This window comes from Sphingobium sp. 22B, assembly GCF_001580035.1.
In the GTDB taxonomy this organism is placed as follows: Bacteria; Pseudomonadota; Alphaproteobacteria; order Sphingomonadales; family Sphingomonadaceae; genus Sphingobium; species Sphingobium fuliginis.
Genome location: NZ_LTAB01000012.1, coordinates 57,230 through 113,080, shown reverse-complemented (window position 1 = coordinate 113,080; position 55,851 = coordinate 57,230). Strand labels below are relative to the sequence as shown.

The following is a 55,851-nucleotide window of genomic DNA, read 5'->3' as shown; positions in this document are numbered from 1 at the left end:
ACGCTGGCGCCATTCGCTGAAGACCGGCGAGCCCTATGAGATCGAATATCGGCTGCGCCATCATAGCGGCGATTATCGCTGGACATTGGGTCGCGCGCTGCCGATCCGGGACGAGGAGGGTGCGATCGCCCGCTGGATCGGCACCTGCACCGACATCAACGACCAGATCGCGATGGTGGAGGAGCGGGAGGTCATCGCCCATGAACTTTCCCACCGTATCAAGAACATCTTTTCGGTGATTTCCGGCCTGATCGGCCTGTCGGCGCGCCAGCATCCCGAAATTCGCGCGGCGGCCGACGACCTGCGCGACCGCATCATGGCGCTGGGACGCGCCCATGATTTCGTGCGGCCCCACGGCCCCAATTCGCAGCCGGACCAGGACGAGGGTCGGCTTTGGGGCATATTGGAACAGATTTTCGCGCCCTATCGCGACGCGCTGGGGCCGCGCATACGCTTCTCAGGCGATAATCCGGCGATAGACGACCGCTCCGCCACGCCATTGGCGCTGCTGTTCCATGAACTGGCGACCAATGCCGCCAAATATGGCGCGCTTTCCGTTCCTTCGGGCGGGGTTGCGATCCTCGTGGGAAGAGAGGGCGAGGACATCCGCATCGACTGGCGGGAAGAGGGTGGACCGCCGGCGCTTCCGGCGACGCATGAGGGCTTCGGCAGCCGGCTGATGCAGCTCAGCATCGAACGGCAACTGGGCGGGCGGATGACGCGCGACTGGCGACCCGAAGGCCTTGGCCTCAGCCTCTGGATTCCAGCGCGCTCCATGAGTCGGATGCCGGCAGGAAAGGGGTGAAGCCCGCGATCTCGGCGGCCTCCAGTTCCGGTCGGTCGGTGGCGGCGAGATGCAGCGTTTCGGCTATGCTGTGCGCCCGGAACGGCTTGGTGATGACGCCGAGCGCGGCGGTGGAAGCCGCCCCGATCTGCGCGGGATTGGCCGTCACATAGATGACCCGTATGCCATATTGGCTGGCCAGTTCGACGCCGATGCCGGGGCCGGTCGGTCCGTCGCGCAGATTGAGATCGACAAGGGCGATATCGCAATCGTCGGCCGCATCCAGCGCCGCCTGACGATCGGCCGCGATGGCGCCGACCGTAAAGCCTGCATCCTCCACGATATGCTCGATCTCCAGCGCGACGAAAATCTCGTCTTCTACGATCAGAACCTTTTTGCTCATCCCAACGTCCACGCAACCGGAGGCGTTAAATGCGCGGATCGCGGGGCGGTTCCCGCAGATGCGAAAAAATTTTTTCAGGCGCTGTCGGGCTGCACGCTGGTCCAGAGCGTTTCGAAGGCCGTGCCCTGCATCAGCAGGACCGAGGCGGGATAGCCCGCGCCGCTGGCCTTCTGCGCTGTCCCGGTGGCGTTTTCCACCGCTTCCTCCCGCGTCGCGAACGGCCCGTAATAGCGGTTGTCGAGATTGATCTTCCAGACGCCCTCATGTTCCAGGACGATGTAGCGGGCATGGGGCAGGGGCACTTACAAAACCTCCGTATTATAATGGTGCCAGGCCATGATCGCCGCGGCGCCGCGATGGGGACGCCAGCGTTCGGCGAGTTCCCGCGTCAGCTTTTCGCTGGGGCGTTCGGTCAGGCCCAATATCCGTCCGATCTCGATCTGCACGGCCAGATCGCCCGCCGGCCAGACATCCGGCCGTCCTTCCGCGAACAGCAGGTAGATTTCCGCCGACCAGCGCCCGATCCCCTTGATCCGCACCAGTTGCGCAATGGCGTCCTCATCATCGTCCGGCAGGTCGTGCAGGTCGATGCCGCCGCTGACCACCAGCTCGGCCAGGCTTCTGGCATAGCCCTGCTTCTGCCGCGACAGGCCGCAGGCGCGCAGCGTATCGAAATCGCGGACGAGCAGGGCGTCCGGCGCGCAGCCCGCGCCCAGTTCCGCCTCCAGCTTGCGCCAGACCGCCGCGGCCGCGGCGACGCTCACCTGCTGGCCGACGATGGTGCGCAGCAGGGTTTCATAGCCCGGCTCGCGGATGCGGGGCGGCGGATAGCCGACCCGGCCTATCGCTGCGGCGAAACCGGGCTCCATCGCGGCGATGGCGTCCAGGCTGGCCCGCAATTCTTCTGCTGTATTTACCATGAATTGTCGTCCGGCCCTTGATTTCCCGCTGCCCGTCCGACATGAGCGGCGGGAAAAATTTGAGGGACCTGGGTACATGGCGAAACTGATTGTGGTCAACCGTTCGGGCGAAGAGCAGGCGGTCGAGGCGGAGAACGGCCTTTCCGTGATGGAAATCATCCGCGACAACGGCTTTGACGAACTGCTGGCGCTCTGCGGCGGCTGCTGCTCCTGCGCGACGTGCCACGTCTTCGTCGATCCGGCCTTTGCCGACAACCTGCCGCCGATCAGCGATGATGAGAACGACCTGCTCGACAGCTCCGACCATCGCAACGAGACCAGCCGCCTGTCCTGCCAGCTGACGTTCAGCGATTCGCTGGACGGCCTGCGCGTCACCATCGCGCCGGAAGATTGAGGTCGGCCGACAGAAGGGAGCGAACCGGTCTGTAGAGCATCGCGCAGAAAAGCCTGTCCCGAGCCTGCCCAAGGATGGGGACCGGTTTTCTGCTTGAAAGGATGCGACGACAGAAATCTGGAGCGACCTGCGCCTGATTGACGCAGCGCGCTCTGAGGGCTGGTTCCTGACATCGTCCTCCGCGTCACCCCCGGACTTGATCCGGGGGCGCTGCCATTCAGACGTCTGCGTTTCGGAAGAAAAGCGGCGCCCCGGGTCGCGTTGGGCGCGACGCCTGCCCTCTGCCCACCATCAGCCGTTCGGGACGATCAGATATTTCTCCCCCGTGCGGCGGGCATTGTAGGTCAGCACGGCGTCGCGGGTCAGCGCTTCCTTGAGGGAGATGCGCGCCTTGTAATGGCTGGCAAAAGTCGTCGTCAGACCGTCGCGCACGCGCTGGCGCAGGCGTTCGGCCGTTTCCGCGTCCGTCCTTTGCAGGAAGGGAAAAAGCAGCCAGCCGCCGACGTTCCAGCCAAAGCCGAAGCTGCGCGTCAGGATGGTCGGCGACAGGTCCAGCGCACCGTAGACATAGGCCTGCTTCAGAACGTTCGAGCCATAGCGGCTATAGGGCGCGTCCTTGCTCGCGGCCTGCTCCATGGCATGGAGGATCTGGCTGACCAGATGGCCGCCGCCGATCGCGTCGAAGGCGATGGTCGCGCCCGTGGCGGCGACCGCGTCCTGAAGCTGGACGAGAAAGTCGTCCCTGGAACTATCCAGCACATATTCCGCGCCCAGATCCCTGAGGATCGCCACCTGCGCTTCATTGCGGACGATATTGACCAGCGGAATGCCGTCCTCCTGGCAGATGCGCACCAGCATCTGGCCCAGATTGGACGCGGCGGCGGTGTGGACGATCGCCTTATGCCCTTCGCGCTTCATGGTTTCGACGAAGCCAAGCGCCGTCAGCGGATTGACGAAGGCCGATGCGCCCTCCTCCGCGGTGACATCGTCGGGCAGAACCATGCAGCCGCCGGCGGCGAGCAGGCGATGTTCCGCGTACATGCCGCCGCCGATCATCGCGACCCGCTTGCCGAGCAGGGCCTGGGCTTCCGGTGCCTCGCCCGCGGCGATGACGGTGCCCGCGCCTTCATTGCCGATGGCCATGGATTGGCCGACCCGCCCCGCAAGCGCGCGGCGCGCGGGATCGGGCATGCGGGCGACGATCCGGCCTTCGGCATAATCCGCATTTGCCACATCGGCGGAAGCGAACAGCAGGCCAAGGTCGGACGGGTTGATCGGCGCGGCTTCCACCCGGACAAGCACCTGATCGCCCGTGGGAGCGGGGAGCGTTTCTTCGGCCAGTTCGACGATCAGGCGGCCGTCCTCATCCAGGGTCGAAAGCAGCTTGAGGCCGTGGGTGTCGCTCATGAAAACTCCCTTTTCAGGCTGAGGGGCGGTCGCTGTAGAATGCCGGAAACATCGCCTTGAGGGCGGCCAGCTTCGGCATGTCCCAACGCTGGATATAGGGATGGCGCGGGTTCTTCGTCAGGAAGTCCTGATGATGGCGGTCCGCATCCTGGAAGCCGGTGAAGCCTTCTATTCGGGTGACGATGGGATCGCGCCAGAGGCCCGATTGACCGAGTTGGGCGAGATAGGCCCGGGCCGCCCTGTCCTGCCCTGCATTCAGGGGAAACAGCGCGCTGCGATATTGGGTGCCGTGGTCCGGGCCCTGATAGTCGAGCGTTGTCGGGTCCGCGATCACCGAGAAGAAGATGCGCAGCAACGTGCCGTAGCTGACCTGCCGGGGATCGTAGGTGACGCGAACGGCCTCGGCAAAGCCGGTATCGCCCTGGCTGACCTGTTCGTAATCGACCCTGCGGCCCCGAGGACCGCCTGCGAATCCGGAGACGGCGAGGCGGACACCCCTTACATGGGAGAAGACGCCTTCCACGCCCCAGTAGCAACCGCCCGCGAAGATGGCGGTTTCAAGCTTGCGGGCGGGGGCTGCGTCGACCGCCGGGGCGGGCGCGAGGACCGGCCGTTCGGCACGCAAAGGGGAAGCGACGGCCAAGGCCGCCAGAAAAGCAAGCGCGATGCCGTCAGCGCGCCGCATTGCCGGCGGCCGGGGCGGATGCCGCCATGGCTGGACTGGTCAGCGGCGGCGCGTCGCTGTTCGGCTGAAGCACGAAGACCCCGATAGCGCCGATCGCGAACCCGCCCATGAAGCGCAGGAACAGGTCGGATTTCAAGAAGGCCAACATGGCGTTCTTCCTTTCGGTCGTCTTGGTCGCCGCAAGCGGGCGGAAATGAATGTCGCGCGGCTTAGTCCCGGATGAACGCTGCGCCAGGGCAGTTTCGACCAACGTCCGATGTGGGACGATGGATGTCGGGCAAGGCCAGTTTCGGTTCGAAACGGGATATAGACCCCCGCTCTCCATCTGCAAGACGGCGCCGGAGAAATTTTCCGTTTCCGAAATGGAGGTGATGAGGGGAGGGGAAGGACGGACTTGGCGTACGGTCCTTCCCTCCAGCTTCGCTGGTCCCGCTCCAGGCTAAGCCCGGGGGGATTGAAGAGGGCTCACTTCAAAGCGGCGCAGGCTTCCTGGATACGGGTGCAGGCCTTGCGCAGCACCTCTTCCGAAGTCGCGTAGCTGATGCGGAAGGCCGGGGAGAGGCCAAAGGCGGCGCCGTGGACGGCGGCGACCTTCGCTTCGTCCAGGAAATAGCCGATCAGCGCTTCGTCGCTGTCGATCACCTGTCCCTTGGGCGTCGTCTTGCCGATCACGCCGCTGGCATCGGGATAGACGTAGAAGGCGCCCTCCGGCGTCGGGCAGTCCAGGCCCGGTGCGTCGTTCAGCATGGCGACGACCATGTCGCGGCGCTTCTTGAAGGCGGCGTTGCGCTCTTCCAGGAAATCCTGGTCGCCGGTCAGCGCCGCGACGGCGGCGGCCTGGCTGATCGAGCAGGGATTGCTGGTCGATTGCGACTGGAGCTTGCCCATCGCCTTGATGATCCATTCCGGGCCGCCGGCAAAGCCGATGCGCCAGCCCGTCATCGAAAAAGCCTTGGAGCAGCCGTTGACCGTCAGCGTGCGGTCGTAGAGGTCCGGGCAAACCTGCGCGATGGTGGCGAAGGGCGTCGGCGCGTACCAGACATGCTCATACATATCGTCCGTCATCACCAGCACATGGGGATGGCGCAGCAGCACTTCGCCCAGCGCCTTCAGCTCTTCGGCCGAATAGGCTGCGCCTGACGGGTTGGAAGGCGAGTTCAGCATGACCCACTTGGTCTTGGGCGTGATCGCGGCTTCCAGCTGGGCGGCGGTGATCTTGTAGCCCTGGCTTGCCGGCGCCTCGATGAAGACCGGCGTGCCGCCCGCGAAGTTCACGATGTCGGGATAGCTGACCCAATAGGGCGCCGGAATGATGACCTCGTCGCCCACGTCGACGGTCGCGACCAGCGCGTTGAACAGCGTGTGCTTGCCGCCCGAATTGACGCTGATCTGGCTGCGCTTGTAGATGAGGCCATTGTCGCGCTTGAACTTGAAGGCGACGGCTTCCTTGACGTCGGCGGTGCCGTCCACGTCGGTATAGCGGGTAAGGTTCTTGCGGATCGCCGCGATCCCCGCCTCCTTCACGAAATCGGGCGTGTCGAAGTCCGGTTCGCCGGCGGAGAGGCCAATGACGTCCACGCCTTCGGCTTTCAGGGCATTCACGCGCGCGCTCATCGCCAGGGTGGCGGAGGGCTGGATGCGACCGAGGGCTGCGGAAGTCTGGCTCATCATGACAATCTTTCTCTAGAATCCCCTAGGTCCGCGTGAAGCGGACGCGAGGCTCCTTAGTGTGCAACGAAAGAAGGGGCAACCGCCAGTTGGCTTCGGCTGGCCGTAACGGCAGATTATAGGGCCGGGAGGGAGGAAGATCTGCAATTCATTGCGTGCGGAAAAGGGTTGCCCGTGCCCCTATAGCGCGCTGCGTTCAATCGGACGCAGGGCGCGCGCTCCAAGCTTTTGTTGTCGCATCCTTTCAAGCGCAAAGCCGGTTCCCACTTTTGCGCACGATGCTCTAGCGCACCAGCGACGCCGCCACCATGCCGCGCGCCGCATTGCCGATGAAGAAGCCGTTTTCCAGGTCGCGGGGGCGCAGGTCGGCCTCCACTGCCTCCCCCATGTCGAGCAGGCTGCGGCGCAGCACGCCGGGCAGCAGGCCGCGCGACAAAGGCGGGGTCAGCAGCTTGTCGCCGCGTTCGACGAAGATGGAGGAGAAGCTGCCCTCCGTCAGGAAGCCCTGTTCGTCCGTCATCACCACTTCATAGGTGCCGCCGCGCCGCAGGGCGTCACGGTAGAGCGAACGGTCGGTCGTCTTGTGCGCCAGCCGCGCATCGGCGGCGGGGGCGTTGCGGGTGACGAGCGCGACCTGCATGATCGCCTGCGGCCAGGTGCGGTGCTCGCGCACTTCGATGGCGATGGAGCCCCGGCGCGACACCAGCAGGCGAAGGCGGCTGCGCTCCCGCAGGCGGAAGGTCGCGGCCTGAAGCTCATTGCGCACATTATGGCGGTCGAAGGCGAAATCGAGCGCCTCCGCGCTGGTCTTCAACCGCTCCAGATGCAGTTCGAGCAATCTGATGCCCTCGACCGGATCGAAGGCCATGGTTTCGAGCAGATCGAACCGTCCGTCAGCCAATGCCATGGAAAACTGCAAACCCCTTATGCCGATCGATGATGGCGCGATGAATCAGGCCGGTGCGAGGAAGCGCCCCTTGGCCAGACATTCCGCCCATTCGGAAGCGACATCCGAATCCGCGACGATGCCCGATCCCAGACCCAGGCGTCCTTCCCTGCTGCCTTCTTCGACGCAAATGGTGCGGATGGCAACATTGAACGCGGCATCGCCCGACGGATCGATCCAGCCCATGGAGCCGGTATAGACGCCGCGCGGAAAGGGCTCGACCGCGTCGATGATCTCCATGGCGCGGACCTTGGGCGCGCCGGTGATCGACCCGCAGGGGAAAAGGACGCGCAGCACGTCGACGGGCGACAGGCCGGGCAACAGCCGGGCCCGGACGGTCGACACCATCTGGTGGACGGTCGGATAGGTTTCGACTTTGAACAGGTCGGGCACAGTGACGGTGCCGGCGCGGGAGACGCGCGACAGATCGTTGCGCAGCAGGTCGACGATCATCAGATTTTCCGCCCGCTGCTTGGCATCCCGCTCCAGCCATTGGGCCAGTTCCGCGTCGCTGGCGAGATCGGGATCGCGGGGGGCGGTGCCCTTCATCGGGCGCGCGGTCAACTGGCCCCGGACATGGGTGAAGAACAGCTCCGGCGAAAAGGAGAGGATCGAATGTTCCCCGGTGCGCAGCACGCCGCCATAGCCCGCCTGCTGGCGCGGACGGATGGCGGCATAGAGCGCCATGAGATCGCCCATGAAATGCGCGGCGCAGGGGAAGGTCAGATTGACCTGATAGATGTCGCCGGCGCGGATATAGTCCTGGACCTGGGCGAAGGCGGCGCGATAGGCGGCCTCGTCGATCAGCGGCTGGAGGCGATCGACCCTGGCACCCGCCGGGTCCGGCAACAGGCCGGTCATGGCGGCGGGATCGATCAGGCGCACCCCTTCGAACAGGCCGAACCAGAGCAGCGGCGTCTTCGGCCTGTCCTGCCGATGCCGTTCCGCCAGCGGGTGAAGGCGGTCCTCCAGCGCCAGCCCGGCTTCATAGGCGATGAAGCCTGCTGCGTGCAGCCCGGCTTCTGCCGCTTCGGACAGCCGGTCGAGCGCTGGCTGCACCTCCGCCAGCCGATGGGCGGCGATGACCGATACCGGATCGCGATAGAGGCGCGCCGGGGCGGGAGCCCGGGCACGGGCGTCGTCGAACAGGACGAAGGCTTCGGTCGGTCCCGGAAGGCGCATGGCCGCCCTCTTAACAGGCTTTGCGCGGCGCGGAAGCTCTAACAGGGCGCGGGCATGTTGCACGGGGCGCGCATTGGCCATAGGGGGGAGGGCATGAACAAGGGATTGCCCCAGGATGATGCGGCGCGGCCGCTGCGGCCGGCGCTGGCGCTGGCGCTCAGGGGCCGTTGTCCCGCCTGCGGCGAAGGCCGGATGTTCGCCCGCTTCCTGAAGCCCAGTCCCGCCTGCCGCCATTGCGGACAGGCCTGGGACGCATCGCGGGCGGACGATTTCCCGGCCTATATCGTCATATTGCTGCTGGGGCACCTGCTCGTGCCGCTGATGATAGAGGTGAACGCGGCGCTGGATATTCCGCTGGGGGTGCAGGCGGCGCTATGGCCGGGTCTTGCGATCCTGCTTGCGCTGGCGATGATCCAGCCCGCCAAGGCGGCGGTCATCGCCTTCCAGTGGAGCCGCCGCATGGACGGCTTCCGCTAGAGCGGGTCATGATCGGTTGAAAATCGATGCGATCCCATCAGTCCGGACGGATGATGAAGTTGCGTTCCATCGCCTCCCGCAGACTCTCGTCGATGGTGCGGCGCCCTTCCGAACCATGGGTTACGACGGTGGTGTCGGCGGTGGCGACGCATATGCCCTTCTGAAAGCCCGCCGAACTGATCGTCCAGCTCGTGCGCCCGATATGGCCGATCGCGCAATGCACCTCGAACGGATAGGGAAAGTGGGATTCCTCGACGAAATTGAGGTTCACGTTCGCGACCAGCCAGCGCACCCCCTGTTCCTGCGGATGGCGGCCCAGATGATGGTGGAAGCGGATGCGGGCCGTTTCGAATATGCCGGAGATCGCCACATTGTTGATGTGGCCCATCGTGTCGATGTCCTGGAAGCGGGTGTCGATGCTGGTGACGAAACGATAAGCTTCCGGGCGGAGGCGCCAGGATTCGGGTTTGGCCATGTCCTGCTTGTCCTATGTCCTGTTTTCCTATGCTCTTAGCCCTTGGCGGCGGGGATGCAATCATCGGGTCGAAATTGATCGGACTGCGACCTTTATGACACAGGCGCGAAGCTTATCGTTCTGCTGAGGTAACGGATCGTTTCCGGGCGCGGCGGTGGACTTCCGCGCAGGTGCAGCATAGCTTCCGGGCCGGATTGTCGCGCATGGGGGTTTCGATGCAACGCTATAGTCGGCTGGCCATTTTCCTGCACTGGGCGATCGCCGCCCTGCTTGCCTTCCAGATCGCGGTGGGATGGGCGCTCGAGGATCTTGGCGCGCGCGGCTTCGAGCTGTTCCAGTGGCATAAGTCGATCGGCATCTCGATCCTGCTGCTGACCTTCGCCCGCATCGCCATACGCTATTGGAAGCCGCGTCCCGCGCCGGTCGAGCGCGGCTGGCAGGGCGCGCTGGCCAAGGCGGTGCATGCGGGCCTCTATCTGTTCATGCTGGGCGCGCCGCTCACCGGATGGGCTTTGGTGTCGACCGCGAAGGTGAAGGTGCCGACCTTGATCTTCGGCATCGTCCCCCTGCCTCATCTGCCCCTGCCCATGAGCGCGCATGAGCTGGCCGAGGGCGGACACGCCCTGATCGCGTGGATCGGCATCGCGCTGTTCGTCCTGCACGTCGCGGGTGCGCTGCGGCATCATGTGCTGATGGGCGATGGGTTGCTGTGGCGGATGATGCCGGCGCGTTCACCGCTGTTGCTGGCAGCCTTGCCCGCGCTGATCGCGGTGGGGTTCGTCCTTGGGCGCGCCGTCCTGCCAGCGCCCGCAGCGAAGGCGGTGGCCGCGCCGGTTCTGCCGGCGGCGGCCGAGGAGGAAGAGGAAATGCCCGCCAATGCCGCTGAGCCGGCCGCCAATGCCGTCAATGCCGCGGCCCCGGCCGAAGCCGGCAATGCGGCGGTCGCGGAAGAACCGGTGGGACCGCCGCCCGCCTGGACGGTGCAGCCCGGCGGGACCATCGGCTTTTCCGTCGGGAACAGCGGCGAGACGATCAGCGGCCGCTTCTCCAAATGGAGGGCGAAGATCGTCATGGACCCGGATCATCCGGACAGCGCGGACATCCGCGTGGAGATCGACCTGGCGAGCGCCAGCGTCGGGGACAGCTATAAGGACGGCATGCTGGCCGGGGACGAATTCTTCGGCGTGGCGGCGCATCCCAAGGCCGTCTTCACCGCAAGGGGCGCGGAGAAGACGGGGACGAACGTCTATCGCGCTTCGGGCACACTGAACCTCAAGGGGGTAAGCAAGCCGCAGAGCATCCGCTTCACCCTTTCCGGCACCGGCAAGGCGCGGAAGGTCTCAGGATCGGCCACCATCGCGCGCGCGTCCTTCGGCGTCGGCAATGGCGAGAGCAGCGCGGGACTGGACCCCAAGGTGTCGGTCAGCTTCGGGTTCAGTGCGCAGGCGGAATAAGCAGGCATGGATTTGGCGCCGCACTTCTGCCAAAGCGGCGTCATGGACAGGAGCACGGAAAAGCCAAGCGCGCGCATAGAGGACGGGGTCTTCCTGGGCTTCGTCCTCATCGTCTCGGTCGCCTTCGCGCTGGTGGTCGAGCCCTTTTTCGCCGCCATATTGTGGGGCGTGATCGCCGCCATCCTGTTCGCGCCGGTCAACCAGGGGCTGATCGGCATGATGCCCCGGCACCGGAACAGCGCGGCGGCGCTGACGCTGTTGCTGATCGTCGCGCTGGTGATCGTGCCGGCGATCATCCTGGCCATGGCGCTGGTGCAGGAAGCGACCCTCTTCTACGCCAAGGTGCAAAGCGGCGAGATCAACTACGCGCGGATGTTCGCGCAGTTCCAGGCGAGCCTGCCTGGCTGGGCCGCGGCCTTTCTCGACCGGCTGGGCATAACCAACTTCGCCGCCGTGCGCGAAATGCTGAGCGCCGGCGTCGCGTCGAGCTTCCGCACGGTTGCGACGCAGGCGTTGCAGATCGGGCAGAGCGCGTTCAGCTTCCTGATGGCGCTGGGCGTGATGCTGTACCTTACCTTCTTCCTGCTGCGCGACGGGCCGAAGCTGGCGGCGATGGTGGACAGGGCCGCGCCGATGCGGACCGCCCATCGCCGGGCCCTGATCAATCAGTTCGTCGTCGTCACGCGTGCGACGATCAAGGGCAGCATCGTCGTCGCCATCGTCCAGGGGCTGATCGGCGGCGTGGTGTTCTGGGCGCTGGGCTTGCCGGGTGCGCTGCTCTGGGGCGTGCTGATGGGGGCGTTCTCGCTGATTCCGGCGGTCGGAACCGGGCTGATCTGGGTGCCGGTCGCCATTTATCTGTTCGTCACCGGGGCGGTGGTGAAGGGGCTGATCCTCGCCTTTTGCGGCATGTTCGTGATCGGGATGGTGGACAATATCCTGCGACCGATACTGGTCGGGCGGGACACGCGGATTCCCGACTATGTGGTGCTGATCACCACGCTGGGCGGGATCGACCTGTTCGGGTTCAACGGCATCGTCATCGGGCCGGTGATCGCGGCGCTGTTCATCGCGACCTGGAACATCGTGACGAAGATGCGGACGGGGGCGGATGGGCTGGAGGGGCCTTTGACGGAATGATCAGGCGCTTCTCTTCAAGAAAGTGAAGGGCTTCGACATTTGAACGGGACAGGTGGCTCGTGAAAACGGCCCGAACGGAGCCTGGTTTCCGCGATCTATAACTCCTCCAGCGCGGCGCTGGCCTCCATCCAGCTTTCTTCCGCCGCTTCCAGTTTCCTTTCCAGGTCGGCGCGTTTCACCATCAGTTCGGTCATGGTCATCTTCGCCTCCGCGCCGGTCGCGCTTTTGGGGTCGAACAGCGCCTGGTCGATGCGGCTGCGTTCGGCGGCCAGCGCGGCCATTTCCTTTTCCGCCTTGCTGACGGCGTTCTTCGCCGCCTTCTGCCGTTCGCGCCATTGCGCGGCGTTGCGCTTTTCCGCCTTGCGGTCGGTCTTCGGGGCATCGCCCCCCGAACCCCCATTGCCGCCATTGCCGTCAGCCTTGCGCAGGATGATGTCGGTATAATCCTCCAGGCTGCCGTCGAAGGGCTGGGCCGTGCCGTTGTCGACCAGCACCAGCCGGTCGGCGACCAGTTCGATCATGTGGCGGTCGTGGCTGACGATGACCACCGCGCCCGAATAGTCGTTCAGCGCCTGCACCAGCGCTTCGCGGCTGTCGACGTCGAGATGGTTGGTCGGTTCGTCGAGGATCAGCAGATGCGGCGCGTCGCGGGTGATGAGGGCGAGGGCCAGCCGCGCCCTTTCCCCGCCCGACATGCTGCCGACCTTCTGCGTGGCGCGCTCGCCGGAGAAGCCGAAGCGGCCCAGCTGGGCGCGGACGGCGGCGGGGGTCGCGCCTTTCATCACCCGGCTCATATGTTCGAGCGGCGTGTCGCCGACGTCCAGTTCCTCCACCTGATACTGGGTGAAATAGCCGACATTCATCCTGGCCGAGGCGTTCATCGCGCCTTCCATCGGCTTTAACTGCGCGGCGATCAGGCGGGCGAGCGTGGTCTTGCCATTGCCGTTGCGGCCCAGCAGCGCCAGCCGGTCGTCGGGGTCGATGCGCAGATTGACGCGGCGCAGGACGGGCGTGTCGTTGTAACCGACCGCCGCCATGTCCATGGTGATGAGCGGCGGGCGCAGTTCGGGCGGGCTGGGGAAGCCGAAATGCAGCGTCGGGTCCTCGATGGCCGCGGCGATGGGCTGCATCTTCGCCAATGCCTTCGCACGGGACTGGGCCTGTTTCGCGGTCGAGGCGCGGGCGGAATTGCGGGCGACATAGTCCTGCAACTTCTCGCGTTCGGCCTGTTGTTTCGCGCGGGCGGCCTCCTGCTGCGCGAGGCGTTCTGCGCGCTGGCGTTCGAAGGCGTCGTAGCCGCCGGGATAGAGGGTGATCTTCCCGCCCTCCAGATGCAGGATATAGTCGACCACATTGTTGAGCAGGTCGCGTTCATGGCTGATGACGACCACGGTGCCGCGATAGGCCTTGAGGAAATTTTCCAGCCAGAGCGTCGCTTCGAGGTCGAGATGGTTCGACGGTTCGTCGAGCAGCAGCAGGTCGGGGTTGGAGAAAAGCAGCGAGGCGAGGGCGACGCGCATCTTCCAGCCGCCCGAATAGCTGTCGAGCGGGCGGCCCTGCATTTCCTCGTCGAAGCCGAGGCCGACGAGGATGCGGGCGGCGCGGGCCGGCGCGGTATAGGCGTCGATCGCGTTCAGCCGTTCGTAGATATGGCCGAGGCGGTCGGGGTCTTGCGTATGTTCCGCCTCCGCCATCAGTTCGGCGCGTTCCCTGTCGGCGGCGAGGACGGTGTCGAAGGGGGTGGCCGTGCCCGAGGGCGCTTCCTGCGCGATATAGCCGAGGCGCGTGTCGCGGGGCATGTCGCAACTGCCCTCGTCCGGGTCGATCTGGCCGATCATCACCTTCATCAGGGTCGACTTGCCCGCGCCGTTGCGGCCGATGAGGCCGACGCGGCTGCGCGGCGGCAGGGAAGCGCTGGCGCGGTCGAGAATAGTGCGGCCGCCGAGGCGCACGGTGATGCCGTTCAGGTTGAGCATGGAGGGGGCCTCTAGCAGAGGTGCATGGGGTGGTGAAGGCGTTGAGGCGGAGTTTTGCAGACTGCCTCATGCCTGCGAAGTTCACGGCGTTGTGGCCCACGCATTTGCGTGGGTGCGGAGTGGTGGCGTCGATTTCGCAATAGGAGAATTTTTGCGGAATGGGTGTGCAGAGGGCGCCCGCTTAGGGCGGGTGGAATGGGTTGACGGTGGGAAAGAGCCGGTGGGGTTATGGCATGGTCGGGGCCGTGTAGGACAGGGGTTTGGGCGGTGGGGGAGTCCATGTCCTTTGGGAGGCGTCAAGGGGAACGGGCAGGAGATGGGTCCCCGCCTTCGCGGGGATGACGGGAGTGAGGTGGGGATGACGGGAGTGAGGTGGGGATGACGGGAGTGAGGAGGGGATGACGGGAGTGAGGTGGGGATGACGGGAGTGAGATGGGGATAACGGGAGAGAGATGGGGATGACGAAATGGGGAAAGAGGTGACGGGATCGGGATGGACGCGATCCGGGGTGGGGATGATGTTTTATTGGGGGAAAGCGGGCGTGGTTTCCGCCGCATAAAGCGTGAACTGGCTGTGGAGGCCGCCATTGGATGATTGCCCCAGCCAGAGGTCGAACAGGCCCGGTTCGGCGATGATCCTGCTGCCCGCGCCGACAAATTGCAGGTCGGTGCGGGACAGGGAGAAGCGCACCGTCCTGCTCTCGCCCGGGTCGAGGGTGACGCGCTGGATGCGTTTCAACTCGCGGATCGGGCGGGTACGGCTGGCGACGCGGTCGCGGATATAAAGTTGGACGACTTCGCTGCCTTTGCGGGTGCCCTTGTTGGTGAGGCGGGCGGTGATTTCGATGGCGCGGTCCCAGCGCAGCGCCGTGTCGGACAGTTTCAACCCTTCCAGCGTGAAATCGCTGTAGCTGAGACCGTGGCCGAAGGGATAGCGCGCGCTGTTGTCGGTGGTGGCGTAGCGGGAGCGATATTCGGTGCGGTTGTCGATCACCGGGCGGCCGGTCGACTTGCGGTCGTAGAAGAAGGGTTCCTGCCCCGATTCCCAGGGGAAGCTGACCGGCAGCTTGGCGGACGGGTTCTCCTTGCCGAACAGGATGTCGGCAATGGCATGGCCGGATTCGGAGCCGAGGAACCAGGTCGCGAGGATCGCCTGCGCATTCGCCACCCCGTCATGCAGCGCCAGGGCGCGGCCGTGGCGGAGAAGGACGATGACGGGCTTTCCGGTCGCGGCGACGGCATCGGCCAGCGCCTGCTGCACGACGGGGATTTCGATGGCGGTGCGGGACTGCGCCTCGCCCGACATGTCCTGCGATTCGCCCAGCGCCAGGATGACGATGTCCGCCGCCTTCGCCGTTTCCACCGCTTTGGCGACGCCCCCGTCGATGGGCGTCAATATGCCGCTGCCCGGCGCGACCAGCAATCTGGCCGGGTCCGGCATGGCGGCGCGCAGGCCGGTGGCGATGTCGACGCCCTTGCCCTTGTCGCCGTAAAAGGCCCAGGGGCCGTAGACATTCTCCCTGTCCTCGCCGAACGGGCCGATGAGCGCGATGGTCTGCGCCCGGGCGGGATCGAGCGGCAGGACGCCATCATTCTGGAGCAGCACGATGGAACGTGCCGCCGCCTCCCGCGCCAAGGCGCGATGGGCGGGGGTGGAGATGCGGGTCTTTTCCGCTTCCTCGTCCAGCGAGCGCCAGGGATTGTCGAACAGGCCGATGGCGGTCTTGACGTAAAGGATGCGCCGGACGGCGACGTCGACCGTTTCCATCGGCACCGCGCCGCTTTTCACCAGATCGGGGATGTGGCGGATGTAAAGGCCGCTCTGCATCGACATGTCGACCCCGGCCAATATGGCGAGGCGGGTGGCGTCGCGCTCATCCTCGGCATAGCCGTGGGCGATCAGTTCCTCGTCCGCCGTATAGTCGGAAAAGACGAAGCCGCGGAACTTCATTTCGCCGCGCAGCGTGTCGGTGAGCAGGTCGCGGTCGGCGGTGGCGGGCACGCCGTTGATCTCGCTGAACGCCGCCATGGTGGTGAGCGCCCCCGCCGCGAAGGCGGCGCCGAAGGGCGGCAGATGGGTTTCGCGCAGCGTTTCGTCGCTGATGTCGACGCTGCCATATTCGAGGCCCCCGGCGACGGCGCCATAGGCGGCGAAATGCTTGGGGCAGGCGAGCAGGGAATCGTCGCGGCGCAGGTCGCGCCCCTGAAAGCCGCGGACGCGGGCGGCGGCGAAGAGGCCGCCCAGAGCGACATCCTCCCCGGCTCCCTCGACCACCCGGCCCCAGCGCTGGTCGCGGGCGACGTCGACCATGGGGGCAAAGGTCAGGTGCAGGCCGGCCGCCGTCGCCTCCACCGCCATGGCGCGCGCCGTGCGTTCCGCCAGCGACGGATCGAAACTGGCGGATTCGGCCAGGGTCACGGGGAAGATCGTCTTCAGGCCGTGGATGACATCGCCCGCGAACAGCAGCGGAATGCCGAGGCGGCTTTGCCTCAGCGCGATCTCCTGCGCGCGGCGCGCGCCCGCGACGCCGATGCCGTTGAACAGGCAGCCGACCCGGCCCTTGCGGATTTCGTCGGCAAGCTGCCTTTCATTCTGGATGCCAACCTGCGGATTGGGGGGATTATAGGGGCGGAAACTGTCGGCCAGGCAGGTCATCTGCCCTGCCTTCTCCTCTATGGTCATGCGCGCGATCAGATCGTCCACGCGCTCCACCTCCGTCGCGGCAAGGGCGCGGCGGGGCAGGGGAAGGGTCAGGAAGCCGGCAAGGGCGGCGGTCAGGATGGCGCGGCGGGTCGCGGGAGGAACTGGGGTCATCAAGGGGAGCGTAACAGATTCCGGATGAACCGCACTTATCCCGTCAATGCGCGCAGGAAAGCAAGCTGTGGAGAGATGGGATGAGCCCTGAAGCGGATCAATTCGGCCCGGCGGCGGCGCCCGCGGCCAGCGATGGTGGACAGGGCTGGATTCGAACCAGCGTACGGGAAACCCGGGCAGATTTACAGTCTGCTGCCTTTAACCACTCGGCCACCTGTCCAGTCGCCTAACCGGCGTCGGAGGGTGCCCCGACCGGCTGGAGGGCGCTCCAATGGCGAAAGGAGACTTGCCTGTCAATGGCCCAATGTGAAAAGAGCGCTTCCCATGAAAAGAGGAAATCGCACCGGAAAGGCCAAAGGGACCTTTCCCCGCTTCTATGGACGGCATGCCGTCATCGCCGCGCTCGCCAATCCGGACCGGGTGGTGCGCAAGATATGGGGGACGAGGGAGGCGCTGAACGCGCTCGACCTGCCGCCCGTCTTGCCCATCGTCTATGCCGACGGCGCCGATCTGGGCCGCATGGTGCCGTCGGATGCGCCGCATCAGGGGATCGTGGCGGAGGTGGAGCCGCTGGACGATGTCTGGCTGGGCGACGTGCTGGAGGCGGGGCGGGACGATAACAGGCCCGTGCTGGTGCTGGACCAGGTGACGGACCCGCATAATGTCGGCGCGATCCTGCGGTCCGCCGCGGCGTTCGACGCGCTGTGCATCGTGACGCAGGACCGCCATGCGCCGCCCGAATCGGGGGTGCTGGCGCGCGCCGCGTCGGGCGCGCTGGAGATCGTGCCCTGGGTGCGGGTCGTGAACCTTGCCCGGGCGCTGGATGAGATCGCGGAAGCCGGTTACTGGCGCATCGGGCTGGACGGCGAGGCGGAGCAGACGCTGGGGGAGGCCATCGGCACGTCCCGCGTCGCGCTGGTGCTGGGGGCCGAGGGCGAAGGGCTGCGCCACAACAGCATGGCGCATTGCGACATTTTGGCTAAACTGCCGATCAGCCCGCGCATGGAGAGCCTGAACGTCTCCAATGCGGCGGCGATCGCCCTCTACGCGGCTGCCAGCCGGTAGCGGCCGGGGCCACGGACGACAGGGGGTTCGATCGTGACGGTCTTTCTGCGCTCGGCCGCCGTGCTGGCGGCCAGTCTGCTGCTCTCCGCCTGCCTGGTGACGCCGGGCAGGTTCGATTCCACGCTCGACATCCGCGCCGACCGGAGCTTCAGCTTTACCTATAAGGGCGAGATACTGGCATCGGACATGGGCAAGGGCCTGGGTTCGATGCCGGGCAATGACGATCCGATCGACGGCGCGACGCCCAGGGACCAGCAGAGCAGCCTGCGCACGGCGCTCCGGTCCGGGACGCAGGGCAAGGCCGAGGAGCGTTTCGACGTCAAGGACGACAAGGGCGACGAGCAGCAGATGCAGGCGATCGCGGCGGCGCTGTCGAAGGAGAAGGGCTTTCGGTCGGCCCGCTACATGGGCAATCGCCGGTTCGAGATCGACTATGCGATCAGCGGCCGGCTGACCCACGCCTTCCTTTTTCCCTTCAACAGCGACGCGCAGATCGTGCTGCCCTTCGTGGCGGTGGAACTGCGTGGGGAAGACCGGGCGCGGGTGAAGGCGCCGGGCTATTCCAACGGCTATGACAAGAGCCAGAACCCGATGGGCGGCAATGGCGGCGACGATGCCGCCAAGGCGCTGGACGGCACCTTCACCCTCACCACCGATGCGGAGATCGTCAGCCAGAACCAGGAAGACGGCGCGCAGGACGTGGCGCAGGGGAAACGGATCGTCTGGAAGATCACGCCGCTGACCGGCGAGGCGCCGGCGGCCACGCTGAAGTTCAGGCCCTAGGCTGAGGACGCATTACTGGCGGGTTCGCGTCGAGGCCGTGCCCGACGGCGGGCTCGCAACCAGCAACCGGCCGTCACCAAAAGGTCGTAGCCGCCGCCATCGCGCCCGCGCCGGCCATCCCCGCCAGCAAGGCCACGAGCATATAGCGCCAGCCGCTGCCCACCCGGATCAGCCTGACCTCCGTCAGGGGCGGCGGAGGGGGGGCGCCGCCCTTTTCCGGAAAGGCTTCCTCGATCCGCTTCACAAGGCCCGGCAGGCGCTGCAAGATCCGGACATTCTCGATCAGCGCGTCGGCGGCCTTCGCCTCCGGCCCCAGTTCGGCGCGCAGCCATTCCTTCACATAGGGGCCGCTCGTCTCCCACAGGTTGATGTCGGGGTCGAGCGCGGTCGCGACGCCCTCCACCATCACCATCGTCTTCTGGAGCAGCAGCAGGTGCGGCTGGGTCTGCATGTCGAAATCGCGGGTGATGGCGAACAGGCCGTCCAGCATGCCGCCGACCGACAGTTCGCGCACCGGCTTGCCCCGCATCGGTTCGCCCACGGCTCTGAGCGCGGTGGCGAATTCCTCTACATTGTGATGGCCCGGCACATATTGCGCCTCGAAGTGAATTTCCGCCACGCGGCGGTAATTGCCGGTGATGAGGCCGTAGAGGATTTCCGCCAGCCACATGCGCGCGCGCCGGTCGATGCGGCCCATGATGCCGAAGTCGATCGCGACGATGTCGCCATTGGCGGTGACGAACAGGTTCCCCTGATGCATGTCGGCATGGAAGAAGCCTTCGGCGATCGCCTGGCGCAGGAAGGCGTTGACCAGCCTTGCCGCGATTTCCTTCACATCATGGCCGGCGGCGATCAGCGCGTCCCGGTCGGAGATCTTGACCCCGTCGATCCACTCCATCGTCATGACCTTGCCGGTCGTGCGGTCCCAGTCGATGGCGGGCACGCGATAGCCGGGCATGGCCTCCATCGCCTCGCCCAGTTCCGAAGCCGAGGCCGCCTCCCGCCGCAGGTCGAGTTCGCGCGCGGTCCAGCGCTTCATGTTGGCGATGACGAGGCGGGGGCGGAGGCGGGCCACTTCGCCGCCCAGCATCTCGACATGGGCGGCGGCCCATTCATAGGTCTGGATGTCGCGGTTGAACTGGTCGATGACGCCGGGGCGGATCACCTTCACCGCGACATCGCGCCCGTCCGTCGTCACCGCGCGGTGCACCTGCGCGATGGAGGCGGCGCCCACCGGCACCTCGTCGAAGCGGCTGTAGAGCGTTTCCAGCGGCCGCCCGAAGCTCTGCTCCATCTGCGCGCGGATGGTGGCGAACGGCACGGGGGGCAGGGCGTCCTGCAGGCGCAGCAGGTCGTTCGCCGCATCCTCCCCCACCAGGTCGGGACGCGTCGCCAGCGTCTGGCCCAGCTTGATCGCCGCCGGGCCGATGGACTGGAAGGCGTCGGCATAGCGCGGCTGCCGGGGCACCCGCGCGCCCAGCCGCGCCACCCGCACCAGCCGCCGCACCGGCGTCGGCGTCAGCGGATCGCGCTCGATCCCGGTCAGCGCGCCATGCCGCGCCAGGGTGCGGCCCCATTTCAGCAGCCGCCAGATATGCGTGAGGTGGGAAGGCATCGCTATTTATGCCCTTCCCCTGCGGGAGAAGGACGTGACGGGCGCCCCATCAGATTTTCCACCCGCTATGGATCGCCACCAGCCCGCCCAGGATCGGTTCCACCTTCGTCTGCACGAAGCCGGCGTCGCGGATCATCCGCTCGAACGCCGGCATGGGGGGGAAGCGGCGGATCGATTCGATCAGATAGCGATAGCTGTCCTCATCGTCGGCCAGCAGCTTGCCGAGCCTGGGCACCAGCCGGTGCGAATAGACGTCATAGACGTCGGAAAAGCCCGGCCATGTCGTGGTGGAAAATTCCAGGCAGAAGAAGCGCCCGCCGAACTTCAGCACCCGATGCGCCTCGCGCAGCGCCCTGTCGACATGGGTCACGTTGCGGATGCCGAAGGCGATCGTATAGGCGTCGAACGCCCGGTCCGCGAAGCTCAGCTCCTCGGCATTCTGCTCCGACCAGATGAGGCCTTCCAGCCCCTTCTTCCTCGCCCGATCGACGCCCACGGCCAGCATTTCAGGATTGATGTCGGAAACCGTCACCCGCGCGCCATGGCGATGCATGCGGAAGGCGATGTCCCCGGTGCCGCCCGCCATGTCCAGGATAAGCTCGTCCCGGCGCGGCTTCACCCGGCTGACGAACTGGTCCTTCCAGAGCCGATGCGCGCCGCCCGACATGGCGTCGTTCATCAGATCATATTTGGACGCCACATTGGAGAAGACGGCGCGGACCATCCCCTGTTTTTCGGCGGCTTCGACATCGCGATAGCCAAAGGAAGCGGTTTCACTCATGGGCGCACGCTCTAGAGCATTTTTCCGGGGAGAGGAAACCTCCGAGATCGGGTAAAATGTCCATGGCGCGCCCCATGCGGCAAGAGGCCTGTTGCCGGGCGGTCCGGGGCGCTCCATAGAGGGCCATGCCCGAACTTCCCGAAGTCGAAACCACCGTCGCGGGCCTGCGATCGGTCCTGCAGGGCTCGCTCCTGACGCGGGTCGAGCCGCGCCGCGCCGACCTGCGCTTTCCGATACCCGTCGACCTGCGCCAGCGGCTGACCGGCGCCACCGTCACCGGCCTGTCGCGCCGCGCCAAATACGGCCTGATCGACACCGACCGCGGCGACACGCTGATCTTCCACCTCGGCATGTCGGGCCGCTGGCGAATCGATCCGGCGGAGATCGGGCCGCATGACCATCTGTTGATCGGGACCGGGGGAGGGCGGCTTCTGTCGCTCAACGACCCGCGCCGCTTCGGCTCGCTCGACCTGGTCCGCAGCGAGGCGTGGGAGGCCCATAATCCCTTCACCCGCATGGGACCCGAGCCGCTGGGGCCGGATTTCACGGCCGATGCGCTGGCCGCCGCGCTGAAGGGCAAGGCGACGTCGATCAAGGCCGCGCTGCTCGACCAGCGCATCGTTGCCGGGCTGGGCAATATCTATGTCTGCGAGGCGCTCCACATGGCCGGCATCGCCCCGACGCGCGAAGCGGGCCGGATCGGCCGCGCCCGCCTCGCCCTGCTGGTCGACGCGATTCGGGAGGTGCTGACCGCCGCCATCGCCGCGGGCGGATCGACGCTGCGCGACTATGCCCGGCCCGACGGCGAACTGGGTTATTTCTCCAAGCAATGGCGGGTCTATGGCCGCGAGGGGGAAGCCTGCCATTGCGGCACGCCCGTCAGGCGCCGCGTGGATGGGGGCAGATCGACCTTTTTCTGCCCGAAATGCCAGAAATAGCGGGGCGCTCAGCGGTTGACGCAACCCCTGTTCCCCTGTAAGGGGCGCACCTTCACGAGAGCCGGTTGGGGATTCCGACGGGCTCCTTCACGAGATTTGACGAGAACCGAGGACAGTAAATGGCCAATACGCCGCAAGCCAAGAAGCGCATCCGCCGCAACGCCCGCCGCGCCGAGATCAACGGCGCCCGCATCAGCCGGATTCGCACCCTGGTGAAGAAGGTCGAAACCGCCCTCGCCGCCGGCGACAAGGCTGCCGCGACCACGGCGCTTCAGTCGGTCCAGCCGGAACTCGCCCGCGGCGTCGCTCGCGGCGTGCTGCACAAGAACACCGCGGCCCGCAAGTTCGGCCGCCTGACGAAGCGCGTCAGCGCGCTCGGCTAAGACCCAGCCACTTTCCAGCTCGTCGGTCAGAACAGGCCCGCCCCGCAGTCGATGCGGGGCGGGCTTTTTCATGTTTCATTCACCAAAAGGTCATTTTGGAGGAAGCCCCGATTTCCGGCGATTCTCCTTCGATTCGAGAGGGGGGAGGGTCCGGAGGCGCGAATAATATATTGAAATTGCTGGGTAATTTTTCAAACCGGCCTTTTCTGCGGGGTTTGCCGAGTCAACGGCTTTATTTCACATTTTTGACTGGCAGCGCCCTTGATCCGGCGAAGCAGGCCTGTCTATTTTGATCCTCCGGCCGCCACTCGAATCGAATTTCCGGCGGTCATCAGATGGTTGGTTGATGCACGAGATTCGGGAAGGCGGGGCTTTTCCGGAACGGGTCTCTGCGTCGCATCGCCCCTGCCTATGGGGTGCAGTTGATGGGGGTCGACTGTTTATGAAGGATATTACGGCAGTGATTGGAAGTTTGAGCGGTCTCGACACGCAGCAGAATGCGCGCCTGGAGACTGCCTGGGCGACCATTCGCGCCGGGCTGCGCCGCGACATTGGCGCGCGCATGTTCGACCAGTGGCTGAAGGCCGCGCAACTGGGCGATTATTGCCCCGAATCGCAGACGCTGGACCTGTTGTTCGCTTCCGACTTCACCGCCAATTTCGTGTCGGGCCAGTTCGGCGATCGGCTGCGCATGGCATGGCGCTGCGCCGGCGCCGGCGTGCGCGAGGTGCGCCTGCGCCGCGCCCCCAATGCGGTGGGCCCCCGGGTTCTGGAACTGCCGCCGGCCGAGGCCCTTGCCGTGAACGACGGCGGGGTGGCGGACGATCAGGCCCCCGCATCCAATTTCCAGCCGCGCCACAGCTTCGACCAGTTTGTGACCGGCGAGACCAATCATCTCGCCTTCTCCGCCGCGCAGGCCATGGCGGGCAGGAGCCAGCCGCGGTTCAGCCCGCTTTTCATCCATGGCGGCACCGGGCAGGGCAAGACCCATCTGCTCCATGCCATCGCGCAGGGCTTCTCCGCGCATTCGCCCTCGGCCCCTGTGCTCTACATGTCGGCCGAGCGGTTCATGATGGAATTCGTGAACGCGATGCGGGCGAACGAAACGATGATGTTCAAGGCGCGGCTGCGCGCGGCGCGGCTGCTGCTGATCGACGACATCCAGTTCATCGCCGGCAAGGGTTCGACGCAGGAAGAGTTTCTTCACACGATCAACGACCTGATCGATTCGGGCGCCCGCATCGTCGTGACCGCCGACCGTGCGCCGCAGATGCTGGACGCGATCGATGCGCGCATCCTCTCGCGCCTCGCCGGCGGGCTGGTGGCCGACATCCGTCCCGCCGGGCTCGACCTGCGCCTCGCGATCCTGGAGGCCAAGCGCGCCATTGCGGGCGACCCGCCGGTTCCGGACGCGGTGGTCGATTTCCTGGCGCGGTCGATCCGTTCCAATGTGCGCGAGTTGGAAGGCGCCTTCAACAAGCTGATCGCCTATGGCCAGCTCACCGGCCGATCGATCGACCTGGAGTTCGCGCAGGCGATGCTGGCGGACGCGGTGCGGGCCAATGCCCGCCGCATCACCGTCGACGAGATCCAGAAGGCCTGTGCCGCGCATTACAAGATCGACGCGGCGGAAATGCGTTCCAAGCGCCGGGCGAGGGCGGTCGCCCGTCCGCGCCAGGTGGCGATGTATCTGGCCAAGAAGATGACGCCGCGTTCTTTGCCCGAGATCGGCCGTATCTTCGGCGGGCGCGACCATAGCACCGTGATCCACGCGGTGCGCACGATCGAGGAATTGCGGCAGAGCAATCCGGACATAGACGCGGACATCCGCGCCCTGCAGCGCCAGTTGGAAGGCTGACAGGCGGGCGGCTTTGGATTAGAGCCAATCGACATTCAGATGATGGCGAGCCGAAAATGGTGTTTTTCCGTGACCCGGAGCGCAGCGTACTCAAGGTACGTGAGCACTGGAAGCACGGAAAAGCGTCATTTGCAGGCCGTCAGGGCTGAATGTCGATTGGCTCTAGGCTTCGCGCCATGATCCGACAACTCGCCCTGTTCCTGGCCGCCCTCTTCTCCCTTGCTCCCGCCCTTGCCCAGAGCCCTGCTGCTGCGCCGCCGCCTGCCGATGTGCGGGTTGCGCTCGACACCGGCGCGGGCCGCATCCTGATCGCGGTGCATGTGGCGCAGGCGCCGGCGACGGCGGCGAATTTCCTGCGCTATGTCGATCAGAAGCGGCTGGACGGCGCCAGCTTCTACCGCGGCGTCGGTTCGGCCGACTATGGCTTCGTGCAGGGCGGGGCGCAGAACGATCCCAAGCGCATCCTGCCGCCGGTCAAGCATGAGCCGACCAGCCAGACCGGCCTTACCCATGATGATGGCGCGCTCTCCATGGCCCGCTATGCGCCCGGCAGCGCGACCGGGGATTTCTTCATCGTGCTGGGCAAGATGCCCGGCATGGACGCGCATCCCGAAGCGGCGGGCGACAATCAGGGCTTCGCCGTCTTCGCCCATGTGATCGAGGGAATGGATGTCGTAAAGACGATCCTCGCCGCCCCCAAATCCCCCACGGCCGGCGAGGGCGTGATGAAGGGGCAGATGCTGGAGCAGCCGGTAACGATCCTGACGGCGCGCCGTCTTCCCTGACGCTGACCTTGGCCCTGACGCTGGCCCTGAGAGCGGATGATGGAGGGCGGAAGGCGAATGATGGGGGCATGGCTTGTTCGGGACGAGTCCTGTCCCTGTTGGAAAATCGCGCCGCCTGAGCCGGGCTCCTGCTCTTGCGGCAGCGCGGCTGGCCCGATGCCGCTGCATTGTTAACCATATTCGCCGGGCCGCCTCCAATGAGGGATGCCCTGTGCGGTCGGCTCTATGCCTTGCCGCTTTCCCCTTTAAGATTCAGCTTTTTGCGGAGAGCAAGCCATGCAGGTCGACAGCAACGACACCCTGTCCGAACGGGCGGAGCTTCACTTCCTCGCGGCGCTGGTCGATGAACTGATGCGCAAGCTGCTTCATTCCGGCGTGCTCAGCCAGGCCCAGCTCAACGAGATCGAGCAGCAGGTCTCCCATCGCGTCGGGCACAGCCCCCGCGCCTGGTAGGTCTGTTCTGCCGAGGCCGCTTGCGATAGCATCGTGGGATGCGCGTCCTCACGGCACTCCTCCCCCTTGCGGCCTTCCTGGCCGGACCGGCCTGGGCGCAAGCCTCCGACCGGGCGGGGCATTATTATCTGCGCGGCGTGATGGAGACGGGGTCCGAACTGATGCTCCATCCGGACGGCCGCTTCCAATGGTATCTGGTCTATGGCGCGCTGGACCTGTTCGCGGAGGGGCGGTGGGCCGAGAGGGACGGGGCCGTCATCCTCACTGCCGAAAGGACGAAGGACGTGCCCGAACCCGGCTTCCGAACGCTTGTCCTGAAAGTCGAGGACCGGTCGCTCGTCCCGCCCGATGGCCGCGGCGCCTATGTCAGGCCCGCCGACGACAGGGACTGACCCCGACTGCATGTCGGCCGTTCTTCAGGGGGCGCTGCGTTGAAGCGGGCGCCGGTCGCGCGCTCCGGGTTCCTGCCCTCGCATGCTTTCAGGCGGAAACCGGTTCCCGCCCTTCGCCGGGGTCGGGACAGGCCTTTCTGCACGATGCTCCCTAGCGGACCGCCGGTTCCAGCAGGCGGATCGTTCCCGCGTCGGCGTCGATTTCCGCCCGGCAGCCCACCGGCAGGCTGAACTGGCTGGCGACATGCCCGAACAGCGCGCCCTGGAAAGCGGGGACGCCAAGGGGCGCCAGATGCTGCCGCAACACCTCCGCCAGGGTGAACCCGCCATAGGAGGCGCCGCTGGGGCCGCAATCGGTGCATTGCCCGAACACCACGCCCGCCACCCTGCCCAGAAGGCCGGCCAGCGCCAATTGGGTCAGCATCCGGTCGATCCGATAGGGCTGCTCGCTCACATCCTCGATGAACAGGATCGCGCCGTCGAAATCCGGCAGCCACGGGGTTCCCATCAGCGTCGAAAGCACGGTCAGGTTTCCGCCCAGCAGCCGCCCGCTGGCCTTTCCGCCCCGGAAGGTCAGGATGCGCCCGCTGCGCTGCACCAGCCGGTCCTCATGCCCGTCCGGATTGGTCATCAGCGGCGTTGCTCCATCGAAGGCGACGGCGCGGAAGGCATCCCAGGAAAAGCGCGGCCAACTGCTGGCCGCATTGGGCCCGTGGATGGTGACGAAGCCAGCCCGCGCCGCGAAGGCGAGATGCAGCGCGGTGATGTCGGAAAAGCCGATCAGCAGCTTGGGATTGGCCCTGATCTTCGCGAAGTCCAGATAGGGCAGGATGCGCGCGCAGCCCCATCCGCCCCGGGTGGCGAAGACGGCGCGCACCTGCTGATCGGCGAACATGGCGTTGACGTCGGCTGCGCGGTCGGCATCCGTCCCGGCCAGATAGCCGTAGCGTTCGACCAGATGCCGGGCGGGCCTGGGCACCAGCCCCATGGCGACGATCGTTTCCTTGACCAGATCGAGGTCGAAGCTGTCGTCGGTAAAGCCCGCCGGCTCGATCAGGCCCACGCTGTCGCCGGGGCGCAGCCGGGGCGGCTTCACCACGCCCGCAAGCGGCGCGGCCAAAAGCCCGGGAGCCGCCATCGCAGGGCCCAGCGCGGCCATCAATGCCCGCCGGTCCAGCCTCAAAAACTGCTTCCATTCTTGCGGCGGTAGCTGCCCTCGACCCACTGCATGTCGATGTCGGGATAATGCGCATCGCCCAGCGGAACGCGCCCGACGACCAGGAAGGCGCAATCCTCGCCGCTTTCATTCACCAGATGATGGCCATTGGGATCGCCCTTCGGGAAGGAGGCCATGTCGCCGCCGTGCAGCGCCGTTCGGCTTCCTTCCTCGATCAACATCGCTTCGCCGCTCAGCATGACGAGGAATTCGTCCTCATCCTCATGCCAGTGCCGTTGGGAGGATGCGGCGCCGGGCTTCAGAACCACATGGCTGATGCCGAAATCGGAAAGGCCGGTCGCCGGTCCCAGCCTGCGCACCCATCGCCCCGCCACCGCATCCGCATATTCGGGCGGATAGCCCGTCCGATCGGTCTGTTCGATGGCGGCAAGGTCGATCCTGGGCATGACATATCCTCCTGCCGGGGGCGGCGCCGGCGGTCCCGCCAGCTTCAAAATGCGCGCTGTGCGCCACCGCATTTTGCGAGCCGCGCCTGTTCCAGCCAGCTTCAAAATGCGCGTCGGCCTGCACGCATTTTGCGAGCCGCTGACTGTTTCAGCCAGCTTCAAAATGCTCTAACGCAACCCCATGAACAAGACCAGCGCCGATGCAAACCCGATCGACATAGCCGAGAAGCTGATCGCCTGTCCCTCCGTCACGCCGGCCACGGGGGATGTCTTCGCCGTGCTGGAGGCGATGCTGAAACCGCTGGGCTTTACCGTCGACCGCTTCCTGGCGGGGGAGGCGCCGGACGGCCCGGTGGAAAATCTGCTGGCATGGCGGACGACGGGGCCGGGCAGGCATTTCGCCTTTGCCGGGCATCTGGATGTGGTCCCGCCGGGCAATGGCTGGGCGAGCGATCCCTTCCGGCCGGAGGTGCGCGGCGAGTTGCTCTACGGGCGCGGCGCCGTCGACATGAAGGGCGCCATCGCCGCCTATGTCGCCGCCCTGCACCACCTGCCCGAAGACCTGCCCGGCACGATCAGCCTGATCATCACCGGCGATGAGGAAGGCGCGGCCGTGCATGGCACGCTGGCCCTGATGGAGCGGATGGCCGCCCATGGGCTGCGTCCCGACCTTTGCCTGGTGGGCGAGCCGACCTCCTCGCAGCGGCTGGGCGACGTCATCAAGATCGGCCGGCGCGGATCGGTCAACATGTGGATCCATGTCGACGGCGTGCAGGGCCATGTCGCCTATCCGCACCTGGCCGACAATCCGATCCCGCGCCTGATCCGCATCCTGTCCGCCATCGATGCGCTGGTGCTGGACGAGGGCAATGACTGGTTCCAGGCGAGCAATATCGAGATCACCAATCTGGATGTCGGCAATCCGACGACCAACGTCATCCCCGCCGCGGCGCAGGCGCGCATCTCGATCCGTTTCAACAATGAACATGGCGGCGCGGAACTGGTCGACCGCATCACCGCCATCGCCGCGGCCGAAGGGGGCAGGGTGGAAGCGAAGATCAGCGGCGAACCCTTTCTGACGGAGCCGGGCATGCTGTCGGACATGGTCGCGGGCGCGATCCGGGACGTGACGGGGGTGGAGGCGGACCTGTCGACCACGGGCGGCACGTCCGACGCGCGCTTCCTCTCGCGCCTGTGCCCGGTGGTGGAATTCGGCCTCAACAATGCGACCATGCACAAGCTGGACGAGGCGGTGGCGCTGGCCGACCTGCGCGACCTCACCGAAATCTACCGGCTGGTTACGGCGAAGGCGCTGGCGAGCTAGGGCATCGTGCGCAAAAGTGGGAACCGGTTTTGGGCTTAAAAGGATGCGCCAACAAAAGCTTGGAGCGTTGCGCGGAACGGCCTGTCCCGGTCCTGTCGAAGGGCAGGAACCCGGTCATGACGGAAGGGAATGAAATCCCGCCCCATGAGGAGCGGGATGCGCATGGCCATCCGCTTCAGACGGAGCGATGCCGGACCAGCGGCGCTGGCGCGGCGAAGCGGGCGAGATAATCCTCCTCCCCCATGGGCCGCGCCAGATGATAGCCCTGGAACAGCGTGCAGCCGATCACGCGCAGCATTTCCATCTGCGCCTCTGTCTCCACCCCCTCGACCACCACTTCCATGCCCAGTCCCTGGATCAGCCCGACGACGGCGCTGCAGATCGTGCGCGCTTCAGCCGAAACGGCGATGTCGCGGACGAGCGACCGGTCGATCTTCACCCGGTCGACCGGCAGTTCGCGCAGCCGCGAGAGGTTGGAATAGCCGGTCCCGAAATCGTCGATGGCGATGCGCACGCCGTCGCGCCGCAGGGCGCGGATCTGGTCCAGCGTCCGCGACTTCATCTCCATCGCGAGCGATTCCGTGATCTCCAGTTCCAGCATGATCGCCGGGGCCCGATGCGCGTCTATCGCATGGCGCAGGCGCATGAAGAAGTCGGCCTGCCCCAGTTCGCGGGAGGAGATGTTGATCGCGATCCGCTGCCTCACCCCGGCCTGCGCCCAGCGCGCCGCCGTTTCGCACACGCGGCTCATGACCCAGTCGCCCAGCGCCACGATGGCGCCGCTTTCCTCCGCAATCGGCACGAAGGAGCCGGGCATCACCAGATCGCGTTCCGGATGCACCCAGCGGATCAGCGCTTCGGCGCCGATCGCCCGGCCGCTGGAAATTTCGATCTGCGGCTGGAATTCGAGGAGGAACTCGTCCCGTTGCAGGCCCAGCAGCAGGTCGCGCTCCAGCTCCGCGCGGTCGGCGGCTTCCAGCGCCAGTTCGGTGGTGAACATCTCGGCCCGGTTACGGCCCTGATGCTTGGCATGATACATGGCGATGTCCGCCGATCGCAGCAGCGCGGGCAGCGTGTCGCCATGTTCGGGATAGCAGGCGACGCCGATCGACGCGCCCAGGTCGATATGCTGGCTGCCGAGGTCGAAGCGTTCGCGCAGCGCGAACTGGATGGCGCGGGCAATGCGGCCCGCCGTGTCGAGATCGGGCATGCTGGGGACGAACAGGGTGAATTCATCCCCCGCCAGGCGGCCGATCAGGCAATCGCCCGCGCCCGCGCTGGCCTGCGCCATGGCGACTTCGCGCAGGCGGCCGGCAACGCGCGCCAGCAACTGGTCGCCCGCCGCATGGCCCAGCGTGTCGTTCACGCCCTTGAACCCGTCCAGATCGATGAAGAACAGGGCCGCAAGCCCTTCTTCGCTGCGTTCCGCCAGCAGCCGTTCGACCTGCCGGCAGAAGCTGGCGCGGTTGGGAAGGCCGGTCACCTGATCGAACAGCGCCAGCGCCTGCACATGGTCCAGGTTCGTGCGGACCTGGCTGAACAGGCTTTCCATCGCCACGGAAAGGTCGGGCAATTCCCGGCCTATGTCCCGCGGCACGGCGGATTGCAGGTCGCCATGGGCCGCCGCCAGCAGGCGTTCGGTCGCACCGTCGATGGCGCTGGCGGTCGTGGCCACGGTACGGCGGGCGGAGGCCCAGCTGAGCGTGCCGCACAGGATCGCGATGATGAGGGAGCGGCCGATGCCGTCCATGTCGGTCGCCTGCCCCTGCCCAAGGACCAGCGACAGGATGAACACCAGCGCCCCCGCGGCGCAGGCGAAGGCAGTGGCGCGGCTCGTCAATGTCACGCCCTGCATGAGTCTCCCTACCCCCGCCAGTCCGGCGTTGGACTGGATCAGTGGGATATGAAGGACAGTGGTTAAGAAAAGGTCAGTGAATCAGTCCGAAAGGCTTATTTTTTGCGCCGCAGGATGACGTAGAGCGCGCCGTCGCCGCCATGGCGCCGATGCGCGATCCGCACGCTGGCGATGCGGTCGGCATAGCTGCTGGTTTCCAGCCAGTGACCGATCTCGCCGCGGATGGCGCCCCGGCGCGAACCGCCGCTGGCGGAGGGGCTTTTCGGCGGTTTCCCGGTGACCACCAGCAATATTCGCACGTCCCTTGCCCAGGCCGAGGCCAGCGCCTGGTTAAGCTGCGAATGGGCCGCCGACAGGCTGTGGCCGTGCAGGTCTATGGTCATGTCCGGGGTCAGATTTCCGCTACGGATTCGGCGCTCCCAGCCCGAATCCAGAGTGGCTGCGGGGGTGCGCGCCGGGGCCGTCGCGACGGCCTGAACGGACGGAGCCGTTAACCCTGTCCCGTCCTTTGCGGGGGTTGGCGGCGTCGGAAGGGAAGAGATGCGCGCACCCGGCCTCAGCGGCCTTACGGAGCGGGTCAGCGCCGTCCAGAGCGCCTGTTCATCGGAGGTGAGACCGCGTCGGGGCATCGCAGCATGATGTCAGGGCTGCTGACCCAGGCGCGCCGCCGACCCGAGCGGCAGCAGGATCAGTGCGCTGCCCCGCGCCGACATGCCGCCCGCGATGCTGCGCGCATTGCTGCCGGCGCCCCAGAAGCTGTCGAAGCGGTTTGCGCCCTTGATCGCGCCGCCGGTATCCTGCGCGATCCAGATGCCATTGGGTTCCGCCCGGTCCAGCGAGAGCAGCACCGGCGCGCCCAGCGGCACATAGCGGGGATCGGCCGCCACCGTCGCTTCGGGCGTCACGGCGACGCCCATCGCGCCCAGCGGGCCGGCGCCGGTCAGTTCCCGGAAGAAGACGAAGCTCTTGTTCTCGTTCATGATCGCCGCGCCCTCGGCCGGATGGGCGCGCAGATATTGCATGATGTCCTGCATCGACCCGGCCTGGATGAGGCCGCGATCCTTCATCAGCTTGCCGATGCCGGTATAGTCGCGGCCATTCTGCCCGTCATAGCCGATCCGCATCACGCCGCCGTCGGGCAGCAGCAGGCGGCCGCTGCCCTGCACCTGGAGGAAGAAGAATTCCACCGGATCGGCGGCCCATGCCAGTTCCAGCCCCTTGCCGGCGAGCGACCCCGAAACGATCTGCGACCGTTCGTCGAACGGCACCAGATTGCTGCCGTCCACCTTGCCGCGAATGGTCCTGCCCTTCAGGCTGTCGCTGAACTGGCCCAGATTGACGTCGATCAGGGTGGGCGGGCGGCGGTAGATCGGCACCTCGTAACCGGGCTGCCGCGTGCGCGACCCCGCGATCTCCGGCTCATAATAGCCGGTGACGAAGGCCTTTCCGTCGCCCACCTGCACCGCTTCGAAATAGCGGGCGAAAAATTCGCCGGCCGACGCCTCCGGCCAGCTAGACGCGGCGGCGCAGGCGCTGTTCCAGTCCGTGCCGCGCGTCAGTCCGCTCTGGTCGCCCCGCCGCATCAGCGAAGGGCAGGAGAGGCGGAACGCCTGCAACGCCTTGCGCGAACGCTCGCCCGACGGAATGAGGTCGGTGATGGCCGGGCCGGGGGCGATTCCGGCGCTGACGGCATTGGCTGTATCGGCCGGCGCGCTCGCGGGAGGCGTGACCGCCACGGGCGGACGGGGAGTGGCGGGAACGGGGCGGGTTGCGGTCTCACCGCCGCGAGGCGGCCTTGAGGGCGCAGGCCCACCCGCGCCGGGCGGAATCACGCCGCCGGCGCAAGCGGACAGCAGCAAAGCCGCGGCCAGCGCGCCCCACGACTGACGAAGGCTCATGCCGCCTCGTCGGTCTCGCTGAGCTTCCAGTTGGGATCGGTGCTGCGCAGGTCGCGCGTGAAGGTCCAGATGTCGTTGGTGCCGACAGCGTCGGTCAGCGAACCGGCGACGACATTGCCGTCGCGGTCGCGGGTGACGGCGGCGATGTCCGCCTCGAAACGCAGGGAAATCTCCGCCATGCGGCCAGTGACGCCCGCATCGACGATCTGCACCTTTTCCATGCGGACCAGGCGGTTGTCGAGGACATGGCCCTCCGCCTCCCGCGCCGCGATCGCTTCCTCGAAGGAGGCGAGAACATCGGCATCGCAAAGCCATTCCAGTTCCTGCCGGTCGCCGCGCCAGAACGCCTCCAGCACCATCTTGTAGGCGGCCTTGGCGCCCTCCACGAACTGGGGCACGTCGAAGCTGCGGTCGGCCGCGATCAGCGCGCGGACACCCGCTTCGCCGCCGGGAGCGATCAGCCCGTCCGACAGCCGCACCGAATCGCCCGCCATTTCCGGAACCGGGCGCGGCTGCACGATCGTCACCTTGGCGCGTTCCTCCGCCGGGCGAAGCGCAGGCTCCTGCTCATGCCCGGTCCGCTTGCCGAGCACCGAATAAAGCCGCAACGCCAGAAAGCCGGCAATCATGGCGAGGATGACGATCACATACACGGGGTCAGGCACCCTTTGGACTGAATCTGAAACTGTAACGCAACCAACATAGGCATGTTTCCCCGCATATTCAAATGGCCGCTTTTCATGTGCCGCATTGCCCCCTCCTGCCGCCCCTGCTAAGCGCGCGGATCGACATGCGCGGACATTCCGCCCGCCAGGCAAACCTTAAAAACCAGGGAAATGAGATGGCCGAGGAAGCCGATACCATTCAGACCACCGGCAATGGCGCCGACAATGGCCCCCAGATCGCGCTGATCAGCCAATATGTGAAGGACATGTCCTTCGAAAACCCCAATGCGCCCGCCGTCTATCAGTGGCAGGACCAGCCGCAGATCGACGTGCAGTTCAACATCGGCGCCGACAAGGTGGGCGAGGAAGTCGTCGAAGTATCCCTGAAGATCGAGGTCAAGGCCACCGCGCCGCAGGGCACCGCCTTTGCCGTGGAACTGGTCTATGCCGCGATCTTCGGCATGCGGAACGTGCCCGAGGACCAGATGCAGCCCTTCATGCTGGCCGAAGCGCCGCGCCTTCTCTTCCCCTTCGCCCGCCGCGTGCTGGCCGACGCGATCCGCGACGGGGGCTTCCCGCCGCTGCTGCTCGATCCCATCGATTTCGGCGGCCTCTATGTCCAGCAGGCGCAGGCCATGGCGCAGACCGCAGGCGAGCCGGCCGGCCACGCCTGAGTCCGGGAATGATCCATCCCCCCGTTCGGGCTGAGCGTGTCGAAGCCCGCCACTTTCTTCCGATGAAGAAGAAGTGCAGCCCTTCGACAAGCCAAGGGCGAACGGGAGGAGGGGTTTTGCCATGAAACTCGCCAGGGCCCTTGGTTCCGTGGGCGGGCTGACGCTCGCCAGCCGGGTGCTGGCCCTTGTCCGCGATTCGCTGGCGGCGCGCTATGTCGGCGCGGGATTCGCGTCGGACGCCTTCAACGGCGTCGCCTTCCGCCTGCCCAACATGTTCCGCGCCCTCTTTGCCGAGGGCGCCTTTTCCGCCGCCTTCATCCCCATGTTCAACCGCAAGGCGGCGGGGCCGGGTGGGGTCGCGGACGGCTATCGCTTCGCTGAGCGGGCGCTGGCCGTGCTGCTGCCGGTGCTGGTCGCCTTCACCGCGCTGCTGATCGCGGCGGCCTGGCCGATCACATGGGCGCTCTCCGGCGGCTTCTCCCGCCAGAACCCGACGCCGGAGCAATTCGCCTTCGCGGTGACGCTCTCGCGGATCACCTTGCCCTATCTGGCGCTGATCAGCCTTGCCTCCCTGCTGGGCGGCATATTGAATTCGCTCGACAAATTCTGGGTGAATGCCGCCGCGCCGATCCTGCTCAACATCGCCATGATCGCGGGGCTGTGGCTGTTCCACGGCGCCGACGAATATGAAACCGCGCGGGTGCAGGCGATTTCCGTCACCGTGGGCGGGGCGCTGCAATTGCTGTGGCTGATCTGGGCCTGCCGCCGGGCGGGCGTGTCGATGAGGCTGAAGCGCCCGCGACTGGACGCGGATGTGAAGGAACTGCTCCGCCTGATCGTGCCGGCGGCGGCGGGGGCCGGGGCTTCGCAGATCAACCTGCTGATCTCCACCGCCCTGTCCGGCTGGCTGCTCGCCTCAGGCTCCATCACCTATATCTATTATGCCGACCGGCTGAACCAGTTGCCGCTGGGGCTGATCGGGATCGGCCTTGGCACCATATTGCTGCCGACCATTTCCCGCCTGCTGTCGACGGGCCAGGAGCAGGTGGCCATGGACACGCAGAACCGCGGCATCGAACTGGCGCTGTTCCTGACCCTGCCCGCGACCGTCGCCTTCATCACCGTGGCGGAACCGATCGTGCGGGGCCTGTTCCAATATGGCCGCTTCACCGCGCTGGATGCCGAACGCTGCGGCTGGGCGCTGTCCGCCTTTTCCATCGGCCTGCCATCCTATGTCCTCGTGAAGGTGCTGACGCCCGGCTATTATGCGCGCGGGGACACCAGGACGCCGGTCCGCTATGCGATGCTGTCGATCCTCATCAACATCGTCGGGAACATCGTCCTGATCCCGCTGCTGGGCCATGTCGGGCCGCCGCTGGCGACGGCGCTGTCCTCCACCGTCAATGTGGCGATGCTCTATTCGACGCTGGTGAAGCGCGGCCATTTCGCCGCCGACGGGCAGTTGCGGCGGCGCCTGCCCCGCCTCGCCGTGGCGGCGGTCGTGATGGGCGGGGCGCTCTATGCCGGCGAAGGGCTGCTCGATCCATGGCTCGGCGGGGTGATGGTCCAGCGTTATGTGGCGCTGGCGGTGCTTGTCGGCGCGGGAATCGCGCTGTACGGGGTGGCCTGCTTCCTTACGGGCGCCTATCGGCTCTCGGACCTGAAGGCGCTGATGCGGCGCAAAAGTGCAACCAAGACAGAGAACGGATAGAAGAATGCGCGTCCTTTCCGGCATCCAGCCGACCGGCAATCTGCACCTGGGCAATTATCTGGGCGCGATCCGCAACTGGGTGCGGATGCAGGACGAGATGGACAGCGGGAGCCAGTGCTTCTTCTTCCTGGCCGACATGCATTCGATCACCGTGCATGAAGGGCGCGAACAGCGTATCCGCAATGTCCGCGACATGGCCGCCGCGCTGGTCGCCGCCGGGATCGACCCGGACCGCTCCGTCCTCTTCAACCAGGCGCGGGTGCCCGCCCATGCGGAACTGTGCTGGCTGCTGAACGGCACGGCGCGGATCGGTTGGCTCAACCGCATGACCCAGTTCAAGGACAAGGTGGGCAAGGACCGCGAGGGCGCCTCCATCGGCCTGTTCGTCTATCCGGTGCTCCAGGCGGCGGACATCCTGGTCTACAACGCCACCCATGTGCCGGTGGGCGAGGACCAGAAGCAGCATCTGGAGCTGGCCCGCGACATCGCGACCAAGTTCAACACCGATTTCGGCGTGGAGCTGTTCACCCTGCCCGATCCGATCATCCCCAGGGAATCGGCGCGCATCATGTCGCTGCGCGACGGCACGGCGAAGATGTCCAAGTCCGACCCGTCCGACATGAGCCGCATCAACCTGACCGACGATGACGATGCGATCATGCAGAAGGTGAAGAAGGCCAAGACCGATCCCGAACCGCTGCCGGACAATGCCGGGGGGCTGGCCGGACGTCCGGAGGCGAACAATCTTCTCGGCATCCATGCGACGCTGTCGGGCATGAGCGTGGACGCGGTCTGTGCCGAATTCGCCGGCAAGGGCTTCGGCGCGTTCAAGCCGGCCCTGGGCGAACTGCTGGTGGAAACGCTCCGCCCCATCCGTGCGCGGTTCATGGAATTGCGCACCGACGACGCCGCGCTGGACGCCATCCTCGAAAAGGGGGCGGCCAAGGCGTCGGCGGCGGCCGCGCCCACTTTGCGGGCGGCCTATGACGCGATGGGACTGATGCGCTGATGCCGCAGGGGTCGCCAAAGCGGCGGCCCTTTCCGGTTCGTGACGGAATAATCCATGCCGCGGCGTCGTACGGATGGCAGGACATGGTTTGCGCCCGTTCGCCCGTTACGTGCGTTCAAACGATGTTCAGTTGCGTTTTGCCATGGCAGGACGCAAGATGTTTGGCAGGCGAAGTGCCTGGTACAGGACGCAAGAAAAATGACCCGTTTCAAAAAGATCGGCTTCCTCGCGGCGCCCGCTTTGGCGCTTGTGGCGCTGTCAGGCTGCGCGAGTTCCTTCAAGGCGGATGTGGCGCGCTTTCAGCAGCTTCCCGCACCCGCCGGCCAGAGCTTCACCGTTGTCGCGGACGATCCGCGCCTGGCGGGCGGGCTTGAATTTTCGCATTATGCGGACCTCGTCAGCCAGCGTCTGACCCAGACCGGCTATGTCGCCGCCGGCGATCCCGCGCGGGCCGACCTGATCGTGCGCGTGGCCTATGGCGTCGACAATGGGCGCGAAAAGGTGCGATCGACCGGATTCGGCAATCCCGACCCGTTCTTCTACGGCGGTTGGGGCTGGCGGGGCCGCTGGGGCCGCCCCTGGGGCTATGGCTTCTATGACCCGTGGCTGTTCGGGCCCGGCGGTTATAATGACGTGACCAGCTACACCGTCTATACCGGCGACCTCAGCATGAAGATCGACCGCGCCGCCGACAATCGCCGCCTGTTCGAGGGCAAGGCGCAGGCCCAGTCGCTTTCCAACAAGCTGACCTATCTGGTGCCGAACCTGATCGATGCGATGTTCACCGGCTTTCCCGGCCAGAATGGCGAGAATGTGAAGATCACGCTGCCGCCCGAGAAGAAGGGCTGAGCGGCTTTCCTCAGGGCGGCTCCCAGCCATGCCCCTTTGCCCGGCGGTCGAGGATCGCCGGGCTTTTCTTCTGGAAAGCGCGAGGGTCGCCGGGCGGTCCATCGCACCGGGCCGCCCGTCTCGCTGGAGCGCCTTCGCCGGAACATGGCGCGAATCACGGTCCGTCGTCGACCCCTTGCCTGCCGGCGAAGGGCAGCAGCGCCTCATAGACCGGAAGCGGCGGCTTGCCGTGCACGGGAACCCCGCGGCGCAACAGGAACGCATGCCGCACGATCTCCGCCTGCTGCTCCAGGCCATAGCGGCGGAACGGCTTTCCCGGCACGATCTCATAGCCGTAGCGGCAGAAGGGATGGCGCATCAGCGGCAGATACCATCTGCCGCCCCGCTGCGCCTGCCAGACATGGGTCATTTCATGGATGAAATGTCCCTGGACGTGCAGGGGGCTGTCGCAGAAATCAGGGCAGAACAGGCCGCTTTCCGGATGAAACCAGAGGTCGCCGTCGGGCGCCATGGTGACTTGCCGCGGCTGGAACGGCCACCATTTGCGATCATGCACCCGCACCCGCCGATAATCGATGGCGGCGGCGAACACCGACCGGGCCAGGGCGGTTTCAGCCTCGGTCAGCGGACGTCCGGTCAATGCGCCTCATGCTCCTTTTGCGGGGGAACGGGAGCGGCGGCGCCGGGCTTCTGGATGATGGCGTCGACCAGCAGGCGGTCGCCATTGGCGAGCAGGAAAGTGAGCGTCATCCTGCCGCGGCCGATCGCCGTGTCGTTGACGCCCCAGAGCATCAGATGCTTGCCGCCCGGCGCGAAGGCGACCGTGGACCTGGCGGGGATGGGGACGCTGTCGAGCGGCTTCATCGTCATCCTGCCGCCCTCGCTCATGCTCTCGTGCATCTCCACCTTCAGCGCATAGTCGGTGAGCACGCCGCGCAGCGCCGTGTCCGCGTCGCCGCCATGGGCGATGAAATAGCCGGAGGACGGCATGTCCTTGTTGGGGCTGAGCCGCACCCAGGCCTGATCGACATAGGTGGGCGCGGGATCGCCGCACGCCGTGAGCGCAAGCGGGGCGGCAAGGGCGATTAGGGGGTAAAATGCGCGCATGGGCAAAGGCTTCCTCAATGTCCCGTTTCCGATCGTTTCCTGGAGGTAATCGTCACAGCTTCTTGTGCCAAGCGAAAGCACGCCTATATCCCTTGCGCAAACGCCCTTGCCTTGGCGCTTTCGTGAGGTATGGGGCCGTCAACCGCTGAATATGATTTGGGGTTCAAAGAGGACACAATGGCAAAAGTAATCGGTATCGACCTGGGCACCACCAACAGCTGTGTCGCTGTGATGGACGGCGGCAAGCCCAAGGTGATCGAAAATGCGGAAGGCGCGCGGACGACGCCCTCCATCGTCGCCTTCACCAAGGACGGCGAGCGCCTGATCGGCCAGCCTGCCAAGCGTCAGGCCGTGACCAATCCGGACAACACCATCTTCGCCGTGAAGCGCCTGATCGGCCGCCGCTTCGACGATCCGATGACCAAGAAGGACATGGAGCTGGTGCCCTACAGCATCGCCAAGGGTCCCAATGGCGACGCCTGGGTCAATGCCGGCGGCAAGGATTATTCGCCTTCGCAGATTTCCGCCTTCATCCTGCAGAAGATGAAGGAAACCGCCGAGAGCTATCTGGGCGAGACGGTGACGCAGGCGGTCATCACCGTGCCCGCCTATTTCAACGACGCCCAGCGTCAGGCGACCAAGGACGCCGGCCAGATCGCCGGTCTGGAAGTGCTGCGCATCATCAACGAGCCGACCGCGGCCGCGCTCGCCTACGGGCTGGAGAAGCAGGACGGCAAGACCATCGCGGTCTATGATCTTGGCGGCGGCACGTTCGACATCTCGATCCTGGAGATCGGCGACGGCGTGTTCGAGGTGAAGTCGACCAATGGCGATACCTTCCTGGGCGGCGAGGATTTCGACGCCAAGCTGGTGGAGTTCCTGGCTTCGGGCTTCCAGAAGGATGAGGGCATCGACCTCACCAAGGACAAGCTGGCTTTGCAGCGCCTGAAGGAAGCGGCGGAAAAGGCGAAGATCGAACTGTCCTCGGCCCAGTCGACCGAAGTCAACCTGCCCTTCATCACCGCTGACCAGAATGGGCCGAAGCATCTGGTCAAGACCATCACCCGCGCCGATCTGGAGCGGCTGGTGGCCGACCTCATCAAGCGGACGATGGAGCCTTGCAAGAAGGCGCTGGCCGACGCCGGCGTTTCCGCGAGCGAGATCAGCGAAGTGGTGCTGGTCGGCGGCATGACCCGCATGCCCAAGGTGCGCGAGGCCGTGAAGGAGTTCTTCGGCAAGGAACCGCATACCGGCGTGAACCCCGACGAAGTGGTCGCCATGGGCGCCGCCATTCAGGCGGGCGTGTTGCAGGGCGACGTCAAGGACGTGCTGCTGCTGGACGTCACTCCGCTGTCGCTGGGCATCGAGACGCTGGGCGGTGTGTTCACCCGCATGATCGACCGCAACACCACCATCCCTGCCAAGAAGAGCCAGGTCTATTCGACCGCCGACGACAATCAGCAGGCGGTGACGATCCGCGTGTTCCAGGGCGAGCGTGAGATGGCGGCGGACAACAAGCTGCTCGGCCAGTTCGATCTGGTCGGCATCCCGCCTGCGCCGCGCGGCGTGCCGCAGATCGAGGTGACGTTCGACATCGACGCCAACGGTCTGGTCAATGTCCATGCCAAGGACAAGGGCACGGGCAAGGAACAGCAGATCCGCATTCAGGCTTCGGGCGGCCTGTCGGACGCCGACATCGACCAGATGGTCAAGGATGCCGAGCGCTTTGCCGAGGAAGACAAGAAGAAGCGCGAGGCGGCCGAGGCGAAGAACAATGCCGAAAGCCTGATCCACACCACCGAGCAGCAGCTTTCCGAGCATGGCGACAAGGTCGATGCTGGCCTGAAGTCGGAGATCGAGACCGCGATCGCGGCCACCAAGTCTGCGGTCGAGGGCGGCGATGCGGAAGCCATGAAGGCGAAGGCGCAGGAACTCGCCACGGTCGCGATGAAGCTGGGGCAGGCCATTTACGAGAAGGAGCAGGCGGCTGCGGCTGCTCCGGGCGCGGACGCGCCGAAGGCGGATGACGATGTCGTCGATGCCGAATTCTCCGAAGTGGACGATAACAAGGCGTAAGCTGATGTGCTTGCCCCGTCAGGACTGTTATGGCCTTGATGGGGCAGGGACGCCGGGGGCGAGATGAGCACCGAAATCGACTATTACGAACTGCTCGAAGTCGAGCGCACGGCGGACGCCGCCACGATCAAAAGCGCCTATCGCAAGCTGGCGATGAAATATCACCCGGACAAGACCGGGGGCTGCACCGACAGCGAGGCCAAGTTCAAGGCCGTTTCGGAAGCCTATGAATGTTTGAAGGACCCGCAGAAGCGCGCGGCCTATGACCGGTTCGGCCATGCGGCGTTCCAGAATGGCGGCGGTTTCGGCGGCGGGCGCGGCGGCGCGGGCGGCTTTTCCGACCTGGGCGATATTTTCGAGACGATCTTCGGTCAGGCGGCGGGCGGCTTCGGCGGCGGGCGGCAGGCGCAGCGGCGCGGGGCGGACCTGCGCTACGACATGGAAATCACGCTGGACGACGCCTATCATGGCAAGAAGACCGAGATCGAGATCGAGGTTTCGGCCCCTTGCGAAAGCTGCGACGGCTCGGGCGCGCAGCCGGGCACCGGGGTCAAGAGTTGCGGCACCTGCCATGGCCATGGCCAGGTGCGGGCGCAGCAGGGCTTTTTCGTGGTCGAGCGGACCTGTCCGTCCTGCCATGGCGCGGGTCAGGTGATCGAAAGCCCCTGCCGTAGCTGCCGGGGCGAAGGGCGGGTGGACAAGCCCAAGACGCTTTCCGTCAACATCCCCGCCGGCGTCGACGAAGGCACGCGCATCCGCCTGTCGGGTGAGGGCGAGGCGGGGGCGCGGGGGGCTCCTGCGGGCGACCTCTATATCTTCCTGCATGTGAAGCGGCACTCGATCTTCGAGCGGGACGGGACGACCCTGTTCGCGCGCGCGCCGGTCAGCTTCACGACCGCCGCGCTGGGTGGGGTCATCGAGGTGCCGGGGCTGGATGGCCGGCGGCATGAGATCAAGATTCCGAGCGGCATCCAGTCGGGCAAGCAGATTCGCCAGCGCGGCGCGGGCATGCCTGTGCTGAACGGGCGTGGGCAGGGCGATCTGGTGATCCAGGTCGACGTCGAGACGCCGACCAAGCTGAGCGCCAAGCAGCGCGAACTGCTGGAAGCCTTTCGCGAGACGGAAACCGGCGAGGAATGCCCGCAATCGACCGGCTTCTTCAGCAAGCTCAAGGAATTGTGGGGGGACTGATTTTCCCTCCACCCTTCGGACGCCTTCCCTGCCTCCGTTCGCCCCGAACTGGTGGAGGGGCTTTTCTTTCTTCGAGGAGAAGGAAAGGGCTTCGACGGGCTCAGCCTGAATGGCGACAGGGCAGGGACTTTCGGTCCCGGCGCGCCCAGGCGTAAAAGGGAAATCCCCCCGCCATCAGCAGGAAGCTTGCTCCGCTGGGCACCAGCCCCGCGCCCCATAATGTCCAGAGCGCATAGCAGAGCCCCAGCAGAGCGGCGGGCACCGCCAGCTGGAACCTGAGCGCCGCCAGCGCGCAGCCGACATAGAGCCAGAGCGTGGCCGAGGTCGACAGCAGCGCCATCGCCGTGAACAGCGCGACCAGCCCCTGCAGGCTGTTGGCGATCAGCATCAGCGTTCCGAGCAGGCAGGACAGCAGCAGCGCGCGGACCGGCGTGCCGCGACCGTTGGTCCCGGCCAGCCAGCGCGGCAATTCGCCGCCCCGCGCCATGGCAAGCGGCACTTCACCCTGCAACAATGTCCAGCCATTGAGCGCCCCGAGGCAACTGATCGTGGCGAAGACCGCGATGAGTCCCGCCGGGCCGGGCGACCAGTAATGCGCGACGAAGGCGGCGAAGGGGGAGCCGGACCGGCTTTCCTCCGCCGGCAGGGTGAGAGCGATGCCGGAGCAGACCAGCAGGTAGATGAGGCCGGTGACTGCCGTGCCGATCAGCGTGGCGCGCGGGATTGTCCGGGCGGGATCGCGCACCTTGTCGGCGGCGACGCTGGCCGATTCGAAGCCGAGCAGCGCCCAGAGCGTCAGCGCGGCCGAGGCGGTGATGCCGGCGCTGGTGAAGCCTTGCGCGGGGAATGGCGCGACCTGCGCCCGGCCATGGCCCAAGGTCAGGGCGAGCAGGACGAAGACGACCGCGATCGGGATCAGCTTGATCGCGGTGGTGGCGAGTTGGGTCGCGCCCGCGGCGCGCGCGCCGACCAGGTTGATGCCGGTCGTCGCCCAGAGGAAACCGATGGAAAGGAGCGCCCCCATTCCGGGCCGGTGCAGCGCGGGCTGGATGCTGCTGAGATTGGCGGTGGCGGCGACGGCGATGGTGACATTGGTGAAGATCACCGAAATCCAGTATATCCACCCGATCGCGAAGCCGGCGGACGGGCCATAGGCGCGGGTGATGAACTGCGCCGTGCCGCCGGCGTCGGGCATCCGCACCGTCAGCCGGGCGATGACATAGGCAAGGAGGAGGGAGCCGGCGATGGTGAATATCCAGCCCGCCACCGCATCCCAGCCGAACGGCGCGAGCGAGGCGGGCAGCAGGAACACGCCGGACCCGATCATGTTGCCCATCACCAGCGCAATGCAGGCGGGCAGGCCGAGCGTGCGGCTTGCCGGCACTGGCCCGTTCACGAAGCGGCTCGCTGCATCATGTCCCGTTTGATGGGCCCATGCCGCGCCGTGCGCAATGGGTCAATGGTCGGTGGCGATGAAGGGGGGCGGTGGACGGTCCGTTGCGGGCGCTATGCGCGACGGGTGCCTGCGAAGGCAGGGCGCGGCTTTTCCGCCTGCGATGGATTGACTGGGACGGTTTGCCGAAAGCGGGAGCATCGGCCTGCAAGCGGGATCGCGCCGCTCAAAATCCAGCCATGATGCGCGCGGTCATGAGGATGAGCTTTCTGCAATCGCGTTCGAAGCCATTGCATTTGCGGATTTTTCCCGCTGACCTCAGATAGGCGTCGATGCTGCAACGCAGCAATCCTTTTATCAAGAGGTCGCCATGTTCTCCCTGTTGTCGCTATATTTCGCCTATCGCCGCGATGTCGTCATTGCCGAACGCTATGTCGCCGGACTGGCCAGGGCCGAAGCCCGCCCTGCCGCCCCGGCGGCGCGGCGTCCGGCCGAACGACTGTCCCTCGCCGCCTGAAACGCAGGGACGCTCCGCCCGGCTTGGGCCGGGTGGAGCGCCTTGCCTGCCCCGGCGGTCAGGCCGCCAGGAACATATCCGGGTCGAGCGCCATCAGGCTGTCGGCGCCGCCCTCGATCTTGCGGCGGAGCGCGCCGGCGTCGGGCATGATGCGTTCCGCGAAGAAGCGGGCGGTCACCAGCTTGGCTTCCAGGAATTTCGCGTCGCCTTCCCCCGCCGCGAGCAGGGCCGCCGCGGCCTTGCCCATGCGAAGCCACATCAGGCCGGTCGCGACGATGCCCAATATGTGCATATAGTGCACCGCCCCCGCCCCGGCATTGTCGGGGTTCTTCATCGCATTCTGCATCAGCCACATGGTCGCCGCGCCAAGCTGCCCGCTCGCCTTTTCCAGCGCCTCCGCAAGGCCGGCGAGCTTCTCGTCACCCTTGGCCTGCGCCACTTCATCCGCGACGATCTTCAGGAAGGCCTGAAGCGCGCGGCCGCCGTTCATCGGCAGCTTGCGCCCGACCAGATCCATCGCCTGCACGCCGTTGGTGCCTTCGTAGATCTGGGCGATGCGGACGTCGCGGACATATTGTTCGACGCCATTTTCCCAGATGTAGCCATGGCCGCCGAACACCTGCTGCGCCATGACGGTGACGTCGAAGCCCTTGTCCGTGCCATAGCCCTTGATCACGGGGGTCAGCAATTGCACCAGATCGTCGGCGGCCTGGCGTTCCTCTTCGGTGGCGGCCTGATGGGAAAGGTCGACCTGGAGCGCGCCCCATAGCATCAGCGCGCGCAGCCCTTCGGTCAGCGCCTTCGCCTCCATCAGCATGCGGCGGACGTCGGGATGGACGAACAGCGTGTCGGCCTTTTCCTCAAGGTCCCTGGGGCCGGTCAGGGCGCGGCCCTGACGGCGGTCATGGGCATAATGGGCGGCGTTCTGATAGGCGATCTCCGCCTGTCCCAGGCCCTGCAGGCCGACGCCCAGCCGCGCGGCGTTCATCATGATGAACATGGCGGCCAGACCCTTGTTCTCCTCGCCCACCAGCCATCCGGTGGCCCCGTCATAGTTCATGACGCAGGTGGCGTTGCCGTGAATGCCCATCTTGTGTTCGAGCGATCCGCAGGAGACCGCGTTGCGCTGCCCCAGCGATCCATCCTCGTTCACCAGCAACTTGGGCACCACGAACAGCGAAATGCCCTTGCTGCTGTCCGGCGCGCCGGGGGTCTTGGCGAGGACGAGGTGGATGATGTTTTCGGCAAGGTCATGCTCGCCCGCGGAAATGAAGATCTTGGTGCCGCTGATCGCGTAGCTGCCGTCGGCGTTCGGAACCGCCTTGGTCTTGATGAGGCCAAGGTCGGTGCCGGCATGCGGCTCCGTCAGGTTCATCGTCCCGGTCCATTTGCCCGACACCATATTGGGCAGATATTTCCGCTTCTGTTCCTCGCTGCCCTTGGCGAGCAGGGCGGCCACGGCCCCGCTGGTCAGGCCATGATACATTTCGAAGCTGTGATTGGCCGAGAGGATATATTCGCTGACCGCTGTGGCGACGACATGGGGCAGGCCCTGGCCGCCATATTCGGCGGGCGCGTGCAGCGTGGTCCAGCCGCCCTCGACATAGGCGTCATAGGCCGCCTTGAAGCCGGTCGGGGTGGTGACGCTGCCGTCGGGGTGGCGGGTGCAGCCTTCCCTGTCGCCCACGGCGTTCAGGGGGAAGAGGACTTCGGCGGCGATCCTGCCGCCTTCGGTCAGGATCGCGTCGACCAGATCCGCCGACGCATTTTCGAAGCCGGGGAGGTTGGTGTAGCGGTCCAGCCCCACGATGTGATCGAGCACGAAGCGGGTGTCGCGGACGGGGGCGGTATAGCTGGGCATGATCTTCTCCGGACGGTTCTGTTCTGGTGGGGGATTATCTGTCGAGGACGGTCACGAACTGCGAGAGTTCCGCTATGGCGGCGTCGATGTCGTCCTTCTGCCGCGTGAGCAGGTCGATGCGCGCCCTGCACTTTTCTATGGTGACGCGGCGCTGTTCCTCATGCTCCTCGTCGGCGTCATAGAGGTCGATCATCTCGCGTATGTCGGACAGGCTGAAGCCGACCCGCTTGCCGCGCAATATCCAGGCCAGGCGGGCGCGGTCGCGGCGCGAATAGATGCGGGCGAGGCCCTGCCGTTCCGGGGCGATCAGCCCTTCATCCTCGTAGAAGCGCAGCGCGCGGGCGGTGACGCCGAATTCTTCCGACAGGTCGGTGATGGTATAAGACTGCCGGTCGCTGTGATCGGGCAGTTCGATACCGGCGATACTGGTGTGTTTGTCCATGCCGGCTGATGTAACGGTGCTTTACGTTTACGTCAAGGTGAGTGTGCGGCCCCTGGCCCTTTTGTCCTAGTGACAGGGCGGGCCGTCGCCGCTAGGGCCTGGGCCATGATGGGGGCAGTCAGACGATCGGAATCGGCAAGGGGCCTGCTGGCTGCGCTGGCCCTGCTCGTCCTCGCGATCCAGCTTGTCGCGCCTTCGGGCTTCATGCCGGTGCGGACCGAACGGGGCGTCGTCGTGACGCTCTGCACCGGGGAGGGCGCGGTCAATGTCGTGGTCGACCGGGGCGCCTTCGACCGGCATGGCGAGTCGGGCCGGCATCGTCCGGACGACGGTGCGCCGGGGCAGCAGCATTGCCCCTTTGCCGCATCGGTGCAGCCGCTGGTTCCGCCGCTGGCTCTGGCCGACCTGCCCCTGCCCGCCTGGCAGCTTGGTTTCGGGCCCATTGCCTTCGCGCTCAAGATAGGGCTGATCGCGCGGCTGGCCGCGCCGCCGCCGCCCTCCTCGGGGCCGCCCGCCTTCTGAAAATCCGCCATTTTTCCGCGATTTTTCAGTAAGGTTATCATTTCATGCCAGTCTTTTCCGTTTCGCGCGGCGTCTCGCTGTGCGCGCTTGCCTGTTCCCTGTCCGCTCCCGCTTTGGCCGAGGAGGCCGAGCAGAGCCGGATCATCGTCACCGCCAGCCCCGTGGTGGAGGAAGCCGCGGCGAAAGTCGTCCGCACCCCCGGCGGCGTCGACGTGGTGTCGGCCGGGGATTTCGAGGACAGGCTCGCCATCTCCCTGCGCGATGCGCTGAGCTTCTCGCCCGGCGTCTACACCCAGCCGCGCTTCGGGCAGGAGGTGCGCATCTCCATTCGCGGGTCGGGCCTGTCGCGCGGCTATCATATGCGCGGGCTGACGCTGTTGCAGGATGGCATCCCGATCAACATGGCCGACGACAATGGCGACTTCCAGGAGCTGGACCCGCAGGTCTTCCAGCATCTGGAGGTCTATCGCGGCGGCAATGCGCTGCGGCTGGGCGGGTCGACGCTGGGCGGGGCGATCAATGCGGTGACGCCGACCGGGCGCACGGCGCCGGGCGTGAAGATGCGGGTCGACGGCGGGTCGTTCGACACGTTGCGGGCGAAGGCGGCCTATGGCCATGCCGACGCGCGGGGCGACGCCTGGGCCGCGGTGACCGCCGACCGGTCCGACGGCGACCGCGACCATGGACGGCGCAGGGCGCTGCGCTTCAACGGCAATGTCGGGCTGAAACTCAGTGAGCGGGTCGAAACGCGCTTCTATGCCAGCGTGCAGACGATCCGGCAGAAGTTGTCCGGCGCGCTTAATGAAAGCGACGCGCTGGATCATCCGGCGAAGGGCAATTTTACTGGCGATCAGGCGCGCAACATCGATTCGATCCGCTTGCAGAACCGCACCACGGTGGCGCTGGATGGCGGGGAGCTGGCGTTCGGCGTCTATTACAACGCCAAGGCGCTGGATCATCCGATCTATCAGGTCGTGGACCAGAAATCGGAGGATCGCGGGGTCTTTGCCAGCCTCGACCTGGCTGGTGACCTTGGCGGGATGCCGGTCGGGCTGACGCTGGGCACGCAGGCGCGTTTCGGGCAGGGCCGGTTCCGGCAGTTCGTCAATGTGAACGGCAGGGCGGGGGCGCCGACATCCTATCAGAAGGCGCGGGCGCAGACGATCAACAGCTATGGCGAGGCGCGGATCGCGCCGCTTGCAGGGCTCTGGCTGATCGCGGGCGGCATCTACACCCATGGCGAGCGGCGGCTGGACAACCGCTTCGCTCCGGCGCGGAGCGGGGATGCGTCCTTTGACGCCTTTGCGCCGAAATTCGGGCTGCTCGTGGAGCCGGCGCAGGCGGTGCAATTCTATGCGAACTACAGCCAGTCGGTGGAATTGCCGGGCTTTATCGAGCTTGGCCAGACGCAGTTCGATACGCTGGCCGTCGGCTTCGTCCCGCTCCAGCCGCAAAAGGCATGGACAGCGGAGATCGGCACTCGCGGGACGCTGGGCATGGCCCGTTGGGACATCAGCATCTACCGGGCCGATCTTCGCGGCGAGATGCTGCAATATGGCGCGGGCGACAGCGCCATTCCGGCGGCGACCTTCAATGCGGGCCGCACGCGCCATCAGGGCGTCGAGGCAGGACTGGACCTGACGCTGACGCCTTGGGCGACGCTGCGGCAAGTCTATCAATATAGCGATTTCCGCTTCCGGGGCGATGCGCAGTTCGGGAACAACCGCCTGCCGGTGGTGCCGCGCCATTTCTATCGGGCGGAACTGAAGCTGGGGACGGAGCGGCTGAGCATTTCGCCCGCCGTCGAGTGGCTGCCGCAGGGGGCTTGGGTCGACTATGCCAATACCAAGCGGGTGGGCGATTATGTGACCCTGAACCTCGGCGCGCAGGCGGAGGTCCGGAAGGGGCTGGCCCTGTTCCTCGATGCGCGCAACCTGACCGGCGAGCGGGCCGTGGGCGACATCAGCGCGGTGGTTCGCTATGTGCCGGACAATCCGGCGACTGTGGCGAATGAAGGCAGCGTCGCCTTTTATCCCATCGAACGGCGCGCCTTCTATGGCGGGGTGCGCGCCCGGTTCTAATTCAAGCGTCATTCCCGCGAAGGCGGGAAACGCAGTTCAGCAAAGCTAATCCATCTCCGACGCGGCATCCCGTCTATTCTTATGGGAGATGGGTTCCCGCCTTCGCGGGAACGACAATGGGAGAGATAATCTAAGGAGCACTGGAGCCGACTCGGTAATAGGTTTAGGGGCAGGCGGATGTTGCGCCTTTCCGGACTGAAACTGCCCCTCGACCATCCCGCCGGGGCGATGCCCGCCGCCATTTGCGAGCGGCTGGGCCTCGAACCGCAGGAATTGCTGGGCCATGTCGTCGTGCGCCGGGGCAATGATGCGCGGCGGAAGAATGCGATCCAGCTCGTCTATACCGTCGATGTCGAGCTGGCCGACGAGGCGGGCGTGCTGGCGCGCTTCGCGAAGGATCATGACGTCCGCCCGCGCCCGGACACCGGTTATAAATTCGTGGCCAGTGCGCCGCCGGGCTGGTCGGGCAAGCGCCCCGTCGTGATCGGCGCGGGGCCGTGCGGGCTGTTCGCCGGCCTCATCCTCGCGCAAATGGGCTTCCGGCCGATCATCCTCGACCGGGGCAAGGTGGTGCGGGAACGGACCAAGGATACCTGGGGCCTCTGGCGGCGGGCCGAACTCAACCCCGACAGCAATGTGCAGTTCGGAGAGGGCGGGGCCGGGACCTTTTCCGACGGCAAGCTTTATTGCCGCGTCAAGGACCCGCGCTTCCTGGGCCGCAAGGTGCTGGAGGAATTCGTCGCGGCCGGTGCGCCCGACGACATCCTGACCGAGGCGCATCCGCATATCGGCACCTTCCGGCTGGTTTCCATGGTGGAAGCGATGCGGCGGCAGATCGAGGGGCTGGGCGGCGAATATCGATGGCAGCACCGGGTCGACGAACTGGAGCTGGAGCGGCAGGCGGACGGCACGCACAAGCTGTGCGGGCTGCATCTGGCGGATGGCGGCTTCATCGAGGCGGACCATGTCGTGCTGGCGGTGGGCCACAGCGCCCGGCCCACCTTCGAGATGCTCCACCGCCGGGGCGTGCATATCGAGGCGAAGCCCTTTTCCATCGGCGTGCGGATCGAGCATCCGCAAAGCTGGATCGACCGGGCGCGCTACGGCAGTTGCGCGGGGCATCCGGTGCTGGGGGCGGCGGCCTACAGCCTGGCCCATCATTGCGCCAACGGGCGGACGGTCTACAGCTTCTGCATGTGCCCCGGCGGGCGGGTGGTGGCTGCGACGTCCGAGGAGGGGCGCGTCGTCACCAACGGCATGAGCCAATATTCGCGGGCCGAGTTCAACGCCAATTCAGGGCTGGTCGTCGGCATCGATCCGGAACGGGACTATCCCGGCGGGCCGCTGGCGGGGATCGAATTGCAGCGCCATTGGGAAAGCATGGCCTTCGTCGCGGGCGGCGAAAGCTATCATGCGCCGGGGCAGAAGGTGGGCGATTTCCTTGCCGGCCGCGCCTCGACCGGGTTGGGGGAGGTCGTCCCTTCCTACAAGCCGGGCGTGACCCTGACCGACCTGTCGCGCTGCCTTCCCGAATTCGTGCTGGAGGCGTTCCGCGAGGCGATCCCGGTCTTCGGCCGGCAGATCGCGCGCTACGACCATCCGGACGCGGTGATGACGGGGGTGGAGACGCGCACCTCCTCCCCCATCCGCATCACGCGGGGCAGGGATTTCCAGAGCCTGAATGTCGCCGGGCTTTATCCGGCGGGCGAGGGGGCAGGCTATGCGGGCGGCATCCTTTCCGCGGCCATCGACGGCATCAAGGTGGCGGAAGCGGTGGGGCTGGGCATCGCGGCGACTTGATGTCGCATCTTCCTGATTGCGCAGCCATGCGGGACCTGCCGCTTTGGCGGGGTGAAATAAAGCGGTCATGCGCCCGTCATCCTATCGTCTCCTGACCGACGCTCTGCCGTAACTCCAGCGTCAAGGCGCCGTCATGCAGCCGCGTTAGCAGTCGTGGCATGACGACCAGCCCCGACCGCTGCATGCGCATTCCGGCCGCCGACAAGGCGCGGCTGCGCGTCCTTTTCCTTGCCAAACATGCCTGCGCGGGCGGGCGGCCGGACGCAGTGGACGGCAATCACGCCATCTACCATCATGAGATGCGCTCCACGCTGGAGGGCATCGGCCTCCATGTCGCCGCCGCCAGCCGCTATGATGCCCTGTTCGAACGGCCCGATGCCGATTTCGTCGTCACCCTGCTCAATCGCGGCGGCTTCCAGAACAGCGAGATGCTGGCGCCCCTGCTGCTGTCGTGGCGCGACGTCCCCTTTCTGGGCGCCAGCCCGATCGTGCGCGGCGTGTCGGACGACAAATATCTGAGCAAGCTGATCGCGCGCGCCCGCGGCGTGCCGACCATGAAGGCGCAGCTCTTCCGGCGCGGCGGCCTGCCCGGCGGCCCCGCTTTCGCGGCCGAGCGGCTGGTGGTGAAGCCGAACGCATCCTCCGCCTCCTGGGGGCTGGCCATGGTCGACGGCTGGGCCGAGGCGCTGGTCCATGCCGATCATCTGTTCGACCTGGGCCATGACGTGCTGGTGGAGGCCTGGGCTCCGCTGCTGGATGTGGCGGTGCCGGTGGTGGGCGGCAGCGGCAACGCCCCCTGGGTGCTGCCGCCGATGATGTACGTCCCCGCCGACCCGCATCGCGAGCGCAGCTATGAGGAAAAGCGCGGCCTGGTGGATGCGGGCGACGATCCGCTGGTGCTGGTCGAGGATCGCGACCTGCGCGAGCGGCTGGAGGATTTGACCCGCCGTCTGCTGCCCGAATTCTGGCCGTTCGACTATGGCCGGTTCGAGTTCCGCTACGATCCGGCGACCGATGCGCTGCTGTTCATGGAACTGAACCTGTCCTGCAATCTCTGGTCGAAGAAGACCATTTCGCGTTCCGCCCGTTCGCTGGGCGTGGATCATCCCGCGCTGGTCGAGACCATCGTCGCGCACAGCCTGTTGCGGCAGGGGCTGTTGCGGCAGGGGCTGTCGGCCGACGTGCCGGACCGGGCGGCGGCATGACGACGGCATTGATCCTGGCGGGCAGGCGCGACGGCCTGACCGATCCGCTGGCGCTGGAAGCGGGCGTGTCGCACAAATGCCTGGCGCCCGTCGCCGGCAGCCCGATGCTGACCCATGTGGCCGCGGCACTGGCGGCAAGCGGCGGGATCGGGGAGATCCGCGTCGCCATCGAAGATCCCGAAGTGCTGGCGGGCGTACCGCTGCTGCGCCGCCTGCTCGACAGCGGCCGGATGATGCCGGTGGCCGCGCGGCCCAATCTGGTCGACAGCATCCTTGCCGCCGCGCAGGGCGCGCAGTTCCCGCTGTTCATCACCACCGCCGACAATGTGCTGCTGACGCCCGAAGCGGTGGCCGACATGCTGGGCCAATGCGGGACGCCGGGAACCGACGCGGCGGTCGCCTTCGCCCGGCGCGAGTCCGTGCTGGCCGCCCATCCGGAGGGGCAGCGCAAATTCTACCGCTTTGCCGAGGGCAGCTATTCCAACTGCAACAGCTATTGGCTGAAGGACCGCGCAGCCCTGACGGCTGCGGAGACATTCCGGTCGGGGGGTCAGTTCGTCAAGCATCCGATGCGCATCGTCAACGCCTTCGGTTTCCTGAACCTCGTCCGTCTCCGCCTTGGCATCGGCACGCTGGCGGAGACCTTCGCCCGCTTTTCCCGGCGGTTCGGCATGACCATCGCGCCGGTGATCCTGAGCGACGGCGCGGTCGCCATCGACGTCGACAACAGCCGCACCCGCGCCGTCGCGGCGGAACTGCTGAACGCCCGCATGGCGGTGGCGCAGGCGGCGGAGTAGCCGCCTTGTTCACCCTGCGCGCCCTGCCCGCCGGATCGGGCGACAATGAGCTGATGGCCGCCTATCACCGGGGGCTGCGCAGCCATTGGAGCCTGAGCCGATGGGTCCTTGCGCGGCTGTTGGCGGAGGCGGGGCAGGGCGGCTGGAGCCGCGCCGAGCGGGCGATGCTGAGCGAAGCAACGCGCGCCCAGGGCCTGTCGATGCGCGACCGCAAGGGGCTGCACCGGCTGCTCAATCCGGGCGCCTTTCCGCTTGCCGCCAACCCGCTCAAGAACAAGCGCCTGTTCGCCCGGCTGGTGCGGGAGGCGGGCCTGCCCGCGCCGGACAGCCATGATCCGGAGCGGGAGGCGCTGGCGCAATGGCTGGGCCGCCATCATGACATCATCGCCAAGCCCAGCTACACGTCCAGGGGGCGGGGCGTGGAGCGTTTCGTCCGGGACGGGGACCGCTGGCGCGGCGGCCATCGCCGCCTGTCCGAAACGGCGCTGCTCGCCCGGCTGCATCGGCAATGGGCGCGGGGCGGCGTCATCCAGCAGCGGCTGGCCACCCATCCAGCGCTGGAGCCGGTGTCGCCCGGCGCGCTGCCGACCCTGCGGGTCGTGACCGTCCTTGATGAGCGGGGCGCGCCGGAGGCCTGCGCGCTGGCCTTGCGCCTGTCGGCGGGGGAGGGGCGGCCGGTCGACAATTTCAATGCGGGCAATCTGGTGCTGGCGGTGGACGATGCGGGGCGCTGCGGCGCTGCGTGGCGCGGAGGCATGGGACGGGTTCGTCCGGGCCGGCACCCCGCCACCGGTGCGATGCTGGAAGGCATGATGCTTCCCGACCGGGATGCGGCGGAGGCCCTGGCGCTGGCCGCGCACCGGCGCTTTCGCGAGGGCTTCGCGGTCATCGGCTGGGACATCGGCCTGACCGCGCAGGGACCGGCGCTGATCGAGGGGAACTGGAACCCCGGCACGGACATTGTGCAACTTGTCAGCGGGCGAGGCGTCGGGACCGGACGCATGGGCGCATTATACCGCCATCATCTCGACCGTTTGCCCGATCAACGCTGGCGCACGGCCCGCGCCATCGAAACGGAGGCGCGGCGGTGATCGTCCTCTACGTCCACGCCCTGGCGGCGACCGGCGTGGTGCGCAATGCGCGGCTGTTGGCGGCCGCCCTGGCGGAGCGCGGCCATCAGGTGGAACTGGTGACGGCCGCGCCCGGTGGAGAGGGCGTTCCGGGCGTGCGCCACCATGCGCTGCTCCAGCGAAGCCATGCCTCCCGCCTGATCGAAAAGCTGATCGCGATCCACGCGCTGCGCCGCCATTTGCGGCGGCGCGCGCCGGGCCTGCTGATCTCCGCCGGCAATCACGGTCATTTCGTCGCCTGGGCGGCCAGCAGGGGGCTTGGCGGCCTGCGCCGCGTCTATCGCATCAGCAACGACATGGTGCGTGCCGTTCCGGGCGCCCCGCATGGCGGATCGGCGGGGTGGGAGCGGCGGATCATGACCCGCCTGATCGCCGCCGACGCCGACCGGATCGTGCTGGTGTCGCCGACGCTGGCCGCCGCGCCGGCCTTTGCGGCGGCGGCGCGCGAGGGGCGGGTCGCGGTCATTCCCAACGGCATCGACGCCGCCACGGCGCGCGCAAGGGCGGAAGGTCCGGCGCCCCATGGCTGGATGACCGAGGATGCGCCGGTCATCCTCGCCATCGGCCGGCTGGCGAAGCAGAAGAATTTCGAGACGCTGCTGCGCGCCTTCGCCACCTTGCGGCAAAGGCGGCGGGCGCGGCTCATCATCCTGGGCGAGAGCCGGGACCGGATGCGCGACCGGCTGATGGAGCAGGCGCGCGGGCTGGGCATGGCGGACGATCTGGCGCTGCCCGGCGTGGTGGCGAACGTCTTTCCCTGGCTGGCGCATGCCGACACCTTCGTCCTGCCGAGCTGGTGGGAAGGATCGCCCAATGTGCTGCTGGAGGCGATGGCCGTGGGCGTTCCCGTGGTCGCCTCCCGCACGGCGGGAAATGCGGCCGATCTGCTGGATGGCGGGCGGTTCGGGCGGCTGGTCGACCCGGCGGATGCGACGGCCATGGCGGATGCGCTGCTGGGCCAGATCGAACCCGCCAGCGCCATCCTGCCGGGCAACAGGATAGAGGCGTTCAGCCTGGAGAGGGCGATGGCGGGCTGGACGGATATGGTGGAGCGGCTCGGGGTGACGGGACATCCGGGGAAAGGCCGAGTCGCCGCCGCGAGCTTGGGTCCCGTTCACCAAAACTGATCAACGACAACGGGTTGGCCGCATCCCCGCCGCGCGCCCGGCAGCCATGCGGCCACGCCGGAGCAAAGGCACAATCGTGAAATATTATGCATGTCGATGAGATTGCTGGTTTATATTCATTACCAGCATGATCGATTTTGTAATATATAGCTTCGCGCTGCTTTCGGCCGGTCAGACACAGCCGCAGCCGCAATCCACGACATCATTATCCTGGCAGAGGAGGCCCTTATGCGTGCCAGATATGTGGTGCTTTGCTCGTCCCTGCTGCTGTCGACAGGGGTTAGCGCCAGACAGCCCGGTGACCAGCTGACCGTCATTGCCTCTCCCGAAAAGGAGATGACCCTTGAAAAATGGCAGAGCCGGACCGCGACCCGGCTGACCGGCAGCATCCGCCGCGCCGCCGATCAGAATTTCGACCGGGATGCGACCGGCTATACCCGCGTCGAATTCCGCCTGGACGGGGAGGGGCGGCCGCAAGCCGTCTCGCTGGCCCAGCCTTCATCGTCGCCCGCCGTCGACAGCATATCGCTGCGGGCGGTGAAGCGGATGGGGCGGCTGACGCCCCTGCCGCCGCAGATCGCCGCCTCGTCCCGGTTCGAAGCGTGGATCGTCGTCGCCAGCGACGCGCTGGAACGCGACGCCATGTTGCGCCGGCTGCGCACCGACCACCGCGCCCGGACGATGGCGCAGGCCGACGGCGACAGGCCGGTCCTGATTGCGTCGCGCTGAGCGCCGTCCTTCCCCCCGGATGGCGTTGCGCGATGCGGAGTCTGGAGGAGCGGCCGGGCGGTTCGATGCGGCGCGGGTCAGCCTGCGCGCATCCGCCCCGTTCGCTCTTCCAGCTTCCCTTGCCCGTCAATGGAAATAGGCGGCGGTATAGGGAAGCTGGAAATAGTTGAGCCCGCTGCCGATCGCCCGGCCCAGGCGCGAGCGGCTGTCGCGGAAGAACAGCTGCTTGATGTTGAGGCCGACGCCGAAGAAGATGTCGCGCTCCGGCTCTCTTCCGGCGGAGCGGTCGGCATTGGTGAAATTCCTGCCGCGATAGCCGACCTGCAGTTCGACGAAGCGCAGCGGGCTGTCGCGCAATCCCCTGAAACCGGAAAGTTCGAGCGCCAGAAGGAAGCGCTGCTGCTCATAATGACGCTTTCCCTTGAAGCTGTAGACCTCTGAATTGGGCATCATCAGCAGGCGGAAATCCAGCTTCTCCTCCAGCCCC

Annotated in this window: 55 protein-coding genes and 1 tRNA gene (2 of these 56 only partly in view); 29 read left to right on the top strand and 27 right to left on the bottom strand. The window is 66.5% G+C overall.

The features are described 5' to 3' along the window. Positions 1 to 805: the 3' portion of a sensor histidine kinase gene (locus tag A0J57_RS13105; RefSeq protein WP_061936505.1), read on the top strand. The gene continues 719 nt to the left of window position 1, outside the view; the window shows 805 of its 1,524 coding nt (coding positions 720-1,524); its start codon lies beyond the left edge, outside the window; it ends in the stop codon at positions 803 to 805. Here the strand turns inward: A0J57_RS13105 and A0J57_RS13100 are convergent. The 3 genes from A0J57_RS13100 to A0J57_RS13090 all read right to left on the bottom strand — a co-directional run bounded on the left by A0J57_RS13100 (position 750) and on the right by A0J57_RS13090 (position 2,107). Continuing rightward, entirely contained in the window at positions 750 to 1,187 is a 438-nt protein-coding gene (locus tag A0J57_RS13100; RefSeq protein WP_044661542.1) for a response regulator, read from the bottom strand. The two genes, A0J57_RS13105 and A0J57_RS13100, sit on opposite strands and share 56 nt — an antisense overlap. 74 nt (positions 1,188 to 1,261) lie before the next feature. Further along, positions 1,262 to 1,489, bottom strand: coding sequence for a hypothetical protein (locus A0J57_RS13095; RefSeq protein WP_061936502.1), 228 nt, complete (start codon positions 1,487 to 1,489; stop codon positions 1,262 to 1,264). Further along, positions 1,490 to 2,107 (bottom strand): DNA-3-methyladenine glycosylase, encoded by a 618-nt coding sequence (locus tag A0J57_RS13090; RefSeq protein WP_061936499.1) that lies wholly within the window; start codon positions 2,105 to 2,107, stop codon positions 1,490 to 1,492. Positions 2,108 to 2,183: 76 nt separating this feature from the next. Here A0J57_RS13090 and A0J57_RS13085 point away from each other — a divergent pair, with 76 nt between their 5' ends. Further along, positions 2,184 to 2,501, top strand: a complete 318-nt coding sequence (locus tag A0J57_RS13085; protein ID WP_025549918.1) for a 2Fe-2S iron-sulfur cluster-binding protein — start codon at positions 2,184 to 2,186, stop codon at positions 2,499 to 2,501. 291 nt (positions 2,502 to 2,792) lie between these two features. Here the strand turns inward: A0J57_RS13085 and A0J57_RS13080 are convergent, their stop codons facing one another. From A0J57_RS13080 to pabB, 6 genes are all read right to left on the bottom strand, one after another. Beyond that, a complete protein-coding gene (locus A0J57_RS13080) occupies positions 2,793 to 3,908 on the bottom strand; it encodes a zinc-binding dehydrogenase (RefSeq protein WP_061936496.1) in 1,116 nt (371 codons plus the stop codon). Positions 3,909 to 3,921: 13 nt separating this feature from the next. Then, a complete protein-coding gene (msrA, locus tag A0J57_RS13075) occupies positions 3,922 to 4,593 on the bottom strand; it encodes a peptide-methionine (S)-S-oxide reductase MsrA (RefSeq protein WP_061936493.1) in 672 nt (223 codons plus the stop codon). Further along, positions 4,580 to 4,741 (bottom strand): hypothetical protein, encoded by a 162-nt coding sequence (locus A0J57_RS26620; protein ID WP_167706728.1) that lies wholly within the window; start codon positions 4,739 to 4,741, stop codon positions 4,580 to 4,582. The genes msrA and A0J57_RS26620 overlap by 14 nt, the downstream gene beginning before the upstream one ends. 317 nt (positions 4,742 to 5,058) lie before the next feature. Then, complete coding sequence (locus tag A0J57_RS13065) at positions 5,059 to 6,261, bottom strand: pyridoxal phosphate-dependent aminotransferase (RefSeq protein ID WP_044661548.1); 1,203 nt, start codon at positions 6,259 to 6,261, stop codon at positions 5,059 to 5,061. A gap of 283 nt (positions 6,262 to 6,544) precedes the next feature. After that, positions 6,545 to 7,168: an aminotransferase class IV gene (locus A0J57_RS13060; protein WP_061936490.1), complete on the bottom strand. Its 624-nt coding sequence runs from the start codon at positions 7,166 to 7,168 to the stop codon at positions 6,545 to 6,547. Between the two features lie 45 nt (positions 7,169 to 7,213). Then, the gene (gene pabB, locus A0J57_RS13055; RefSeq protein WP_048577251.1) at positions 7,214 to 8,389 is read right to left on the bottom strand and encodes an aminodeoxychorismate synthase component I; all 1,176 of its coding nucleotides are present in this window, start codon (positions 8,387 to 8,389) and stop codon (positions 7,214 to 7,216) included. A gap of 93 nt (positions 8,390 to 8,482) precedes the next feature. Between pabB and A0J57_RS13050 the strand changes: the two genes are divergently transcribed. Further along, on the top strand, positions 8,483 to 8,866 hold the full coding sequence (locus A0J57_RS13050; protein WP_044663034.1) for a DUF983 domain-containing protein: 384 nt from the start codon (positions 8,483 to 8,485) through the stop codon (positions 8,864 to 8,866). 37 nt (positions 8,867 to 8,903) lie between these two features. Here the strand turns inward: A0J57_RS13050 and A0J57_RS13045 are convergent, their stop codons facing one another. After that, positions 8,904 to 9,341 (bottom strand): thioesterase family protein, encoded by a 438-nt coding sequence (locus A0J57_RS13045; RefSeq protein WP_025552022.1) that lies wholly within the window; start codon positions 9,339 to 9,341, stop codon positions 8,904 to 8,906. Between the two features lie 215 nt (positions 9,342 to 9,556). Between A0J57_RS13045 and A0J57_RS13040 the strand changes: the two genes are divergently transcribed. Together A0J57_RS13040 and A0J57_RS13035 are read left to right on the top strand one after the other, a co-directional pair. Continuing rightward, a complete protein-coding gene (locus tag A0J57_RS13040; RefSeq protein ID WP_061936487.1) occupies positions 9,557 to 10,795 on the top strand; it encodes a YceI family protein in 1,239 nt (412 codons plus the stop codon). Positions 10,796 to 10,837: 42 nt separating this feature from the next. Then, positions 10,838 to 11,935: an AI-2E family transporter gene (locus tag A0J57_RS13035; RefSeq protein WP_061936539.1), complete on the top strand. Its 1,098-nt coding sequence runs from the start codon at positions 10,838 to 10,840 to the stop codon at positions 11,933 to 11,935. Positions 11,936 to 12,030: 95 nt separating this feature from the next. On the opposite strand, the gene A0J57_RS13030 is transcribed toward A0J57_RS13035, so the two are convergent. The 3 genes from A0J57_RS13030 to A0J57_RS13020 form a co-directional block, all read right to left on the bottom strand. Next, on the bottom strand, positions 12,031 to 13,911 hold the full coding sequence (locus A0J57_RS13030) for an ABC-F family ATP-binding cassette domain-containing protein (RefSeq protein ID WP_061936484.1): 1,881 nt from the start codon (positions 13,909 to 13,911) through the stop codon (positions 12,031 to 12,033). A gap of 522 nt (positions 13,912 to 14,433) precedes the next feature. Further along, positions 14,434 to 16,725, bottom strand: coding sequence for a beta-glucosidase BglX (bglX, locus tag A0J57_RS13025; protein WP_061936482.1), 2,292 nt, complete (start codon positions 16,723 to 16,725; stop codon positions 14,434 to 14,436). Positions 16,726 to 16,858: 133 nt separating this feature from the next. Continuing rightward, positions 16,859 to 16,945, bottom strand: a tRNA-Tyr gene (locus A0J57_RS13020). 104 nt (positions 16,946 to 17,049) lie between these two features. Here A0J57_RS13020 and rlmB point away from each other — a divergent pair. Further along, positions 17,050 to 17,790, top strand: a complete 741-nt coding sequence (rlmB, locus tag A0J57_RS13015; protein WP_061936478.1) for a 23S rRNA (guanosine(2251)-2'-O)-methyltransferase RlmB — start codon at positions 17,050 to 17,052, stop codon at positions 17,788 to 17,790. Positions 17,791 to 17,823: 33 nt separating this feature from the next. Then, on the top strand, positions 17,824 to 18,573 hold the full coding sequence (locus tag A0J57_RS13010; protein WP_061936475.1) for a hypothetical protein: 750 nt from the start codon (positions 17,824 to 17,826) through the stop codon (positions 18,571 to 18,573). A 73-nt stretch (positions 18,574 to 18,646) separates the two neighbouring features. Here A0J57_RS13010 and ubiB read toward each other — a convergent pair whose 3' ends face one another. After that, positions 18,647 to 20,188 carry a 2-polyprenylphenol 6-hydroxylase gene (gene ubiB / locus A0J57_RS13005; RefSeq protein WP_044661614.1) on the bottom strand — a complete coding sequence of 514 codons (1,542 nt, stop codon included), beginning with the start codon at positions 20,186 to 20,188 and terminating at the stop codon, positions 18,647 to 18,649. Between the two features lie 49 nt (positions 20,189 to 20,237). Next, complete coding sequence (locus A0J57_RS13000; protein WP_025551633.1) at positions 20,238 to 20,969, bottom strand: class I SAM-dependent methyltransferase; 732 nt, start codon at positions 20,967 to 20,969, stop codon at positions 20,238 to 20,240. A gap of 125 nt (positions 20,970 to 21,094) precedes the next feature. On the opposite strand from A0J57_RS13000, the gene mutM reads away from it, so the two are divergent. The 6 genes from mutM (at position 21,095) to A0J57_RS12975 (ending at position 25,778) form a co-directional block, all read left to right on the top strand. Further along, positions 21,095 to 21,907, top strand: coding sequence for a bifunctional DNA-formamidopyrimidine glycosylase/DNA-(apurinic or apyrimidinic site) lyase (gene mutM / locus A0J57_RS12995; RefSeq protein WP_044661615.1), 813 nt, complete (start codon positions 21,095 to 21,097; stop codon positions 21,905 to 21,907). 119 nt (positions 21,908 to 22,026) lie between these two features. Beyond that, entirely contained in the window at positions 22,027 to 22,290 is a 264-nt protein-coding gene (rpsT, locus tag A0J57_RS12990) for a 30S ribosomal protein S20 (RefSeq protein WP_007687699.1), read from the top strand. 442 nt (positions 22,291 to 22,732) lie between these two features. Beyond that, positions 22,733 to 24,148, top strand: a complete 1,416-nt coding sequence (dnaA, locus tag A0J57_RS12985) for a chromosomal replication initiator protein DnaA (RefSeq protein WP_025551638.1) — start codon at positions 22,733 to 22,735, stop codon at positions 24,146 to 24,148. 176 nt (positions 24,149 to 24,324) lie between these two features. Then, complete coding sequence (locus A0J57_RS12980; protein WP_044661616.1) at positions 24,325 to 24,933, top strand: peptidylprolyl isomerase; 609 nt, start codon at positions 24,325 to 24,327, stop codon at positions 24,931 to 24,933. Between the two features lie 276 nt (positions 24,934 to 25,209). Further along, on the top strand, positions 25,210 to 25,386 hold the full coding sequence (locus A0J57_RS26615; protein WP_165363329.1) for a hypothetical protein: 177 nt from the start codon (positions 25,210 to 25,212) through the stop codon (positions 25,384 to 25,386). Between the two features lie 38 nt (positions 25,387 to 25,424). Beyond that, positions 25,425 to 25,778 carry a hypothetical protein gene (locus tag A0J57_RS12975; protein WP_048577015.1) on the top strand — a complete coding sequence of 118 codons (354 nt, stop codon included), beginning with the start codon at positions 25,425 to 25,427 and terminating at the stop codon, positions 25,776 to 25,778. Between the two features lie 151 nt (positions 25,779 to 25,929). On the opposite strand, the gene A0J57_RS12970 is transcribed toward A0J57_RS12975, so the two are convergent. Then, entirely contained in the window at positions 25,930 to 26,937 is a 1,008-nt protein-coding gene (locus A0J57_RS12970; protein ID WP_061936536.1) for an LD-carboxypeptidase, read from the bottom strand. Between the two features lie 20 nt (positions 26,938 to 26,957). Next, positions 26,958 to 27,401: a cupin domain-containing protein gene (locus A0J57_RS12965; protein WP_061936472.1), complete on the bottom strand. Its 444-nt coding sequence runs from the start codon at positions 27,399 to 27,401 to the stop codon at positions 26,958 to 26,960. A gap of 181 nt (positions 27,402 to 27,582) precedes the next feature. Here A0J57_RS12965 and dapE point away from each other — a divergent pair, with 181 nt between their 5' ends. After that, the gene (gene dapE, locus A0J57_RS12960; protein ID WP_025552008.1) at positions 27,583 to 28,725 is read left to right on the top strand and encodes a succinyl-diaminopimelate desuccinylase; all 1,143 of its coding nucleotides are present in this window, start codon (positions 27,583 to 27,585) and stop codon (positions 28,723 to 28,725) included. Between the two features lie 175 nt (positions 28,726 to 28,900). On the opposite strand, the gene A0J57_RS12955 is transcribed toward dapE, so the two are convergent. The 4 genes from A0J57_RS12955 to A0J57_RS12940 form a co-directional block, all read right to left on the bottom strand. Next, positions 28,901 to 30,580, bottom strand: coding sequence for a bifunctional diguanylate cyclase/phosphodiesterase (locus tag A0J57_RS12955; protein WP_044661619.1), 1,680 nt, complete (start codon positions 30,578 to 30,580; stop codon positions 28,901 to 28,903). A gap of 95 nt (positions 30,581 to 30,675) precedes the next feature. Beyond that, a complete protein-coding gene (locus A0J57_RS12950; protein ID WP_048577018.1) occupies positions 30,676 to 31,209 on the bottom strand; it encodes a Smr/MutS family protein in 534 nt (177 codons plus the stop codon). Between the two features lie 12 nt (positions 31,210 to 31,221). Continuing rightward, entirely contained in the window at positions 31,222 to 32,478 is a 1,257-nt protein-coding gene (locus A0J57_RS12945; RefSeq protein WP_061936469.1) for a murein transglycosylase A, read from the bottom strand. Then, the gene (locus A0J57_RS12940; protein WP_044661622.1) at positions 32,475 to 33,131 is read right to left on the bottom strand and encodes a Tim44/TimA family putative adaptor protein; all 657 of its coding nucleotides are present in this window, start codon (positions 33,129 to 33,131) and stop codon (positions 32,475 to 32,477) included. The genes A0J57_RS12945 and A0J57_RS12940 overlap by 4 nt, the downstream gene beginning before the upstream one ends. A 188-nt stretch (positions 33,132 to 33,319) precedes the next feature. On the opposite strand from A0J57_RS12940, the gene secB reads away from it, so the two are divergent. The 4 genes from secB (at position 33,320) to A0J57_RS12920 (ending at position 37,386) form a co-directional block, all read left to right on the top strand. Next, a complete protein-coding gene (secB, locus tag A0J57_RS12935) occupies positions 33,320 to 33,817 on the top strand; it encodes a protein-export chaperone SecB (protein WP_025551907.1) in 498 nt (165 codons plus the stop codon). 121 nt (positions 33,818 to 33,938) lie between these two features. After that, positions 33,939 to 35,528 carry a murein biosynthesis integral membrane protein MurJ gene (murJ, locus tag A0J57_RS12930; protein ID WP_061936465.1) on the top strand — a complete coding sequence of 530 codons (1,590 nt, stop codon included), beginning with the start codon at positions 33,939 to 33,941 and terminating at the stop codon, positions 35,526 to 35,528. A gap of 4 nt (positions 35,529 to 35,532) precedes the next feature. Continuing rightward, entirely contained in the window at positions 35,533 to 36,537 is a 1,005-nt protein-coding gene (gene trpS, locus A0J57_RS12925; RefSeq protein ID WP_048577020.1) for a tryptophan--tRNA ligase, read from the top strand. 198 nt (positions 36,538 to 36,735) lie between these two features. Continuing rightward, a complete protein-coding gene (locus tag A0J57_RS12920) occupies positions 36,736 to 37,386 on the top strand; it encodes a DUF4136 domain-containing protein (RefSeq protein WP_025551911.1) in 651 nt (216 codons plus the stop codon). Between the two features lie 154 nt (positions 37,387 to 37,540). Here the strand turns inward: A0J57_RS12920 and A0J57_RS12915 are convergent, their stop codons facing one another. Next, complete coding sequence (locus A0J57_RS12915) at positions 37,541 to 38,026, bottom strand: hypothetical protein (protein WP_061936462.1); 486 nt, start codon at positions 38,024 to 38,026, stop codon at positions 37,541 to 37,543. After that, a complete protein-coding gene (locus A0J57_RS12910; RefSeq protein ID WP_025551915.1) occupies positions 38,023 to 38,493 on the bottom strand; it encodes a copper chaperone PCu(A)C in 471 nt (156 codons plus the stop codon). The genes A0J57_RS12915 and A0J57_RS12910 overlap by 4 nt, the downstream gene beginning before the upstream one ends. 177 nt (positions 38,494 to 38,670) lie before the next feature. On the opposite strand from A0J57_RS12910, the gene dnaK reads away from it, so the two are divergent. Both dnaK and dnaJ read left to right on the top strand, forming a co-directional pair. Continuing rightward, positions 38,671 to 40,569 (top strand): molecular chaperone DnaK, encoded by a 1,899-nt coding sequence (gene dnaK, locus A0J57_RS12905; RefSeq protein ID WP_025551917.1) that lies wholly within the window; start codon positions 38,671 to 38,673, stop codon positions 40,567 to 40,569. A gap of 63 nt (positions 40,570 to 40,632) precedes the next feature. After that, complete coding sequence (gene dnaJ, locus A0J57_RS12900) at positions 40,633 to 41,760, top strand: molecular chaperone DnaJ (RefSeq protein WP_061936458.1); 1,128 nt, start codon at positions 40,633 to 40,635, stop codon at positions 41,758 to 41,760. A 100-nt stretch (positions 41,761 to 41,860) separates the two neighbouring features. On the opposite strand, the gene A0J57_RS12895 is transcribed toward dnaJ, so the two are convergent. Beyond that, entirely contained in the window at positions 41,861 to 43,156 is a 1,296-nt protein-coding gene (locus A0J57_RS12895) for an amino acid permease (protein ID WP_061936455.1), read from the bottom strand. 367 nt (positions 43,157 to 43,523) lie between these two features. Between A0J57_RS12895 and A0J57_RS26610 the strand changes: the two genes are divergently transcribed. Next, entirely contained in the window at positions 43,524 to 43,670 is a 147-nt protein-coding gene (locus tag A0J57_RS26610) for a hypothetical protein (protein ID WP_173664355.1), read from the top strand. Positions 43,671 to 43,728: 58 nt separating this feature from the next. On the opposite strand, the gene A0J57_RS12890 is transcribed toward A0J57_RS26610, so the two are convergent. Next, the gene (locus A0J57_RS12890; RefSeq protein WP_044661630.1) at positions 43,729 to 45,531 is read right to left on the bottom strand and encodes an acyl-CoA dehydrogenase C-terminal domain-containing protein; all 1,803 of its coding nucleotides are present in this window, start codon (positions 45,529 to 45,531) and stop codon (positions 43,729 to 43,731) included. A gap of 34 nt (positions 45,532 to 45,565) precedes the next feature. Further along, a complete protein-coding gene (locus A0J57_RS12885) occupies positions 45,566 to 45,973 on the bottom strand; it encodes a MerR family DNA-binding transcriptional regulator (RefSeq protein ID WP_025548781.1) in 408 nt (135 codons plus the stop codon). Positions 45,974 to 46,078: 105 nt separating this feature from the next. Here A0J57_RS12885 and A0J57_RS12880 point away from each other — a divergent pair, with 105 nt between their 5' ends. From A0J57_RS12880 to A0J57_RS12845, 8 genes are all read left to right on the top strand, one after another. After that, positions 46,079 to 46,495 (top strand): hypothetical protein, encoded by a 417-nt coding sequence (locus A0J57_RS12880; protein WP_061936452.1) that lies wholly within the window; start codon positions 46,079 to 46,081, stop codon positions 46,493 to 46,495. A 44-nt stretch (positions 46,496 to 46,539) separates the two neighbouring features. After that, the gene (locus tag A0J57_RS12875) at positions 46,540 to 48,576 is read left to right on the top strand and encodes a TonB-dependent receptor (RefSeq protein ID WP_061936450.1); all 2,037 of its coding nucleotides are present in this window, start codon (positions 46,540 to 46,542) and stop codon (positions 48,574 to 48,576) included. Positions 48,577 to 48,753: 177 nt separating this feature from the next. Next, positions 48,754 to 50,376 carry an NAD(P)/FAD-dependent oxidoreductase gene (locus A0J57_RS12870; protein WP_061936447.1) on the top strand — a complete coding sequence of 541 codons (1,623 nt, stop codon included), beginning with the start codon at positions 48,754 to 48,756 and terminating at the stop codon, positions 50,374 to 50,376. A gap of 158 nt (positions 50,377 to 50,534) precedes the next feature. Next, a complete protein-coding gene (locus A0J57_RS12865) occupies positions 50,535 to 51,581 on the top strand; it encodes a hypothetical protein (RefSeq protein ID WP_061936444.1) in 1,047 nt (348 codons plus the stop codon). Further along, entirely contained in the window at positions 51,578 to 52,378 is an 801-nt protein-coding gene (locus A0J57_RS12860) for a nucleotidyltransferase family protein (protein ID WP_061936441.1), read from the top strand. Before A0J57_RS12865 ends, A0J57_RS12860 begins: the two co-directional genes overlap by 4 nt. Before the next feature lie 5 nt (positions 52,379 to 52,383). Continuing rightward, entirely contained in the window at positions 52,384 to 53,469 is a 1,086-nt protein-coding gene (locus A0J57_RS12855; protein ID WP_044661635.1) for a sugar-transfer associated ATP-grasp domain-containing protein, read from the top strand. Continuing rightward, positions 53,466 to 54,635: a glycosyltransferase gene (locus A0J57_RS12850; RefSeq protein ID WP_061936438.1), complete on the top strand. Its 1,170-nt coding sequence runs from the start codon at positions 53,466 to 53,468 to the stop codon at positions 54,633 to 54,635. The genes A0J57_RS12855 and A0J57_RS12850 overlap by 4 nt, the downstream gene beginning before the upstream one ends. 228 nt (positions 54,636 to 54,863) lie before the next feature. Then, entirely contained in the window at positions 54,864 to 55,364 is a 501-nt protein-coding gene (locus A0J57_RS12845; protein ID WP_061936436.1) for an energy transducer TonB, read from the top strand. Between the two features lie 126 nt (positions 55,365 to 55,490). Here A0J57_RS12845 and A0J57_RS12840 read toward each other — a convergent pair whose 3' ends face one another. Beyond that, on the bottom strand, positions 55,491 to 55,851 hold the end of the coding sequence (locus A0J57_RS12840; protein ID WP_235600867.1) for a DUF2279 domain-containing protein. It continues 665 nt past the right edge of the window; 361 of the gene's 1,026 nt are visible here — the last part of the coding sequence; its start codon lies off the right edge, out of view — the gene reads right to left on this strand; its stop codon occupies positions 55,491 to 55,493.

Coding starts and splice junctions, on each gene's coding strand:
- A0J57_RS13100 (WP_044661542.1), bottom strand. CDS start 1,187: ATGAGCAAAAAGGTTCTGATCGTAGAAGACGAGATTTTCGTCGCGCTG.
- A0J57_RS13090 (WP_061936499.1), bottom strand. CDS start 2,107: ATGGTAAATACAGCAGAAGAATTGCGGGCCAGCCTGGACGCCATCGCC.
- A0J57_RS13085 (WP_025549918.1), top strand. CDS start 2,184: ATGGCGAAACTGATTGTGGTCAACCGTTCGGGCGAAGAGCAGGCGGTC.
- A0J57_RS13080 (WP_061936496.1), bottom strand. CDS start 3,908: ATGAGCGACACCCACGGCCTCAAGCTGCTTTCGACCCTGGATGAGGAC.
- msrA (WP_061936493.1), bottom strand. CDS start 4,593: ATGCGGCGCGCTGACGGCATCGCGCTTGCTTTTCTGGCGGCCTTGGCC.
- A0J57_RS26620 (WP_167706728.1), bottom strand. CDS start 4,741: ATGTTGGCCTTCTTGAAATCCGACCTGTTCCTGCGCTTCATGGGCGGG.
- A0J57_RS13065 (WP_044661548.1), bottom strand. CDS start 6,261: ATGAGCCAGACTTCCGCAGCCCTCGGTCGCATCCAGCCCTCCGCCACC.
- A0J57_RS13060 (WP_061936490.1), bottom strand. CDS start 7,168: ATGGCATTGGCTGACGGACGGTTCGATCTGCTCGAAACCATGGCCTTC.
- pabB (WP_048577251.1), bottom strand. CDS start 8,389: ATGCGCCTTCCGGGACCGACCGAAGCCTTCGTCCTGTTCGACGACGCC.
- A0J57_RS13050 (WP_044663034.1), top strand. CDS start 8,483: ATGAACAAGGGATTGCCCCAGGATGATGCGGCGCGGCCGCTGCGGCCG.
- A0J57_RS13045 (WP_025552022.1), bottom strand. CDS start 9,341: ATGGCCAAACCCGAATCCTGGCGCCTCCGCCCGGAAGCTTATCGTTTC.
- A0J57_RS13040 (WP_061936487.1), top strand. CDS start 9,557: ATGCAACGCTATAGTCGGCTGGCCATTTTCCTGCACTGGGCGATCGCC.
- A0J57_RS13035 (WP_061936539.1), top strand. CDS start 10,838: ATGGACAGGAGCACGGAAAAGCCAAGCGCGCGCATAGAGGACGGGGTC.
- A0J57_RS13030 (WP_061936484.1), bottom strand. CDS start 13,911: ATGCTCAACCTGAACGGCATCACCGTGCGCCTCGGCGGCCGCACTATT.
- bglX (WP_061936482.1), bottom strand. CDS start 16,725: ATGACCCCAGTTCCTCCCGCGACCCGCCGCGCCATCCTGACCGCCGCC.
- rlmB (WP_061936478.1), top strand. CDS start 17,050: ATGAAAAGAGGAAATCGCACCGGAAAGGCCAAAGGGACCTTTCCCCGC.
- ubiB (WP_044661614.1), bottom strand. CDS start 20,188: ATGCCTTCCCACCTCACGCATATCTGGCGGCTGCTGAAATGGGGCCGC.
- A0J57_RS13000 (WP_025551633.1), bottom strand. CDS start 20,969: ATGAGTGAAACCGCTTCCTTTGGCTATCGCGATGTCGAAGCCGCCGAA.
- mutM (WP_044661615.1), top strand. CDS start 21,095: ATGCCCGAACTTCCCGAAGTCGAAACCACCGTCGCGGGCCTGCGATCG.
- rpsT (WP_007687699.1), top strand. CDS start 22,027: ATGGCCAATACGCCGCAAGCCAAGAAGCGCATCCGCCGCAACGCCCGC.
- dnaA (WP_025551638.1), top strand. CDS start 22,733: ATGAAGGATATTACGGCAGTGATTGGAAGTTTGAGCGGTCTCGACACG.
- A0J57_RS12980 (WP_044661616.1), top strand. CDS start 24,325: ATGATCCGACAACTCGCCCTGTTCCTGGCCGCCCTCTTCTCCCTTGCT.
- A0J57_RS26615 (WP_165363329.1), top strand. CDS start 25,210: ATGCAGGTCGACAGCAACGACACCCTGTCCGAACGGGCGGAGCTTCAC.
- A0J57_RS12975 (WP_048577015.1), top strand. CDS start 25,425: ATGCGCGTCCTCACGGCACTCCTCCCCCTTGCGGCCTTCCTGGCCGGA.
- A0J57_RS12970 (WP_061936536.1), bottom strand. CDS start 26,937: ATGGCCGCGCTGGGCCCTGCGATGGCGGCTCCCGGGCTTTTGGCCGCG.
- A0J57_RS12965 (WP_061936472.1), bottom strand. CDS start 27,401: ATGCCCAGGATCGACCTTGCCGCCATCGAACAGACCGATCGGACGGGC.
- dapE (WP_025552008.1), top strand. CDS start 27,583: ATGAACAAGACCAGCGCCGATGCAAACCCGATCGACATAGCCGAGAAG.
- A0J57_RS12955 (WP_044661619.1), bottom strand. CDS start 30,580: ATGCAGGGCGTGACATTGACGAGCCGCGCCACTGCCTTCGCCTGCGCC.
- A0J57_RS12950 (WP_048577018.1), bottom strand. CDS start 31,209: ATGCCCCGACGCGGTCTCACCTCCGATGAACAGGCGCTCTGGACGGCG.
- A0J57_RS12945 (WP_061936469.1), bottom strand. CDS start 32,478: ATGAGCCTTCGTCAGTCGTGGGGCGCGCTGGCCGCGGCTTTGCTGCTG.
- secB (WP_025551907.1), top strand. CDS start 33,320: ATGGCCGAGGAAGCCGATACCATTCAGACCACCGGCAATGGCGCCGAC.
- murJ (WP_061936465.1), top strand. CDS start 33,939: ATGAAACTCGCCAGGGCCCTTGGTTCCGTGGGCGGGCTGACGCTCGCC.
- trpS (WP_048577020.1), top strand. CDS start 35,533: ATGCGCGTCCTTTCCGGCATCCAGCCGACCGGCAATCTGCACCTGGGC.
- A0J57_RS12920 (WP_025551911.1), top strand. CDS start 36,736: ATGACCCGTTTCAAAAAGATCGGCTTCCTCGCGGCGCCCGCTTTGGCG.
- A0J57_RS12910 (WP_025551915.1), bottom strand. CDS start 38,493: ATGCGCGCATTTTACCCCCTAATCGCCCTTGCCGCCCCGCTTGCGCTC.
- dnaK (WP_025551917.1), top strand. CDS start 38,671: ATGGCAAAAGTAATCGGTATCGACCTGGGCACCACCAACAGCTGTGTC.
- dnaJ (WP_061936458.1), top strand. CDS start 40,633: ATGAGCACCGAAATCGACTATTACGAACTGCTCGAAGTCGAGCGCACG.
- A0J57_RS26610 (WP_173664355.1), top strand. CDS start 43,524: ATGTTCTCCCTGTTGTCGCTATATTTCGCCTATCGCCGCGATGTCGTC.
- A0J57_RS12890 (WP_044661630.1), bottom strand. CDS start 45,531: ATGCCCAGCTATACCGCCCCCGTCCGCGACACCCGCTTCGTGCTCGAT.
- A0J57_RS12885 (WP_025548781.1), bottom strand. CDS start 45,973: ATGGACAAACACACCAGTATCGCCGGTATCGAACTGCCCGATCACAGC.
- A0J57_RS12880 (WP_061936452.1), top strand. CDS start 46,079: ATGATGGGGGCAGTCAGACGATCGGAATCGGCAAGGGGCCTGCTGGCT.
- A0J57_RS12875 (WP_061936450.1), top strand. CDS start 46,540: ATGCCAGTCTTTTCCGTTTCGCGCGGCGTCTCGCTGTGCGCGCTTGCC.
- A0J57_RS12870 (WP_061936447.1), top strand. CDS start 48,754: ATGTTGCGCCTTTCCGGACTGAAACTGCCCCTCGACCATCCCGCCGGG.
- A0J57_RS12865 (WP_061936444.1), top strand. CDS start 50,535: ATGACGACCAGCCCCGACCGCTGCATGCGCATTCCGGCCGCCGACAAG.
- A0J57_RS12860 (WP_061936441.1), top strand. CDS start 51,578: ATGACGACGGCATTGATCCTGGCGGGCAGGCGCGACGGCCTGACCGAT.
- A0J57_RS12845 (WP_061936436.1), top strand. CDS start 54,864: ATGCGTGCCAGATATGTGGTGCTTTGCTCGTCCCTGCTGCTGTCGACA.